Origin of the sequence: Methylobacterium sp. WL7 (assembly GCF_008040085.1) — a bacterium.
Classification (GTDB): Bacteria; Pseudomonadota; Alphaproteobacteria; order Rhizobiales; family Beijerinckiaceae; genus Methylobacterium; species Methylobacterium mesophilicum.
This window is the reverse complement of record NZ_VRVG01000005.1, coordinates 1-56,361: the sequence shown is the minus strand read 5'-3', so window position 1 is coordinate 56,361 and position 56,361 is coordinate 1. Positions and strand designations below refer to the sequence as shown.

55 protein-coding genes (1 of these 55 only partly in view) are annotated in these 56,361 nt (G+C 69.2%); 26 read left to right on the top strand and 29 right to left on the bottom strand.

What is annotated here, in order from left to right; translation table 11 throughout:
* Positions 1–422 carry the 5' portion of a DUF2490 domain-containing protein gene (locus tag FV233_RS02555; RefSeq protein WP_147853294.1) on the bottom strand. The gene continues 265 nt to the left of window position 1, outside the view, so only the first 422 of its 687 coding nucleotides appear in the window; the start codon lies at positions 420–422; the stop codon falls past the left edge of the window.
* Between the two features lie 296 nt (positions 423–718).
* Here FV233_RS02555 and FV233_RS02550 point away from each other — a divergent pair, with 296 nt between their 5' ends.
* The 4 genes from FV233_RS02550 (at position 719) to xoxJ (ending at position 5,215) form a co-directional block, all read left to right on the top strand.
* On the top strand, positions 719–1,006 hold the full coding sequence (locus tag FV233_RS02550) for a hypothetical protein (protein ID WP_147853295.1): 288 nt from the start codon (positions 719–721) through the stop codon (positions 1,004–1,006).
* A gap of 802 nt (positions 1,007–1,808) precedes the next feature.
* On the top strand, positions 1,809–3,614 hold the full coding sequence (gene xoxF1, locus FV233_RS02545; protein WP_147853296.1) for a lanthanide-dependent methanol dehydrogenase XoxF1: 1,806 nt from the start codon (positions 1,809–1,811) through the stop codon (positions 3,612–3,614).
* 132 nt (positions 3,615–3,746) lie between these two features.
* Complete coding sequence (locus tag FV233_RS02540; RefSeq protein ID WP_147853297.1) at positions 3,747–4,358, top strand: c-type cytochrome, methanol metabolism-related; 612 nt, start codon at positions 3,747–3,749, stop codon at positions 4,356–4,358.
* Entirely contained in the window at positions 4,358–5,215 is an 858-nt protein-coding gene (gene xoxJ, locus FV233_RS02535) for a rare earth element methanol dehydrogenase accessory protein XoxJ (RefSeq protein WP_187278039.1), read from the top strand. The genes FV233_RS02540 and xoxJ overlap by 1 nt, the downstream gene beginning before the upstream one ends.
* Before the next feature lie 47 nt (positions 5,216–5,262).
* On the opposite strand, the gene folK is transcribed toward xoxJ, so the two are convergent.
* The 16 genes from folK to FV233_RS02455 all read right to left on the bottom strand — a co-directional run bounded on the left by folK (position 5,263) and on the right by FV233_RS02455 (position 18,929).
* A complete protein-coding gene (gene folK / locus FV233_RS02530; RefSeq protein WP_147896518.1) occupies positions 5,263–5,733 on the bottom strand; it encodes a 2-amino-4-hydroxy-6-hydroxymethyldihydropteridine diphosphokinase in 471 nt (156 codons plus the stop codon).
* A complete protein-coding gene (folB, locus tag FV233_RS02525) occupies positions 5,730–6,107 on the bottom strand; it encodes a dihydroneopterin aldolase (RefSeq protein WP_147896517.1) in 378 nt (125 codons plus the stop codon). Before folB ends, folK begins: the two co-directional genes overlap by 4 nt.
* Entirely contained in the window at positions 6,104–6,940 is an 837-nt protein-coding gene (gene folP / locus FV233_RS02520) for a dihydropteroate synthase (protein ID WP_147853301.1), read from the bottom strand. Before folP ends, folB begins: the two co-directional genes overlap by 4 nt.
* A gap of 88 nt (positions 6,941–7,028) precedes the next feature.
* Positions 7,029–7,391, bottom strand: a complete 363-nt coding sequence (locus FV233_RS02515; protein WP_147853302.1) for a hypothetical protein — start codon at positions 7,389–7,391, stop codon at positions 7,029–7,031.
* Positions 7,372–8,082, bottom strand: coding sequence for a hypothetical protein (locus tag FV233_RS02510; RefSeq protein WP_147853303.1), 711 nt, complete (start codon positions 8,080–8,082; stop codon positions 7,372–7,374). Before FV233_RS02510 ends, FV233_RS02515 begins: the two co-directional genes overlap by 20 nt.
* Complete coding sequence (pqqE, locus tag FV233_RS02505; protein ID WP_147853304.1) at positions 8,079–9,224, bottom strand: pyrroloquinoline quinone biosynthesis protein PqqE; 1,146 nt, start codon at positions 9,222–9,224, stop codon at positions 8,079–8,081. The genes FV233_RS02510 and pqqE overlap by 4 nt, the downstream gene beginning before the upstream one ends.
* Positions 9,221–10,318 (bottom strand): pyrroloquinoline-quinone synthase PqqC, encoded by a 1,098-nt coding sequence (gene pqqC, locus FV233_RS02500; protein ID WP_147896516.1) that lies wholly within the window; start codon positions 10,316–10,318, stop codon positions 9,221–9,223. Before pqqC ends, pqqE begins: the two co-directional genes overlap by 4 nt.
* 180 nt (positions 10,319–10,498) lie before the next feature.
* Positions 10,499–11,398 carry a pyrroloquinoline quinone biosynthesis protein PqqB gene (gene pqqB / locus FV233_RS02495; protein ID WP_147896515.1) on the bottom strand — a complete coding sequence of 300 codons (900 nt, stop codon included), beginning with the start codon at positions 11,396–11,398 and terminating at the stop codon, positions 10,499–10,501.
* A 34-nt stretch (positions 11,399–11,432) separates the two neighbouring features.
* Positions 11,433–11,522 (bottom strand): pyrroloquinoline quinone precursor peptide PqqA, encoded by a 90-nt coding sequence (gene pqqA, locus FV233_RS02490; protein ID WP_007564431.1) that lies wholly within the window; start codon positions 11,520–11,522, stop codon positions 11,433–11,435.
* A 223-nt stretch (positions 11,523–11,745) separates the two neighbouring features.
* Positions 11,746–12,450: a response regulator transcription factor gene (locus FV233_RS02485; protein WP_147853307.1), complete on the bottom strand. Its 705-nt coding sequence runs from the start codon at positions 12,448–12,450 to the stop codon at positions 11,746–11,748.
* The gene (locus tag FV233_RS02480; RefSeq protein ID WP_147896514.1) at positions 12,447–14,081 is read right to left on the bottom strand and encodes an ATP-binding protein; all 1,635 of its coding nucleotides are present in this window, start codon (positions 14,079–14,081) and stop codon (positions 12,447–12,449) included. The genes FV233_RS02485 and FV233_RS02480 overlap by 4 nt, the downstream gene beginning before the upstream one ends.
* Before the next feature lie 79 nt (positions 14,082–14,160).
* Positions 14,161–14,367 carry a hypothetical protein gene (locus FV233_RS02475; protein ID WP_007564437.1) on the bottom strand — a complete coding sequence of 69 codons (207 nt, stop codon included), beginning with the start codon at positions 14,365–14,367 and terminating at the stop codon, positions 14,161–14,163.
* Between the two features lie 84 nt (positions 14,368–14,451).
* On the bottom strand, positions 14,452–15,246 hold the full coding sequence (locus tag FV233_RS02470; RefSeq protein ID WP_147896513.1) for a formylmethanofuran dehydrogenase subunit C: 795 nt from the start codon (positions 15,244–15,246) through the stop codon (positions 14,452–14,454).
* A gap of 3 nt (positions 15,247–15,249) precedes the next feature.
* Positions 15,250–16,197 (bottom strand): formylmethanofuran--tetrahydromethanopterin N-formyltransferase, encoded by a 948-nt coding sequence (gene fhcD, locus FV233_RS02465; protein WP_147853310.1) that lies wholly within the window; start codon positions 16,195–16,197, stop codon positions 15,250–15,252.
* A gap of 27 nt (positions 16,198–16,224) precedes the next feature.
* Positions 16,225–17,856, bottom strand: coding sequence for a formylmethanofuran dehydrogenase subunit A (locus FV233_RS02460; RefSeq protein ID WP_147896512.1), 1,632 nt, complete (start codon positions 17,854–17,856; stop codon positions 16,225–16,227).
* On the bottom strand, positions 17,850–18,929 hold the full coding sequence (locus FV233_RS02455) for a formyltransferase (RefSeq protein ID WP_147896511.1): 1,080 nt from the start codon (positions 18,927–18,929) through the stop codon (positions 17,850–17,852). Before FV233_RS02455 ends, FV233_RS02460 begins: the two co-directional genes overlap by 7 nt.
* A 294-nt stretch (positions 18,930–19,223) precedes the next feature.
* Here FV233_RS02455 and FV233_RS02450 point away from each other — a divergent pair, with 294 nt between their 5' ends.
* The 8 genes from FV233_RS02450 to FV233_RS02415 all read left to right on the top strand — a co-directional run bounded on the left by FV233_RS02450 (position 19,224) and on the right by FV233_RS02415 (position 27,260).
* The gene (locus tag FV233_RS02450) at positions 19,224–20,210 is read left to right on the top strand and encodes a beta-ribofuranosylaminobenzene 5'-phosphate synthase family protein (protein ID WP_187278042.1); all 987 of its coding nucleotides are present in this window, start codon (positions 19,224–19,226) and stop codon (positions 20,208–20,210) included.
* Positions 20,211–20,301: 91 nt separating this feature from the next.
* Positions 20,302–21,195, top strand: a complete 894-nt coding sequence (locus tag FV233_RS02445) for an NAD(P)-dependent methylenetetrahydromethanopterin dehydrogenase (protein WP_147896510.1) — start codon at positions 20,302–20,304, stop codon at positions 21,193–21,195.
* 22 nt (positions 21,196–21,217) lie between these two features.
* Complete coding sequence (locus tag FV233_RS02440) at positions 21,218–22,369, top strand: ATP-grasp domain-containing protein (RefSeq protein WP_147853314.1); 1,152 nt, start codon at positions 21,218–21,220, stop codon at positions 22,367–22,369.
* Positions 22,366–23,340, top strand: coding sequence for a methenyltetrahydromethanopterin cyclohydrolase (gene mch, locus FV233_RS02435; protein WP_147853315.1), 975 nt, complete (start codon positions 22,366–22,368; stop codon positions 23,338–23,340). Before FV233_RS02440 ends, mch begins: the two co-directional genes overlap by 4 nt.
* A gap of 189 nt (positions 23,341–23,529) precedes the next feature.
* A complete protein-coding gene (locus FV233_RS02430; protein ID WP_147853316.1) occupies positions 23,530–24,438 on the top strand; it encodes a RimK family alpha-L-glutamate ligase in 909 nt (302 codons plus the stop codon).
* Entirely contained in the window at positions 24,435–25,268 is an 834-nt protein-coding gene (locus FV233_RS02425) for a triphosphoribosyl-dephospho-CoA synthase (protein ID WP_147896509.1), read from the top strand. Before FV233_RS02430 ends, FV233_RS02425 begins: the two co-directional genes overlap by 4 nt.
* A 239-nt stretch (positions 25,269–25,507) precedes the next feature.
* Positions 25,508–26,017, top strand: coding sequence for a 5,6,7,8-tetrahydromethanopterin hydro-lyase (fae, locus tag FV233_RS02420; protein ID WP_007568574.1), 510 nt, complete (start codon positions 25,508–25,510; stop codon positions 26,015–26,017).
* Between the two features lie 466 nt (positions 26,018–26,483).
* Positions 26,484–27,260, top strand: coding sequence for a prephenate dehydrogenase (locus FV233_RS02415; protein ID WP_147896508.1), 777 nt, complete (start codon positions 26,484–26,486; stop codon positions 27,258–27,260).
* 77 nt (positions 27,261–27,337) lie between these two features.
* On the opposite strand, the gene FV233_RS02410 is transcribed toward FV233_RS02415, so the two are convergent.
* Together FV233_RS02410 and groES are read right to left on the bottom strand one after the other, a co-directional pair.
* On the bottom strand, positions 27,338–28,822 hold the full coding sequence (locus FV233_RS02410; RefSeq protein WP_147896507.1) for a chaperonin GroEL: 1,485 nt from the start codon (positions 28,820–28,822) through the stop codon (positions 27,338–27,340).
* Between the two features lie 72 nt (positions 28,823–28,894).
* Positions 28,895–29,185, bottom strand: a complete 291-nt coding sequence (groES, locus tag FV233_RS02405; protein ID WP_007567860.1) for a co-chaperone GroES — start codon at positions 29,183–29,185, stop codon at positions 28,895–28,897.
* 210 nt (positions 29,186–29,395) lie between these two features.
* Here groES and FV233_RS02400 point away from each other — a divergent pair, with 210 nt between their 5' ends.
* The 3 genes from FV233_RS02400 (at position 29,396) to FV233_RS02390 (ending at position 32,645) form a co-directional block, all read left to right on the top strand.
* Positions 29,396–30,382 (top strand): CorA family divalent cation transporter, encoded by a 987-nt coding sequence (locus FV233_RS02400; protein WP_147853824.1) that lies wholly within the window; start codon positions 29,396–29,398, stop codon positions 30,380–30,382.
* A gap of 196 nt (positions 30,383–30,578) precedes the next feature.
* The gene (locus tag FV233_RS02395; RefSeq protein ID WP_147853823.1) at positions 30,579–32,039 is read left to right on the top strand and encodes a PAS domain-containing methyl-accepting chemotaxis protein; all 1,461 of its coding nucleotides are present in this window, start codon (positions 30,579–30,581) and stop codon (positions 32,037–32,039) included.
* 177 nt (positions 32,040–32,216) lie between these two features.
* Positions 32,217–32,645, top strand: a complete 429-nt coding sequence (locus FV233_RS02390) for a DUF3455 domain-containing protein (RefSeq protein ID WP_147853822.1) — start codon at positions 32,217–32,219, stop codon at positions 32,643–32,645.
* Between the two features lie 73 nt (positions 32,646–32,718).
* Here the strand turns inward: FV233_RS02390 and pdeM are convergent, their stop codons facing one another.
* From pdeM to FV233_RS02375, 3 genes are read right to left on the bottom strand one after another with little or no spacing between them, the layout of a single operon-like run.
* Positions 32,719–33,432 (bottom strand): ligase-associated DNA damage response endonuclease PdeM, encoded by a 714-nt coding sequence (gene pdeM, locus FV233_RS02385; protein WP_147853821.1) that lies wholly within the window; start codon positions 33,430–33,432, stop codon positions 32,719–32,721.
* 41 nt (positions 33,433–33,473) lie between these two features.
* Positions 33,474–36,155: a ligase-associated DNA damage response DEXH box helicase gene (locus FV233_RS02380; RefSeq protein ID WP_238262508.1), complete on the bottom strand. Its 2,682-nt coding sequence runs from the start codon at positions 36,153–36,155 to the stop codon at positions 33,474–33,476.
* A complete protein-coding gene (locus tag FV233_RS02375; protein WP_147853820.1) occupies positions 36,152–37,108 on the bottom strand; it encodes an alpha/beta hydrolase in 957 nt (318 codons plus the stop codon). The genes FV233_RS02380 and FV233_RS02375 overlap by 4 nt, the downstream gene beginning before the upstream one ends.
* 201 nt (positions 37,109–37,309) lie before the next feature.
* On the opposite strand from FV233_RS02375, the gene FV233_RS02370 reads away from it, so the two are divergent.
* Both FV233_RS02370 and FV233_RS02365 read left to right on the top strand, forming a co-directional pair.
* Positions 37,310–37,654, top strand: a complete 345-nt coding sequence (locus FV233_RS02370; protein WP_147853819.1) for a DUF6460 domain-containing protein — start codon at positions 37,310–37,312, stop codon at positions 37,652–37,654.
* Between the two features lie 38 nt (positions 37,655–37,692).
* Positions 37,693–39,069, top strand: a complete 1,377-nt coding sequence (locus FV233_RS02365) for an MATE family efflux transporter (RefSeq protein WP_147896506.1) — start codon at positions 37,693–37,695, stop codon at positions 39,067–39,069.
* A gap of 76 nt (positions 39,070–39,145) precedes the next feature.
* Here FV233_RS02365 and FV233_RS02360 read toward each other — a convergent pair whose 3' ends face one another.
* Positions 39,146–39,484 carry a hypothetical protein gene (locus tag FV233_RS02360; protein WP_147896505.1) on the bottom strand — a complete coding sequence of 113 codons (339 nt, stop codon included), beginning with the start codon at positions 39,482–39,484 and terminating at the stop codon, positions 39,146–39,148.
* A gap of 216 nt (positions 39,485–39,700) precedes the next feature.
* Between FV233_RS02360 and FV233_RS02355 the strand changes: the two genes are divergently transcribed.
* From FV233_RS02355 to FV233_RS02330, 6 genes are all read left to right on the top strand, one after another.
* The gene (locus FV233_RS02355) at positions 39,701–40,594 is read left to right on the top strand and encodes a CoA ester lyase (RefSeq protein WP_147857343.1); all 894 of its coding nucleotides are present in this window, start codon (positions 39,701–39,703) and stop codon (positions 40,592–40,594) included.
* Positions 40,595–41,334: 740 nt separating this feature from the next.
* Entirely contained in the window at positions 41,335–42,192 is an 858-nt protein-coding gene (locus FV233_RS02350) for a MipA/OmpV family protein (RefSeq protein WP_147896504.1), read from the top strand.
* 202 nt (positions 42,193–42,394) lie between these two features.
* On the top strand, positions 42,395–43,564 hold the full coding sequence (locus FV233_RS02345) for an SDR family oxidoreductase (protein WP_246689887.1): 1,170 nt from the start codon (positions 42,395–42,397) through the stop codon (positions 43,562–43,564).
* Positions 43,565–44,315: 751 nt separating this feature from the next.
* Positions 44,316–44,729: a glyoxalase/bleomycin resistance/extradiol dioxygenase family protein gene (locus FV233_RS02340; protein WP_147896503.1), complete on the top strand. Its 414-nt coding sequence runs from the start codon at positions 44,316–44,318 to the stop codon at positions 44,727–44,729.
* Positions 44,730–44,761: 32 nt separating this feature from the next.
* Positions 44,762–45,226 (top strand): SRPBCC family protein, encoded by a 465-nt coding sequence (locus FV233_RS02335; RefSeq protein WP_147896502.1) that lies wholly within the window; start codon positions 44,762–44,764, stop codon positions 45,224–45,226.
* Between the two features lie 41 nt (positions 45,227–45,267).
* Positions 45,268–45,750 carry a VOC family protein gene (locus FV233_RS02330; RefSeq protein WP_147896501.1) on the top strand — a complete coding sequence of 161 codons (483 nt, stop codon included), beginning with the start codon at positions 45,268–45,270 and terminating at the stop codon, positions 45,748–45,750.
* 8 nt (positions 45,751–45,758) lie between these two features.
* Here the strand turns inward: FV233_RS02330 and FV233_RS02325 are convergent, their stop codons facing one another.
* The 4 genes from FV233_RS02325 to FV233_RS02310 form a co-directional block, all read right to left on the bottom strand.
* Positions 45,759–46,037, bottom strand: coding sequence for a hypothetical protein (locus FV233_RS02325; protein WP_147896500.1), 279 nt, complete (start codon positions 46,035–46,037; stop codon positions 45,759–45,761).
* A complete protein-coding gene (locus FV233_RS02320) occupies positions 46,034–48,331 on the bottom strand; it encodes an FdhF/YdeP family oxidoreductase (RefSeq protein WP_147856702.1) in 2,298 nt (765 codons plus the stop codon). Before FV233_RS02320 ends, FV233_RS02325 begins: the two co-directional genes overlap by 4 nt.
* A gap of 691 nt (positions 48,332–49,022) precedes the next feature.
* Entirely contained in the window at positions 49,023–50,099 is a 1,077-nt protein-coding gene (locus FV233_RS02315; protein WP_147896499.1) for a quinone-dependent dihydroorotate dehydrogenase, read from the bottom strand.
* Complete coding sequence (locus FV233_RS02310; protein WP_147856976.1) at positions 50,096–50,446, bottom strand: DUF952 domain-containing protein; 351 nt, start codon at positions 50,444–50,446, stop codon at positions 50,096–50,098. The genes FV233_RS02315 and FV233_RS02310 overlap by 4 nt, the downstream gene beginning before the upstream one ends.
* A gap of 543 nt (positions 50,447–50,989) precedes the next feature.
* Between FV233_RS02310 and FV233_RS02305 the strand changes: the two genes are divergently transcribed.
* From FV233_RS02305 to FV233_RS02295, 3 genes are all read left to right on the top strand, one after another.
* The gene (locus FV233_RS02305) at positions 50,990–51,622 is read left to right on the top strand and encodes a helix-turn-helix transcriptional regulator (protein WP_147856975.1); all 633 of its coding nucleotides are present in this window, start codon (positions 50,990–50,992) and stop codon (positions 51,620–51,622) included.
* Positions 51,623–51,728: 106 nt separating this feature from the next.
* Positions 51,729–52,823, top strand: coding sequence for an ATP-binding protein (locus FV233_RS02300; protein WP_147896498.1), 1,095 nt, complete (start codon positions 51,729–51,731; stop codon positions 52,821–52,823).
* A 124-nt stretch (positions 52,824–52,947) separates the two neighbouring features.
* Complete coding sequence (locus tag FV233_RS02295; protein ID WP_147896497.1) at positions 52,948–53,916, top strand: TIM44-like domain-containing protein; 969 nt, start codon at positions 52,948–52,950, stop codon at positions 53,914–53,916.
* A gap of 219 nt (positions 53,917–54,135) precedes the next feature.
* On the opposite strand, the gene rsmA is transcribed toward FV233_RS02295, so the two are convergent.
* Both rsmA and pdxA read right to left on the bottom strand, forming a co-directional pair.
* A complete protein-coding gene (gene rsmA / locus FV233_RS02290) occupies positions 54,136–54,990 on the bottom strand; it encodes a 16S rRNA (adenine(1518)-N(6)/adenine(1519)-N(6))-dimethyltransferase RsmA (protein ID WP_147855439.1) in 855 nt (284 codons plus the stop codon).
* A complete protein-coding gene (gene pdxA, locus FV233_RS02285) occupies positions 54,987–56,105 on the bottom strand; it encodes a 4-hydroxythreonine-4-phosphate dehydrogenase PdxA (protein ID WP_147855438.1) in 1,119 nt (372 codons plus the stop codon). The genes rsmA and pdxA overlap by 4 nt, the downstream gene beginning before the upstream one ends.
* Positions 56,106–56,361 lie beyond the last annotated feature (256 nt).

Genomic DNA, 56,361 nt, shown 5'->3' with positions numbered 1-56,361 from the left:
TCGCGCAGGCGGAAGCCGACATCCCGGCCGGCCGATTGCCACCGTTGCTCGAAGCGCGTGCGGGACGAAACCTTCACGCCGGAGACTGTGCCGATCTGCCAGTTGATCTCCTGAAAGCTCCGATCCTCGGTCCCCACCCCGCCGGGCATCCCGTGGTCTTCGACGTAAGCGTAACCCTGGTAGAGGGTGAGGCCGTTGTTGACCTTCCAGCCCAAGGCAGGGCGCAGCAGAAGCTGGTCGAGCTGGGAGATGCCCTTGCCGAAGCGGGGTTGAACTTCGGCGAAGTATGCGACGTCGCCGAATGAACCGAACAGGGTTGTATTCAGCCAGAGTTGCCCGTCGTGAACGGTCTCGGCAACGGCTCGCGCCCCCGATGCGACAAGGAACAGGGCCGCCAGGGCCAATTGTGTGCGCCCGATCACGATCGTCCTTCACGCACGATGCGGGTCGGTCGCCTTCGCGGACCTCCCTCCGAGGTCCGATTGTCCGGGACGGCGCATCGTCGTCAAGCTCGCGACGACGACCTTGGCCATTGGAGGGATTGCAGACCTTCTCGTCGGCCCACACTCGCCACCTCAAGGAGCGCCGTCGAAACGCCTGCCGATCGACACAGCAGCCGGATCGCGAAACTATCCGGTCACGAGGGCGTGACACGTCGCGGTGCTAGGATTAAGTGGCAAGCGACATTGCCACTTAATCCTAGCACCGCGTCACGCGTATGTTCGAACCGAACGAGATCCTGACGACGCTGACGGGGCGCGGCCTCGTCACGGCCGAGGGATGCCAAAGCGTTCGTGTCCGCTACCGTGTCGTCGTGGAGCGAAGGCAGGGCGGCGTGTTCGCCTACGGCGATCTCCACGGCAGCCATGCCGGCCTGAGACCGATCTGGCTCGAACCCGATGCCCAGCTCCGTCTCAAGACCGGCCGCCGCCTCGACATCTCCCTTACGGACCTCGTCGGGGACAGCGCCGAATTCGAGAGCATCGGCGACGTCGGCGCGCTGTGAGCCCCTACAACCAAAGTCGCAGCCTGCCGGCAACGCTGGCTGACCAAGGGTTCGTAGCGGAGCCCAGCCGTCGTGCACCGAGTGGTTCCCGACCTAGCCTGAAGACGCAGATGCCGGCTGAATAGCCTGCCTGGCCCGCGTGACTGTTCCTCAATCCAGCTGCTCGAACTGAGTCGGGACGATTCGGCAATCACAGCCTCGTGAGGATGGCGTGCGGCGGGTTCCAAAACGCCGCATCCCACCCGTGCGGCGAGAGGGCGCACAGTGTTCAACCTTTGAAAACGCCGTCGTTTCCCAAGCTCGGCCATTTCGCACCGCGATTGATCTAGCTCTCCGCACGCGCGCCGAGTGACGATCACGGTCAAGCTCATCAAGCAGTCCAAGCATAATGGAACTGGCAACACCGCCCGGGCGTGCAAGAACTGCATGGACAGCGTGCTCGGCAGCCCGAGATGGGCCTAAATAGCCGCAGCCTGTTTTGTGCAGCGCAGCATTTCGCGCCGCATAGCAATGACATTCACGCGTGTTTTGTTACGCGAAAAGAAGCTTTCACCGTGTCCCCACGGCTCGGCAACATCGAGTTGACGGCGCTCAAAAATCTCTTAAGGTCCGGGCAAGCTTCGGTTTCGAGGGGGCCGCCTCAGGGATGGCGGCTCCTGGCGAAGAGACCTTTGGGTCACTTCTAGTCCGCTACGCCCGCTACCGAAGCGTCCATCCCTGTCGCAAACAGTCAGGTCGGGGTCCGAGCGACGCCACTCTCGAAGTGCGTCTGTACGACTCTTAAGACTTGTCGGAGGAACCCATGAGAGCGGTACATCTCCTCGCGCTCGGCGCAGGTGTCGCGGCACTCGCCGCGCCCGCGCTAGCCAACGAAAGCGTCCTGAAGAGCATCGCCAACCCGGCGGAACAAGCGCTTCAGACGGTCGACTACGGCAACACCCGTTATTCGAAGCTCGACCAGATCACCTCGGCGAACGTGAAGAACCTCCAGGTTGCCTGGACCTTCTCGACCGGCGTGCTGCGCGGCCACGAGGGCTCGCCGCTCGTGATCGGCAACATGATGTACGTCCACACGCCGTTCCCGAACATCGTGTACGCCCTGGACCTCGACCACGAGGCCAAGATCGTCTGGAAGTACGAGCCGAAGCAGGATCCGTCCGTGATCCCGGTCATGTGCTGTGACACGGTCAACCGCGGCCTCGCCTATGCCGACGGCACCATCCTGCTGCACCAGGCCGACACCACCCTCGTGTCGCTCGACGCCAAGACCGGCAAGGTGAACTGGTCCGTCGTCAACGGCGACCCGAAGAAGGGCGAGACCAACACCGCCACGGTTCTGCCCGTGAAGGACAAGGTCATCGTCGGCATCTCGGGCGGCGAGTTCGGCGTGCAGTGCCACGTCACCGCCTACGACCTGAAGACCGGCAAGAAGGTGTGGCGCGGCTACTCCATCGGCCCGGACGACCAGATGCTGGTCGACCCGGAGAAGACCACCTCGCTCGGCAAGCCGGTTGGCAAGGATTCTTCGCTGAAGACCTGGGAAGGCGATCAGTGGAAGACCGGCGGCGGCTGCACCTGGGGCTGGTTCTCGTACGACCCCAAGCTCGACCTGATGTACTACGGCTCGGGCAACCCCTCGACCTGGAACCCCAAGCAGCGTCCGGGCGACAACAAGTGGTCGATGACCATCTGGGCGCGTAACCCGGATACCGGCGTCGCCAAGTGGGTCTACCAGATGACCCCGCACGACGAGTGGGACTACGACGGCATCAACGAGATGATCCTCACGGATCAGAAGGTTGACGGCAAGGAGCAGCCGCTCCTGACCCACTTCGACCGTAACGGCTTCGGCTACACGCTGAACCGCGAGACCGGCGCCCTCCTGGTCGCCGAGAAGTTCGATCCGGCCGTCAACTGGGCGACCAAGGTCGATATGGACAAGGGTTCGAAGAACTACGGCCGGCCGCTGGTCGTGTCGAAGTACTCGACCGAGCAGAACGGCGAAGATACCAACTCCAAGGGTATCTGCCCGGCGGCCCTCGGCACCAAGGATCAGCAGCCTGCTGCGTTCTCGCCGAAGACCAACCTGTTCTACGTGCCCACCAACCACGTCTGCATGGACTACGAGCCGTTCCGGGTGACCTACACCCCGGGCCAGCCCTACGTCGGTGCGACCCTGTCGATGTACCCGGCCCCGAACTCGCACGGCGGCATGGGTAACTTCATCGCCTGGGACGGCGTCAACGGTAAGATCAAGTGGTCCAACGCCGAGCAGTTCTCGGTTTGGTCCGGTGCTCTCGCCACCGCCGGTGACGTGGTGTTCTACGGGACCCTCGAAGGTTACCTGAAGGCCGTCGACGACAAGACCGGCAAGGAGCTGTTCAAGTTCAAGACGCCGTCGGGCATCATCGGCAACGTGATGACCTACCAGCTCAAGGGCAAGCAGTACGTGGGCGTCCTGTCGGGCGTCGGCGGCTGGGCCGGCATCGGCCTCGCGGCCGGCCTGACCGACCCGAACGCCGGTCTCGGCGCGGTGGGCGGCTACGCAGCCCTCTCGCAGTACACCAACCTCGGTGGTCAGCTGACCGTCTTCGCTCTGCCGAACTAATCGGCCGCAGGGTTTAGCTGTCGAAATGGTGCCGGCGCGGGTTTCCGCGCCGGCATCCTTGTGATTAGAATTTGTCGTAAGAGGCTACGGCTCTAAGCGAGACGAAGGGCCTCGCTCCAGGGAGACTACGCGTTGCACAACCTCAGCAACATCGTCACGCGGCCGTTTCTCGCCGCCCTCGCCCTAGCGACCGTTTCCGCGGTTGCCGTACATGCTGAGGATGCCAAGCCTGCCGATCCGGCTCTCGCCAATTCGCTCAACGCGAACGACAAGACCGCCGAGCAGGACCCCGCACTACTGAAGAAGAACGCTGCCGTTAAGGTCGAGGACGGCAAGTACGTCGATGCCGACGGCCATCCGACGTACCACGTCACCAACGATGGTAAGAAACTCGACTGGTACACCTACTCCGGGTACCGCCGCTATCACGCCGAGTGCCACGTCTGCCACGGTCCGGACGGCATGGGCTCGACCTACGCGCCGGCCCTGAAGGACTCGCTGAAGCACCTCTCGTACGAGGAGTTCATCGGCATCCTGGTGGGCGGCAAGCAGGACGTGAGCGCCTCCGAGCAGAAGGTCATGCCGGCCTTTGGCGATAACAAGAACGTCATGTGCTATTCGGACGACCTCTACACCTACCTCAAGGCCCGGGCCGACGGTGCGATCGGTCGCGTTCGTCCCTCGGACCACGAGGACAAGCCCGAGACCGCCCGGAAGGCCGAGAAGGAGTGCATGGGCGGCTGATGTCCTCCCCTGCATCGTCCTTCACCCGGACGCTCGCCCTCTGCGCCCTGTCGATGACGGTGGCGCAGGGGGCTGCCGCGCAGCACCTGCCGGACACGGTTACGACCGATGTGCTGCGCGTCTGCGGCGATCCCGGCAACATGCCGTTTTCCGAGCGTAAGGAAGACGGCTTCGAGAACAAGATCGCGGCGATCATCGCCGACGAACTGAAGATCAAGGTCCGTTACTACTGGCTGACCCAAGGTCCGGGCTTCGTGCGCAACACGCTGGGTACCGGCCTGTGCGACCTGATCATGGGCCAGGCCTTCGGCAGCGACCTCGTCCAAACCACCAATCCCTACTATCACTCGTCCTACGTGCTGGTCACCCGCACGGGTGAACTCGACGGCATCACCGCCCTCGACGATCCGCGGCTGAAGGGCAAGGCGATCGGGGTCATCGCCGGCACCCCGCCGGTGAATCGGATGGGCGATCTCGGCCTCGTCTCGACCATGAAGGCCTACGCGCCCTATCAGCTCGATCCGGCACGGAAGTTCCAGACCGTCGGCGCCGAGATCGTCGGGGCGCTCGCGGCCAAGGACATCGATGCGGCGGTGCTGTGGGGGCCGGCTGCCGGCTGGCTCGCGAAGCAATCCGGAACGCCCATGACGGTGGTGCCCCTGCTCAAGGAGCCCGCTCGTCCGCCCATGGCCTACCGGATCGCCATGGGCGTGCGCCTCGGCGAGAACGACTGGAAGCGCTCGCTCAACACGATCCTGCGCAAGCGCAAGGCCGATATCGACAAGGTGCTGCGCGAATACGACGTGCCGCTCCTCGACGACGAGGCCAGCGAGATGGCCGAACCCGGCACGAAGTAGGCCACGCCTTCGGGCTCGCGGGCGGGGAGCCGTCCGCGAGCCTCGGCTCAGACCCGTTTGATCCCGGTGCGGTCGAGCTTGGCCAGGGCATCGGCGACGCGTTCGCCGCCGATCACGAGGTCTGGGGCGATCTCGGCCAACGGCACCAGCACGAAGGCACGCTCCCGCACATGGCGGTGCGGCAGCACCAGCCGCGCGTCGTCCACCGTTGCCCCCTCGTAGGCCAGCACGTCGACATCGATAACCCGGGGCCCCCAGCGCTCCTCGCGGATGCGCCCCAGCGCATGCTCGACGCCGAGGCAGGCATCGAGCAGCCCATGCGGATCGAGCGCCGTGTCGACGGCCACCGCACCGTTGAGGAACCAGGGCTGATCGGTCTTGCCCCAAGGCGGCGTCCGATAGTCGGCCGAGCGGGCGACAACGTCGATGCCGGGCGTCGCGGCCAATCCCGCGACCGCACGGTCGAGCATCGCGGCCATGTCGCCGATATTGCTGCCGATCCCGAGATAGGCCCTCACGCGCGTACTCCGCGGTGACGCGTGATCTCGACGCTGACGCCATCCAGGATCGCCGGCACCGGCGCGCTCGGCTTGTCGATGCGGATCGTGATCGCTTCCACCATGTCATGGCGTTCGAGGATCGTAGCCGCGATCGTCTCGGCGAGAGCCTCGATGAGATTGAACCGGCGCTCGGTGGCAATCGAAACGGCGATCTCGGTGAGGTCCGCGTAGCTGACCGTATGGGCGACGTCGTCCGAGCGGCCGGCCGGCGCAAGGTCGAGCCGCGCGTCGATCGAGATGTAGAAGCGCTGGCCGAGCACCGCCTCCTCGGGCAGCACCCCGTGCCGCCCGAACACCGCGATGCGGGCGACGCCGATCCGGTCCGCGCTCATCGGGCGTCCGGCCGCATGACGGCGTCGACGACCCGAACGGCGTCGACATGGGCCGCGACGTCGTGAACCCGCACGATGTCGGCGCCGAGCGTGGCCGCAAGGGCATGGGCCGCGAGCGATCCGTAGAGCCGGTCTGCCGGCCGGGTCTCCCGATCGTGCAGGCGGCCGAGCAGAGATTTGCGGGAGACCCCGACCAGGACGGGAAAACCCAGGGCCCGGATCTCGGGGAGGCGCCGAAGCACTTCCAAGTGCTGAGTCCAGGTCTTTCCGAATCCTACCCCGGGATCGAGGACGATGTCGCGCTCCGGAATGCCGGCCCGCCGGGCGATGTCGAGCGAGCGCTCGAAGAAGGCCCGCAGATCCGCGACGATATCCAGATCCGCGTCGATGGTCTCGCGGTTGTGCATGATCACCACGGGGGCGCCGTGCGCGGCCGCCACGGAGGCGATGTCGGGCTCTCGTTGGAGGCCCCAGACGTCGTTGACGATGCGGGCGCCCGCTTCGAGCGCGAGACGCGCGGTGGACGCCTTGTAGGTATCGATCGAGATCGGGACGGACAGGCGGGGCGCCACCGCCCGGATCACCGGCAGGACGCGGCCCTGCTCCTCCTCGGCAGGAACGGGAACGTGACCCGGCCGGGTCGATTCACCACCGATATCGAGGATCGCGGCGCCTTCGGCTACCAGGCGCTCGGCCTGCGCAACCGCCTCGGCCTCGCCGGAGAACAGGCCGCCGTCGGAGAAGGAATCGGGCGTGACGTTGAGGATGCCCATGACCAGCGTGCGCGACCCGAGGCCGGGCAACAGGTCGGACAGGCCGGGGGAGGGGGGCACGGATCGGGTCCCGTTCTCAGGAGCGGTTCGGGACCCGGTGTGATCGAAACCACAGGCCAGCGCAACGCCGGCCGTCATGGTCCGGTCATCAGCCGCGGTAGCAGCGGATCTCCGCCTCGGCCTGGGCGCGTCGGAGATCGGCGACCTTGTCGTCGAAGACCTTGGTCGCCTTGAACTCGTTCGCCCGGTTGCCGATGCCCTGGCGCATCGACAGGACCGTGCTGGCCTGCACGTACTTGTCGTAGGGCAGGATCGCGGCGAGCTGGTCGAGCGAACAGGAGCAGCGCTGCATGCTCTCGCGGGTCTGGCCGTTGGCCGCCATGCAGCCGAAGACGTAATCGACCCGCGCGTCGGTGGGATAGTCGTTCTCTTCGGCCGCCCAACCGGCCAGGCCGGACAGGGACAGGGCGAGGACGGCGAGCGCGCCGCGTTCAGCCAGCTTTCGGATCATAGCTCAGCTTCTCCTCGAGCAATTCGCCACCCTCGGCGTTCTTCGACGACGCCTCGATGGAGACGATCTCGCCGGGAACCTCCGGGGCGGTGATGAAGGTGTAGATCATCTTGTCCATGCCGCGCATGCGCTGTTCCATGGCATCCTTGGCGAAGGGCTGGATTTCGACCCGCCAGCCATCGACCTCGCGGCCGCCGACCGAGACCTTGGTCGGCGTCACGGTCGCAGCCTCACGCAGTCCCTTACGGATGGCGAGCTTCAGGTAACGCGGGTTGGCCTCCAGCACCTTCGCCAGCGAGCGGAGGTGGTTCTCCAGGAACAGCGAGACCACCGGGTTGCCGCTCATGTCCTCGAAAGGCCCGGCCGGCACGCGGTTCAGGCCGGAGAACATCATGACGCGGATGTCGCGCGCCTCCGGGCTCTTACCGGGCTCCAGCGTGAGCGTGAGCGTATCCGACAGCGGGGGCCCGAACGGTCCCTTGGCGATGCCGGACCGGCGCAGATAATCGTACGTGATCGTCGAGCCGGGGGCCGCGTTCTTCATATGCGGCTGCTCGAACAGCAGATCGGCCGCACTGGGCGGGGCCGCCGCGTTGACCTGGGTGACCGCTGCGGGCTTGGGCGCATCTTCGGCAAGCGCCGGCATCGCGGCCAGCACCAGCGCGAGGGCTGTCGTGGCGAGAAGCTTCACGAGTTGACGTCCTCCTTGAACGGCGACCGGACGTTGCTGCCGATCGTCCGGTACACATAATCCGGCGGCGTCTCGGCCGCCTCTTCCACGGCCAGCGCCCGCACCTTGGCATGGAGCGGCGAGAGCGAGCAGGCCGGATCGGTCGCCGCGGCATCCCCGGCGAGCGCTAGGGCCTGACACCGGCAGCCGCCCCAATCTTTCTCCCGACGGTCGCAGGAGCGGCAGGGCTCCTTCATCCAGTCGGTTCCGCGATAGGCGGTGAAGGCCGGCGAATCCCGCCAGATCTCACCGAGCGAGTGGTCGGTGACGTGCCAGAACTCGAGGCCCGGGATCGTCTCGGCCGCGTGGCAGGGCAGGACCTTGCCCTGGGGCGTGACGTTCATCAGCTTGCGGCCCCAGCCGCCGGCGCAGGCCTTCGGGTATTTCGCGTAGTAATCCGGCACGACGAGGTCGATGACGAGCTGACCCTTGAGGCGCTCGCGGGCCGCCTCGACGATCCGGATCGAGGCATCGACCTGCGCCTTGTCGGGCATCAGGGCCGCACGGTTGACGTAGGCCCAACCGTAATACTGCGTGTGCGCCACCTCGAGACGCTTGGCGCCCATCTTCACCGCTAGGTCGATGAAGCCCTCGACCTCGTGGATGTTGCCGCGATGGATCACCGAGTTCAGCGTCAGCGGCAGCCCGAGCTCGACCACCTTGGCGGCGAACTCGAACTTTTGGGGCTGCGCGTTCTTCAAACCGCCGATCCGTTCGGCGTTCTGGGCATCGACGCCTTGCACCGAGAGCTGCACGTGGTCGAGCCCGACATCGTACAGCGCCTGGAGCTTGCCCAGCGCACCGCCCACCCCCGAGGTGATCAGGTTCGAGTAGAGGCCGAGATCCGCGCAGGTCTTGGTGATCTCGACGATGTCGTTGCGCGCCGTCGGCTCGCCCCCCGACAGGTGGACGTGGAGGACGCCGAGGCCCGACGCCTCCGTCAGAACGCGCTGCCACGTAGCAGTGTCGAGTTCGCCGGAGCGGCGATCGAGCTCCAGCGGGTTCGAGCAATAGGGGCAGCGCAGCGGGCAGCGGTGAGTCAGCTCGGCGAGCAGACCCACCGGCGCTGGAACGTCCGGCCGGTTCGGCGTCAGTGCGTTCATCGCTCCAGGACCCGTTTTTCCGCCAGCCCGTCCAGCATTGCGAGGATATCGGCCTCGATGGCCCGCGGATCGGCCGCATAGGTCCGACCCAGCTCATCCGCGATCGCCGCGACGCTGCGATTGCCGTCCACCAGCTTGAGCACCGCCACGGCGTTATCGTCGAGGTCGAAGGTCCGCTCCGGGGCGAGCAGGACGTATTTGCCGCGGGTCTCGTCATGGCGCAGACGCACGCCCCGCGGGAGGCGCGGCCGGTCGTCAGCCGCCATCTTGCGAACGCCGGCCCCTGTCGTGGCGACAGGTGCCTCCGCGACGAGACCGGTTCCGGGCGTCCAGGCATCCGGCGGGATCATGCCGGGGGCGACATAGGCGAAATAGAGAGCGTCGAGCTGGGTCCAGAGCACGTTGCACTTGAAGGTCAACGCGGCCATCGCCTGCCGCTGCAGCTCAGCCGTCGTCGCGTGCGTCTTCACGTAATCGAGGGCGAAGTCGGCATCGCGCGGCGCCTGGGTCAGACGCTTGTCGAAATAGGCCAGCGTGTCCTTGGTGATGAAGTCGTAGTTCTTCAGCATCCCGGCGACACGCTCGGAGATGATCGTCGGCGAGAACATCTCGGTGAGCGACGAGGCGATCGCCTCCAGCAGGCTCTTCTCCGAGACGAAGTGGACGTAGGCCTCGACGGAAAACTTCGTGGCCGACAGGATGCCCCGGGTAGAGAGCACGTAGTCCCGGTCGAACCCGACGCCCTCGGCGAGCTTCAGCCAGCGCTCGATGCCACCGTCGCCCGGATGGTCGCCGTCATGATCGACGATGCGCTGGCGCCAGATCCGACGCAGAGACGCGTCGGTCATCCGCGCGAGCACGGCGGCGTCCTTCACCGGGATCATCGCCTGGTAATAGTAGCGGTTCAACGCCCAGGCCCGGACCTGATCCTTCGAAAGCTTGCCGTCATGCAGGAGTCGGTGGAACGGATGCAGGATGTGGTACCGGCGCGCGCCGATGTCGCGCAGAGCGGCCTCAAGCTCGTCCGGGGAAAGCAGACGCTGGCTCTCGGCAGAGTCGGCGGTCGACGAAGGGGTCGGGAAGACTGCGTTCATGGCGTTACCGGAATCCGTTCTCGGGTCGCGTTTCCTGTACTCCGATCCCGCCCTCTGTGCGGGGACCATCCCGAGTGACGGCAACGACCGTTCGGAATGATGCCCGCCGGGGCGAATGTCCGGGCTCGGTCCTGATATAGTGCCGGCTCGGCCCGTACCCAACCGGTGGGCGCGATTGCCTCAGAGCGCGAGGCTCAGACCGTCATGGGCCACGGTCCAGCCGGCCGCCTCGACGTCGGCGCGCTCCGGCGAACCTTCCACCAGGACCGGGTTGGTATTGTTGATGTGGACGAAGACGCGGCGGCCGAGCGAAACGCCGGCCAGCGCATAGATCGAGCCATTGTCGCCGCGCATCGGCACGTGCCCCATCCGCCAGCCGGTCTTGGTGCCGACGCCGGCGCGGATCATGTCGTCATCGTGCAGGACGGTGCCGTCGAACAGCAACGCGTCCACGCCGGCGATGCGGTCCCTGAGCGCGTCCGTGACGCGGGCGCAACCGGGAATGTAGGCGAGGCGGCGGCCGCCTGCCTCGATCAGCGCGCCCACGGTGGTCTCGGTCTCGGCGCCGATCTCCATGGTCTCGTCCTCGAGCCAGAGCGGCACCTTGCCGGGGACTGGGAACAGCGTGACGGAAAGGCCGGGCAACGGTTCGAAACGCTGGTCCATGGCGATGGGCTGGCGCGCGACGACGCCCTCGGCCATCACGTCGAACACGCGGTTGGCGTTGACGGAATCCAGGATGCCGCGGGTGGCGTAGAGTGTGTAGGGCTGGCCCTCGCGCAAGGTGAGCAGCCCCGCCACGTGGTCGACATCTCCGTTCGTCAGGAGCACGGACCGGATCGGCGAGTGGCGCAGTCCCTCGCGGGGATGCATCTGGGAATTGTCGAAGAGCTGCTGCCGGATATCCGGCGAGGCGTTGATCAGGAGCCAATCGGACCCGTCCGCGGAGACTGCGATGCTCGATTGCGTCCGTGGGCGCACCCGGTCCGGCTCGGACCGCGCCAGGGTGCAGTTGGGGCAGCGGCAGTTCCACTGCGGGAGGCCGCCACCGGCAGCGGAGCCGAGAATCACGACGCGCATGGTGCGGTTCCCGCGATCCCCGGCCCCTGAAAACTTAGTTGAAGGTGTCGATCTCGGCCGACTCGTAGCTCGTCACTTCCATGCCGACACAGATCTCGGACACAACAGGGGCAGCCCACTTCATGGTGTTTCTCCTTGGCGGTATCCTCACCAGGCGTCTCGGGTTCCTAAGAGTACCCTAAGACACTGATGGCGCTCTGGTTTTCCGGCGCGCCCCCGATATCGGCGATTCAGCTGCGGTCTTCAAGCACTAAGTTGCCGGATACTCCCAAATTTTTTGTGAGACTCTACCTAAATGCCCGGCTCACGATCAGAAACGTTACCGGATTCGACTTAAGTATAGTGGCTCATTGACGGAAATCAGGACCGCGCAGTTCGAGCATGAAGCCCTTTCCCCGGACGGTGACCAATCCTGGTCCACCGTACCGGACGAAGTCCGCCATCTTGGAGCGGAGATAGCCGATATAGACGTCGACCACGTTGAGCGAGAGGCCGCCCTGGCTGGCCCAGAGCCGGTCGAAGATGTCGGCCCGGGACACCGGTTTGCCGATGCTCTCCATCAACATGGCGAGGAGGTCGGCCTCGCGCGGCGTCAGGCGCGCGCTGGCCTCGCCGCAACTCGCCTGGCGGGTGTCGAGGTCGAGCATCAACCGGCCCGCGGTGATGCGCGAGCGCGGCGCCTCGGCCTGCTCGCGCCGCATCAGGTGCGTGCGCAGGCGCGCCACGAGTTCGTCGAACACGAACGGCTTGATGATGTAGTCGTCGGCGCCGAGCGCCAGGCCCTCGGCGCGGTCGCGGATCTCGTCGCGCGCCGACAGGAACAGGATCGCGCCCGGGAAACCACCCTCGCGCAGGGACCGGCAGACATCGTGGCCGGACCCGTCGGGCAGGTTGATGTCGAGCAGGACGGCGCCGGGCGCCGGATCATGTGCAGCCTTCAACGCCTCGTCGACGCAGGCGGCGGTACCGACCTCGAACCCTTCGGCTTCCAGGCCGCGGGCCAACAGCCCCCGGATGTCGATATCGTCCTCGACGATCAGGATCCGCGTCATGCGGCCGGCTCCCTCACCTGCGCGGCAGCGGCCGTATTCCCGGCCGTGCCGCTCTCCCATGCCGGATCGAGCGCCGGGATGTCCAGGCTGACCCGGGCACCGCGTCCGTCGGGGCCGGCCCCGAGGCGGATCGAGCCGCCATGCTGCTCGACGATCCAGCGCGCGAGCGCCAGGCCGATGCCGAAGCCGGTCTCGTCGGGGCTCGCTCCGGCGCCGCGCCGGAAACGCTCGAACAGCTCGGCTTCCGACGCGCCGAAGCCGGGCCCGTCATCGGTCACGGTGATCCGGGCGCGGGCACCTGGCCCGGCCGACAAGGCAACCTCGACGCGGGCCAGCCCCTTGGCGTGACGCAGGGCGTTATCCACGAGGCTCTCGACGGTCTGGCGGAGCCACTCACGGTCGGCCAAGCACTCGACGTCCTGGGTGCCGGGATCGAGGCTCAGACCGACGCGGCGCCGGGCTGCCTCCGACGCCATGTTGTCGACGGCCTCGGCCAGCACCGAGGCGAGGCCGAGCGGACGTTTGTCGAACTCGATCTCCCCGGATTCCGAGCGCGCGACACGCAGCAGGTCCTCGACCCGAAGCTTCAACCGCTGCGCCCGCTTCCGGATCGTCGCGAAGACCGGCGCCGGGTCGGCACCTCGGGACGCACCCCGCAGCGCCAGATCGCATTCGCCGAGGATGACGGTGAGCGGCGTGCGCAACTCGTGACTGACGTCGGCGAAGAAGCGCCGGCGGGAGCGGTCCACGGATTCCAGGCGGGCGTTGGCGGCGCGCAGATCCGCGGTGCGGGTCGCCACGGTGTCTTCCAGGGCGGCGCGATCGGCGACCACCCGGGATTCACGCCGGGCGAGGCGTGCGGCCATGCGGTTGACGTTGGTCATCAGCAGGCCGAGTTCGTCGCGGGTCGCCACCGACAGGCGCGTATCGAGGGCACCGTGGCCGATGGCGCTCGCCGCCCGCCGGACCTCCTCGATCCGGGCCAAGGTCGGGCGGGTCACCCCGCGATAGAGAACTGCCAGCAGCACGAGGGCTGCCGCAACCGCCGACGCTGCGGCCACGCGCAGACGCGCCGACAGGGCGCGGGCCTGCTCGGACCCGAGCGCCATGCTGCGCCGCTCGGCCTCGATCAGGAACGACAGCGGCTGGCCGGTTATCGCCCCGAAGCCGTTGAGCGCGCCCTTGATCGCGTCCTGGCGCTTCTCCGGTTCGGTCTGCCGGTTGATCCGCGCGACCTGACGGTCGAGCACGACCCGGGCGGCGCGCAGCTGCGCCATCGGGCGCGTCCGGGCGGCATATTGCATACGGTCGGCCGGGTCGTCGCTCGGCGGGAAGCTCTGAGCCAGCGCCTCGTCGACCGTGGTCAGCGCCCGGTCGGCATTGTCGCGGGCGATCGCCATGGCCTCGGGCTGCCCGTCGGGATTGCCCACGGTCTCGACGGCAGCGAGGCCGAACTGGGTGAGGCGGCCCGACAACTCGGCCAGCAATTCCAGACGGCGCTGCGCCTCGAGGGTGCGGTCGACGGTCCGTTCGGCCGCCGCGATCGAGGCCAACGCGGCGATGGCCGCCAGCATCACCACGATGGCGGTGCCTCCGAGCAGCAGCGCGAACCGGAGTTTCAGCGAGCGCATCGGTTCCGTCCCGCCGGGGCCCGCCGCCCGCAATCGGCAGCCCGACGGCTCAGCGCCGAGGCGCGGTCTCGGGGCGCCCTCACAGGTTCTTCGGCAGGCTGCCGCGCGCGGCGCAGCGCCAGCGCTCGACGTGCCAGTCCGGATGGGCGGCCTGCCAGGTCGCCAGCGCGCTCTGCGAATGGCGCAGGCAGATGAAGGGGTTCGAGCCCTCGTAGGACATCTCGATCCTGTCCTCGCGACAGGTCGAGGGCTGGGCGACGAGGCAGATCGACAGAAGCAGGAGCATGGGCGTCTCCCCAATGTGCCGGCCTCGTGCGGGCCCGCTTGGACAGAGCATATGCCGCGCGCGGCCGCTCTGCCCAGGGTGACGTCAGGACGCGACCCAGATCTCGCCCTTCGCGATGGTCGCGAGGTCTCCGGAATAGCGCCGCAGCGGCCGATCGAGCAGCGCGGCATGCTCTGCGCTGAGGCCCCTGAGCGATTTTCCGAGGAGCTTCAGGAAGACGAGATCGTGCGTCCCAGTCTCCACGAAGGTCGGCGACATCCGGCCGTGTGAACCGATCAGCAGGGTTCCGCGGCGCATGCCGTAGCCCGGGTGGTCCCCGACTGCCAGCGCGGCCAATGTTCCCGCGATCATCCGAGAGCCGGCATAGGCACCCGCCCGGCCAGCCAGGAGAATCCCGCGCCGCATCCGGTCGCCGAGATGCGCACCGGCCGTTCCGCGGATGATCAGCGTCGCCCCGTCGAGGCCGGCCTTGGCCGCGTACACGGCACCACCCGCATAATCGCCGGCATCGCCCGCGATCGTGATGGTGCCGCCGGCGGCGCCGGCGCCCGCATAGGGCCCGGCATTTCCGCTGACGGTCAGACCGCCGCCGGCCATGCCCTCACCGAGGCGCTGGCCGACATCGCCGGTCACGCGGATCGCCCCCTCGGACAAGGCGGCGCCGACCCGGTCGAGGCGCTCGTGGCCGCCCTCGATGGTCAGCGTCTCGGAGCCGTCCAGCGAGACGGAGAAGCAGTCGCCGAGACGCACGCCGGTGCGGGATGTGCCGACCTCCAGGCGTTCGGCCTCGGCCTGGGAGAGCCGGCTCAGGGCCAACGGATTGATGTTCAGGAAGTCGAGCCGCTCGGGCGGGGCTGCGCGTAGGGTGAGGGTGCTCAAGGCTCAGCCCTCCGTCTTGGCGTCGTCGCGCGCGAGAAGGTCGCGCAGGTGGTAATGGTGGCGGCCGAGATTGCCGCCGTAATTGCCGGCCGTCACGGCGATCAGCCCGTGCCGTCCGCCGATCTCGGTGGCGGCGTGGAGGCCGGCGCGCATCGAATCCGACACGCCCTGTGAGGTCAGGGCATCGATCACGATCTCCAGCACGACGCCGCAATCGGCCGGCAACGCCGAGCCGGCCCGGCCCTTGAGGGTCGGGCAGTAAGCATCGTTGGTCGAGGCCATCATGCCCTTGGTGCGCCCACCGACCTTCGAGCCCGAGCGGACGATGCCACCCGGAAACGGCAGGATCGCGCCGGGCACCGCCTTCGCGGCCTCGACGGCCGCCTCGGCGACGATCAGGGTCTCGGAATGGGTTCGGCCCAGGAACAGCAGGTTGCCGCCACCCACAGCGCCGTCGACGGACCGGACCGAATCCTCACAGAGGAACTCCCCGTCCATCACCGGGATGCGCCAGTAGCGCCGGAGCTTACCGCTGGCATCCGGCAGCCGCTTGGCGATGGCGAAGCCGTCGCCGAAATACCGGATCGCGCCGCCGAGCTTGATCTTCGTCGGCCCGTCCACGCCGGCATAGCAGGCCGTGCCCGGGCAGGTGAGGATGCACTGGCCCACGCGCTTGATCAGTTGATCCTTGAGGCCGTTCGGCTCGAAGCCGAACAGCAGGATGCGCACGCCGTGCCGCCCGTCCGGGGTCTCGTCCGGCGACAGCACGGCATCGATGCCGGCCTCGGCGCCGCAGCCGATCACCGACGTGGCGAAGCCGGTCATGGTGGTCGCCGCGATCATCGCCCATTTGGCGGTGTCGTTGGTGACGATGATGGCGGTCCCGGCCACATCGAACGCCTCCGCGAAGGTGTCGATGATCGGGATGCCGTTGAGGCTGAGGTCAGACATGGTTGTTTCCGCCACTGGCCCCGCTGATCACGCCCGGCATGGCACCGCCTCGAAGGTGTCCGCGTCCGCGTCGAACGCCGCATCCGGGACCGCGAAGCTGTCGAGCCCCTCGCCGAACCGGTCCGTCAGGTAGGCGTCGGCGCGCTTGGCCATCGCCGGATCCGACTCGACCGAAAGCGAGAGCGTCCGGCCGGCGCGCCATTCCACGACCTCGCCATCCTCGACGATCGGCACGCCGTCCTTGAGGACCAGCTTCGCAGCCGTGAACATCGCCGTGCGGTCGGTCGTATCGCGGTAGACCGCGACGTCGGCGCAGGCGCCGGGCCGCAGATGGCCACGGTCGGCAAGCCCCAGCAGCTTGGCCGGGCCGGATCGCGTCAGCTGGGCGATCTCCGAGAGGGTGTATTCCCGCTCGAGGCTCGGCAGGCTGGAACGCTCCGCGACGATACCCGGCAGCGTCGCGATCTCGCGGTCGCGCTCGGTCTTATCCATCAACCAGTGGATGATGCGCGGGTACTGCGTGAACGGACCGCCGTTCGGGTGGTCGGTGGTGAGGATCGTCCGCTCCGGGTCGGTGGAGAGCAGCATGATCTCCAGGCCGATCGCCCATTGCAGCGAGCTGGTCGGACCGCGCGGCCGGTACAGGAACGGCACCACGCCGCCGCCTTCGGCATCGCCGGCGTTCAGCACCCACTTCTTCGGCTTGGCGCCCTTCCGACCGGCGAACTGGCGCAGGATGTCGAGGGAGACCGTCACGGTCTGGCCGAACACCACCTGCCCGATATCGAGGGTCGCGTTCGGGTTGTCGGCGATCGCCTGGGCGATCCGTTCGGCCGCGGAACGGAAGCCGCCGCCCTCGGTCGCGCCGTAGGCATAGAACTGCGCATGGGCGAAGTGGATGCGGCGCCCTTCCGCGGCATCCAAGGTCTCGATGAAAGAATCGTCGGCGCCAGGTAGACCGAGATTGTTGCAGTGGACGTGCAGCGGGTGCGGGACGCCGATCTCTTCGACCGCGTCGAGCAGCGATCCCATGATCTGCCGGGTCGAGAGACCGTAGACCGGGATCTCCTCATCCAGCGACAGGCGCAGCGCGCCGTCCTTGAAGGCGGAGGCGCCACCGGCGTTGATGCACTTGACGCCGAGCCCGCGCGAGGTGGCGACCGACAGCGCCACGAGATCGCGCACGGCGTTCCCGCCCTGCCGCTCGCGCAACAGTTGCAGGAGCTGGTCGTCGTTGCCCATCACGGTGAGCGCGCCGCGATCCAGGAGCGGGATGTCGGCCAGTTCGAGCTGGGTAGCCAGCGCGTGGGTCGGCGGCATCGCCGGCTCGACCGCGGTGGTGTAGCCCATCCGCGCATAGGTCGAGCCGATCCAGGCCGCAGCCCCGCCGGCATGGGCGAAGGGATGCCCCTCGGGCGAGGCCTCGCTGACGTAGAGGTCGGGCAGGAGCAGGCGCGACGTGATCACGTTCCCGCCGGCGATGTGCGAATGCACCTCGACGCCGCCCGCCATCACCACACAGCCGGACGCATCGATCACCCGATCGGGCTCCCGACCTGCGGGCTCGACGATGCGGCCGTCCTCGATCCAGACGTCGCCCACGGCATCGCGGGACGCGGTCGGATCGACGACGCGCCCGCCCCGGATCACGCTCAGCATGCGGGCTCACTCCTCGACACGGCGCCACCTTCGACCAGGCGCTCCGTCAGGGCACCCAGCACCGATGCGGCGGAGGGCAGGTCCGTCGGGGCCGAAGCCGGCCAGTAGGTCAGCGCGGCGCGCTGCTCGTTCCACAACACGCCGCCCAGGTCGCGTCCCGGACGGCCGACCGCAATCACCACGTCGGCGAGGGAGGCCTCCGCCTCGGCGACCAGCGCCACGGACGGCACCGCAGCCAGCCAGTCCGGCCGGTCCACCGGTAGCGCGGCGAGCCAGATGACGGCATCGACCTCGCCGGCAGCGACCTGCCGGGCGACGTCGAAGCGCCACGGATCATGTTCGGGGACGCGGCGGCCGAACCCGCTGCGCGGGGCCTGCCCGGTCAACCAGGCGGCCACCGGCACGACGGCACGGTCCTGATCCGGTCCAGCGACCGAAAGCGTGAAACAACGCGTGGTCTCGTTCAGCTCCATGGCGAAGCCCTGGAGCATCTCCACGCCCAGCTCACCGAGTTCGGCGGGATCGTACAGCAGGACGCCGTACTGCGCGGCAGCGATCCGCGCGACGAGCTTGGCCTGCGGCGTGTCGCCCGCGAGATGGCCTTTGCCGTAAGCGCGCAGTTCGGCGACGGCCTCCGCGAGCCCACCCGCAGCCGGGCAGGACAGCGCCGCCTTTGAACCCTCGGCGCCGGCTCCGAGCGCCAGGAGCGCCCGGTCCGAACCGGCAGCCCGCCCACGCGTCGGCTTCGACTCAATCAGGCGCTTGAGAAGTGGCGTATGCCAAGCGGCGGCGCCGACGACGAGCACGGCATCGGCCCGGCCGACGGCCTCGGCCGGCGTCGTGCTCATCGCGCCGACCCGGCTCAGCGAACCGAGTTCGGCATAGGTGCCGACCGCGCCGGCGGTATCGATGGAGGCGCCGATGCGCCCCGCGAGATCATAGGCCGCGCGGATCGCGGCGACGTCGGCACTCAGGCCGGCGATCACCGGCGCGCGTGCCTTGGCGAGCAAGGATACGGCCGCCTCGATGGCGGTGCCCGCGTCCGTCGCGCCACCCTTCACCCAGGCTGCCATGCTCCCTCACGCGACGTTCTTGTTTGGCTTCGGAGCGGGCGACGGCCGTAAGACCGGACGAAGCAGGTTCACTCCCGAAGGAGCATCCCGCCGGATCGGAATGGCTCGCCCGCCCGACAGGTCGGGGCGGGCGGCAACTCGGCGCGCCGTCGCTGCCCTAGGTTTGCATTCATCCGCGCGCCTCGGCAAGGGGGGTTCGCATCCTGGTTCGGCCGATCGGCCTCAAGATCCCGTTGCTTCGGCCGCCCGCCGCATGGGAAAAGCGCGCCGGTTCGGCGTGTGGATTTCGAAGACATGGGCGTGGGCGAGGTCCCCGAGCGGAACGAGGCGGCCGCTTCGAACAGCACCATCCGAGTCGAGGCGCCTGCGCGGCTGCATTTCGGATTCCTGGACCTGCACGGCGGCCTGGGCCGGCGCTTCGGCAGCATCGGGCTGGCCATCGACACGCCCTCCCTGGCGCTCACCGCCCGCCGGTCCGCGCAGCTGTCCGTCACGGGCGAGGAGGCCGACCGCGTCCGGGGCTACGCCCGCGCGGCGGCGACCCATCTCGGCGGGTCCGATGCGGCGACGATCGCGGTCGAGCGGACGATCCCGGCCCATGCCGGATTCGGGTCGGGCACGCAGCTCGCGCTGGCCGTGGCGGCCGCGATGGCGCGACTGAGCGGCGCTCCCTTCTCGGCGGCGGCGTTCTCCTCCAGCCTGGATCGCGGCAACCGGTCGGGTGTCGGACTCAGCGCGTTTACCGAGGGCGGCCTGATCGTCGATGGCGGCCGCGGTGCGGATGGCTCGGCACCGCCGGTCACCGCGCGCCTCGCCTACCCCGAAGCCTGGCGGATCGTGCTCATCCTCGATCGGAGCATGGCCGGCGTGCACGGAACGCGGGAGATAGAGGCGTTTCGCGACCTCCCGCGCTTCCCCGAGGCCCAAGCGGCCGAGATCTGCCGGATCGTGCTGATGCAGGTCCTGCCGGCGGTCGCCCTCGCCGAGCCGCAGGGCTTCGGCGCGGGAATCACCCGGATCCAGGATCTCATCGGCGACCACTTCGCCCCGCACCAGGGCGGCCGCTACGCCAGCGCCGCCGTCGCACAAGCCCTCGAACAGGCCGCCGCGCAGGGTGTGCCCGGCTACGGGCAGTCGTCCTGGGGACCGACCGGATTCGCGCTGATGCCGTCTGAGGCCGACGCCCGGTCGCTGGTGGCAAGTCTCGACCGCGGCGGGCCGCTCCGCTTCCTGATTGCCCGCGGCCGCAACAGCGGCGCATCGATAACCGCGGGGGACTGAACCGGCAGGTCCGGACTTGACCGCGGCACCCGCAGCGGGTTTGGACGGTCTGCAGGCGCAGGTTGATGCGCGCCAAACGGGATAGAACGTCATGGCCCGCTCGATCCTCCACATGCTGACGCCGCTCCGGCACATGAGCCCGTTCGACGTGAACATGGCCGTCGACGCCGGCTTCGAGACGGTGGTGACCTACACAGAGGTCAGCCTCGCCGACGTCGTGTCGCTGACCCAGGATTCGATCTTCTCGCGCTCCCCGGCCGACGGCACCCGCACCGGCATCTTCATCGGCGGCAAGAACGCCGAGGACGCCCTCGACATGGTCGACCGCGCCAAGAAGGCGTTCGTGCCGCCCTTCGTGAACCACGTCTTCGCCGATCCCGCCGGCTCGTTCACCACCGGCGCCGCCATGGTGGCGCAGGTCTCCCGGGCGCTGCGAGATAAATTCGGCACCGACCTGACCGGCAAGCGCATCGTGATCTTCGGCGGCGCCGGCGTGGTCGCCTACGTGGCCGCGGTGATCGGCGCCCTCCAGGGCGCGCAGACCGTCCTGGTCGGCCACGACGGCGAGGAGCGCGTCTCCAAGATCGCCTTCACGATGAAGTGGCGCTTCGGCATCGAGGTCGGCGCCGTCGATGGGACGACGCCGGAAGACCGCCGCGTCGCCATCCGGGACGCCGACGTGATCCTGTCCGCCGGGCCGGCCGGCATCCCGATCCTCTCGGCCGAGGATCTGAAATCCGCCCCGAAGCTCCTCGTCGCCTCCGATGTGAACGCCGTGCCGCCCGCCGGCATTGCGGGGATCGACGTCAATGCCGTCGACGTGCCGTTGCCGACCGGCAAGGGCGTGGGCATCGGCGCCCTCGCGGTGGGCAATGTGAAGTACCAGACCCAGCGTCGCCTGTTCGACCGGATGCTCGCCTCCGATACGCCGCTCTGCCTCGACTTCCGGGACGCCTACACGCTGGCGGTCGAGATCGCCGGCTGAGCCGGCTCCGGCGCATTCCGGCATGGCAGAGGCGGTCCTGATCGCCGCTCAGTCCGGGCGCGCCCTCGCGGAGGCGGCCCGGCGGGCGGGAATGCGCCCCTTCGTGGCCGACCTGTTCGGCGATTCCGACACGCTGGCGCTCAGCAAAGCCTACCGGCCGCTCCCGGGCCGATTCGGCAGCCCGATGGCTTTCGACGCGACCCTGGCGGCGATCGACGCCTTGGCCGATACCGCAGGCTCGGTCGTCGGCCTCGTCCTCGGCAGCGGCTTCGAGGACGCGCGCGATCTTATGGCCCGCATCGCGGAACGGCATCGGCTGATCGGCGCAGCTGCGCCTGCGGTCGCCGCACTCAAGGATCCGTTCGCGCTCGCCGCACTCTGCGCCCGGCTCGACATCCCGCATCCCAAGATCGCGACCGATGCGCGTCCCGACCCGTCCGGATGGCTGCTCAAGCGGGCCGGCGGCAGCGGCGGCAGTCACATTCGACCGGCGGTGCGCGGCCCCGCGCCGGATGCGCACTATTTCCAGGCCCGGGTCGAAGGCCGGCCCCACGCGCTGAACTTCCTCGCCGACGGCCGCGCGATCCAGATGCTGGCGGTGACGGAGCAATGGTGCGCGCCGTCACCGATTCGGCCCTACCGGTATGGCGGTGCCGTAACTGGCGCCGCGACGGAGGCTCCGCTTCTCCCCAACGCGCTGATCACAACGGTCGCGGAGGCCGTCGAGAGCATCGTCGCGGCGACAGGCCTGCGCGGGCTCGGCAGCGCCGATTTCCTGGCCGATGCGTCCGGCTGGTGGCTCACTGAGATCAATCCGCGGCCCGGCGCGACCCTCGACATCCTCGATCGCCGGAGCACGCCGCTCCTGATGGCCCACATCGCGGCTAGCCTCGGCGCCATGCCGGCGCTCGGTGCGCAACCGGCGGATGCGGCCGCCGCCCAGATCTGTTACGCGGGTCGGGAGCATGCGCCCGTGCCGGATTTCGCCTGGCCGGATCATGTGCGCGACCGCCCGCGCCCCGGCACGGTGGTCCGCCGCGACGCGCCTCTCTGCACGGTGTTTGCCCATGGGGCCGACCGGCAGACGGCGCTCGACAGTTTGAACACGCGGACGATGCGGCTCCAAGCCGACCTCACCGCTGAGAAAATGCATCCCGAGGAAACCCTGAGATGAGTGCCAGCCAATCCTATCCCAGCGTCAACGCGCTGACGGCGCCGCTGATCGAGCGGTTCGTGGCCGACGCCGCGACCCTGCGCCTGTCCGTGTCGCAGACGGCCGGCGGGGCCCGGATGGTCGATGCCGGCGCCCAGGCGCGCGGCTCCATCGAGGCCGGACGGCGCATTGCCGAGATCTGCCTCGGCGGCCTCGGCACCGTGAGCATCGCCCCGACCGGCCCGATCGCCTCGTGGCCGTATTCCGTGATCGTCCATGCGGCCGATCCGGTGCTCGCCTGCCTGGGCAGCCAGTATGCGGGCTGGAGCCTTGCCGACGAGGCCGGTGATTCCGGCTTCTTCGCCCTCGGCTCGGGCCCCGGCCGCGCCGTGGCCGCCGTCGAGGATCTGTTTCAGGAACTCGGCTACCGGGATTCGGCCTCGAACACCGCTCTGGTGCTGGAAGCCGCCGGCGGACCGCCCGAGAGCGTCGTCGCAAAGGTCGCCGAGGCCGCCGGCCTGCGGCCCGAGGACCTGACCTTCATCTTCGCGCCGACCCAGAGCCTGGCCGGCTCGACCCAGGTGGTCGCCCGGGTGCTCGAAGTGGCCCTGCACAAGGCCCACACGGTCGGGTTCGACCTGCACGCCATCGTCGACGGCATCGGCTCGGCCCCGCTGTCGCCCCCGCACCCGGACTTCATCAAGGCGATGGGCCGGACCAACGACGCGATCATCTACGGCGGCCGGGTGCAGCTCTTCGTCGATGCCGACGATGCCGACGCCAAGCAGCTTGCCGAGCAGATCCCGTCCACCACCTCGAGCGACCACGGCGCTCCGTTCGCCGAGATCTTTTCGCGGGTGAACGGCGACTTCTACAAGATCGATGGCGCGCTGTTCTCGCCGGCCGAGGCGATCGTCACATCGGTGCGCACCGGCGCTACCTATCGCGGCGGTCGCCTGGAGCCGACGCTGGTGGAAGCGTCCTTCGCATAGGCGCGGGGCATTCCAGCTTCGGCTCAACGGGCATCGCGGCGTAGACTGCGTCGCGATGCCAATCGCAAGAAGCGAGGTCCCCTCTCCTCAGCGGGGGCAGGTCCCGGCCAGCCCTCGCGATAGCGCCTCGCATCCACACAGATCCGGTGCTTTCCCGTGCAGGAAGGGGCCGTCGAGAGTCTCCCATCCATGCGCATCGCCCTGGCGGCCGATAACGGCAATTGGCACAAGGCCCGGCTCCTGGCGGCCCTGCGGGCGCAGGGGGTCGAGCCGGTGCTGTTCTCCTTGGCGGACGTGATCGTGGCTACCGGCGGCGGCGAACCGCTGCGGGTCCCGGGCTTCTCCGGTGAATTGCCGGACGGCGTGTTGTTGCGGACCATCGCGGGGGGCACCTTCGAGGCGACCACCATGCGGCTCGGCGTGCTTCACGCCCTGGTCTCGGCAGGCGTGACGGTCTGGAACCCGCCCACCGCCATCGAGCGCTCGGTCGACAAGGCGGCGACCTCGCTGCTGATCGCCCGAGCCGGCCTGCCGACCCCGGAGACCTGGGTCGTCTCGAAACGCGAGGCCGCCGCGGAGATCGTGGAGCGGGAGGCACGCCCTGGCGCGCCCCTGGTCCTCAAGCCGCTGTTCGGCTCGCAAGGGGAGGGGCTCGCGCTGATCGAGACGCCCGGGGACCTGCCGGACGAGGAGGCTGTGGCGCGCGTCTACTATCTCCAGCGCTACGTGCCGCGGCGGGACGGCCTGTGGCGCGACTACCGCGTGTTCGTCTGCGACGGTCGCGCGATCGCCGGCATGATCCGGGAGGGCGACGGCTGGATCACGAACGTCCACCGCGGAGGCCGGCCACTGCCCTGGGCCATGCCCCGGGACGCCGCCGAGATGGCCGAGGCCGCCGCCGCCGCGGTCGGGGTCGATTATTCCGGGGTTGACCTCGTCGAGGACGGGGAGGGCGGCTTCTCGATCCTCGAAGTGAATTCCATGCCGGCCTGGTCCGGCCTGCAGACCGTGTGCGACACCGATATCGCCGGCGCCGTCGTGCGCGGCTTCCTGTCCGCGGTCAGGGGTGCCAGCATCCCGCGGCTCGTGGTGGCATGAGCGGTCTCGCCCCGGGGCTGATCGGCACGCTCTACCGCGCCGCCTGCCTGGCGGAACTCGATGCGCTGAAACCCGGCAACGTCCATGCCTACGCAGCCGGCCATCGCATGGTGGTGGCGGATTTCGTCACCAGTGCCGACGTCTCGGCGCCGGGGCTGGCGCGGGCGGGATCGGGCGTCGGCGCGCGGGTCCGCGCCGGGGTCACGGCGACCCTGGCGGCCGTCGCCCAGAACACCAATCTCGGCATCCTGCTCCTGTGCGCGCCGCTCGCTGTCGCAGCGGAGGGGGGCCGATCGGTCAAGGCGGTGCTGGACACCCTCGATGCCGCCGATTCCGAAGCGGTCTTCGCGGCGATCCGGCTCGCGAACCCGGGAGGCCTCGGCCGGGCCGAGCGGCACGACGTATCGGCCGTCGCCCCGGCCTCCCTGCGCGCCGCCATGGCGGAGGCGGCGCATCGCGACCGCATCGCTGGGGCCTACGGCACAGGCTTCGCGGACATCGTAGAGATCGGGCTCCCGGCCCTCGCCGGCGCGCGCGCCGCAGGTCTCGATCCGACTTGGTGCACCACCGCGATCCACCTGGCCTATCTCAGGACCGTTCCGGACAGCCACATCGCCCGCAAGGCCGGCGCACCGGTGGCGGAGTCTGTTCGCAGGGAGGTCGCAACCTTACTCGACAGCCTCGATCTCACCACCCGTCCGGTCGAGCCGCTGCTGGTCCTCGACGCGTCGCTGAAGGCGCGCGGGCTCAACCCCGGCACCAGCGCGGATTTCACGGTCGCGACCGTGTTCTGGGACGCCTTGACCACGGCAGGCGCCGCCTTCGCGTGACGCACGGATAAGTTCCAGCTTTTCACGCCCCGTGGCCAAAGAAATTCCTCAGATCCAGGGCCTTGCGCGGGTTGTGAGCCGCTGGGTCGCACTGTAGGGTCCGGCGCGCTGTCCGGCCCAACCGGCTCGGCCCAACCGGCTCGTCCGGAGGTTCGGGCGCCGATAACAAGGATGGCTTCCCGGCCGCTGGCATTGTCCGGCGCCGCGGCCCTATTTCGGAATCCAGGGAGAGACACCGAATGGCGAAGATCACCAAGGTTCAGGTTGGCGAAGCCCTCGTCGGCGACGGCAACGAAGTCGCTCACATCGACCTGATCATCGGACCGCGCGGCTCGCCCGCCGAGACGGCTTTCTGCAACGGCCTCGTGAACAACAAGCACGGCTTCACCAGCCTGCTCGCGGTCATCGCGCCGAACCTGCCGTGCAAGCCGAACACCCTGATGTTCAACAAGGTCACCATCAACGACGCCCGTCAGGCCGTCCAGATGTTCGGCCCGGCCCAGCACGGCGTTGCCAAGGCCGTCCAGGACGCCGTCGCCGAAGGCATCATCCCGGCCGATGAGGCCGACGACCTGTTCATCCTGGTCGGCGTGTTCATCCACTGGGAAGCGGCCGATGACGCCAAGATCCAGAAGTACAACTACGAGGCCACCAAGCTCTCGATCCAGCGCGCCGTGAACGGCGAGCCGAAGGCTTCGACCGTCACCGAGCAGCGCAACTCGGCCCAGCATCCCTTCGCCGCCAATTAGATTGGGGACGGTCCTGGACAGAGTGAGCCTCCGCCCGCACCGCGGGGCCTGCTCCAGCGACTGGCTTCTATCTTCTTAGGCCGATAGGCACGACGACAGACGGGACGGCGCAAGCCGTCCCGTTTTTTTTGGTTCCGAGATAACGCGAAGGGAAACGCGCGCCCGGCGCAGTGAAGCCTGGGACTTTTGATCGAGCAACGTCTGAGAAAAGTGCACGACCAGCCCTGTCCCGGCATCGATGCGGCCTTGTTGACGAGCAAGGTGGCACGGCATAGACGGCCGTCATCATGCTAAGCTTGCCGTTCACCGCATCCTATCGCCCGCCGCTTTCATAGCGGCGGCTTGCTTATCATGCCCAACCGCTGCGTCGTCGGCGGTTGCACCTCATCATGATCCGCCGACCTCGCGCCTGCCCGAGGTCACCGTGTCATTCTCTTAAACAACTCAAGGCCGCCCCGCCGTCGGGATCATCGGTTTCGGCGCTTTCGGTCGCCTGATCGCTCAGCATCTCGCGCCGCACATGGCGCTGCGCGTGTACGATCCCCGCCCGGCCGAGGCCGATTCCCCGACCTACGGCGCCGTGCGAACGGACTTGATCGCGGCGGCACGCTGCCCCGTCGTCATCCTGGCCGTTCCGGTTTCCCGCCTGTCCGATGTCGTGGCCGCGATAGCCCCCCACCTCAGACCGGGGACCCTGGTGGTCGATGTCGGCTCAGTGAAGATGATGCCGGTCGCGATCATGCGGGCGGGATTACCGGCCGGCGTCGATATCCTGGGAACCCATCCCCTGTTCGGCCCCCAGAGTGCCGTCGGCGGGATCGTCGGCCTGAAGATCGCGGTGTGTGCTGTCTCGGGACGGCGGGGGCGTCGTGCTGCGGCTTTTCTCCGGACGGTGCTGAGACTGAAGGTGATCGTCACGACGCCGGAGGCTCACGACCGCGAGGCCGCGGCGGTGCAAGGCCTGACGCATCTGATCGCGCGGGTGCTCGTCGCCATGGAGCCGCTTCCCACTCATATGACCACGCGGAGCTTTTCACTGCACATGCAGGCGGTCGACATGGTCCGGCACGACGCCCCGGAAGTCTTCGAGGCGATCGAGCGATCGAATCCGTTTGCCGCCGAGGTCCGCCAGCGCTTCTTCACGCTGGCTGCCCAAATCGAGGCTGATCTCGCACGCGAAGACCATTCTGCAGCCATCGCACGGCCGTCCCTCATGAAAGCCGGGACTAACGCGGGAGCGTGAGGGGACCGTGTCGCACCAACGAAAAAAGGGGCCGCCTTTCGGCGACCCCCTTCGTCAGCTCGATGGTTGGCGTGGATTTAGAAGTCCATGCCGCCCATGCCGCCGCCGCCCGGCATCGCGGGGGCGCCGCCGTCCTTCTTCGGGGCGTCGGCCACCATCGCCTCCGTGGTGACCAGCAGGCCGGCGACGGAAGCCGCGTCCTGCAGGGCGGTGCGGACGACCTTGGCCGGGTCGACGATGCCGGCCTGGATCATGTCGACATACTCTTCGGTCTGGGCGTTGAAGCCGTAGGTCTCCGAGGAGGTGTTGTCGGTGATCTTGCCGACCACGATCGAGCCTTCCACGCCGGCGTTCTGGGCGATCTGACGGATCGGGGCCTCGAGCGCCTTCAGCACGATCTTGATGCCGGCCTGGACGTCCGGAACATCGCTCTTCAGCTCGGCGACGGCCTTCTTGGCGCGCAGCAGCGCGGTGCCGCCGCCCGGGACGATGCCTTCCTCGACGGCCGCGCGGGTGGCGTTGAGGGCGTCGTCGACGCGGTCCTTCTTTTCCTTGACCTCGACCTCGGTCGCGCCGCCGACGCGGATCACCGCGACGCCGCCCGCGAGCTTGGCCAGGCGCTCCTGCAGCTTCTCCCGGTCGTAGTCCGAGGTGGTCTCCTCGATCTGGCCCTTGGTCAGGATCGCGATGTCCTCGAGCATCGCCTTGCGGCGATCGCCGAAGCCCGGCGCCTTCACGGCCGCGACCTTCAGGCCGCCGCGCAGCTTGTTCACCACGAGGGTGGCCAGCGCCTCGCCCTCGATGTCCTCGGCGATGATCAACAGGGGCTTGCCGGTCTGGACCACGGCCTCGAGCACCGGAAGCATCGCCTGCAGCGACGACAGCTTCTTCTCGTGGATCAGGATGTAGGGATCCTCGAGTTCGGCGACCATCTTCTCCGCGTTCGTGATGAAGTACGGGGACAGGTAACCGCGGTCGAACTGCATGCCCTCGACGACGTCGAGCTCGGTCTCGGCCGTCTTGGCCTCCTCGACCGTGATCACGCCCTCGTTGCCAACCTTCTGCATGGCGTGGGCGATCATCTCGCCGATCTCCTTGTCGCCGTTGGCGGAGATCGTGCCGACCTGGGCGACCTCGTCGGAGGTCGAGACCTTCTTGGCGCGCGCGATGATGTCCTTCACCGCGGCGGCGGTGGCGAGGTCGATGCCGCGCTTCAGGTCCATCGGGTTGATGCCGGCGGCGACGTACTTGGCGCCTTCGCGGACGATGGCCTGGGCCAGCACGGTGGCGGTGGTGGTGCCGTCACCCGCGATGTCGTTGGTCTTCGAGGCCACTTCGCGCACCATCTGGGCGCCCATGTTCTCGAACTTGTCGGCGAGCTCGATCTCCTTGGCGACGGTGACGCCGTCCTTGGTGATGCGCGGGGCGCCGAAGCTCTTCTCGATCACGACGTTGCGGCCCTTGGGGCCCAGCGTCACCTTCACCGCGTCGGCGAGGATATCGACGCCGCGCAGCATCTTATCGCGGGCGTCGGCGGAGAAACGAACGTCTTTCGCTGCCATGGTTTGCCTCTTGTGATTGGGTTGGACCCCAAGGCCTCGAACGGCCTCAAAGGGCGGGAAACAGGGATCCGATCAGAGGGCGACGACGCCCATGATGTCGGATTCCTTCATGATCAGGAGGTCCTGACCGTCGATCTTGACCTCGGTGCCGGACCACTTGCCGAACAGGACGCGGTCCCCCGCCTTCACGTCGAGCGCGTTGACGCGGCCCTGCTCGTCACGAGCGCCGGGACCGACGGCGACGATCTCGCCTTCCTGCGGCTTCTCCTTGGCGGTGTCCGGAATGATGATGCCGCCCTTGGTCTTCTCCTCGCTCTCGATGCGACGGACGACCACGCGGTCGTGCAGCGGACGGAACTTCATGAGCTGCCCTCTTGCTTCAGGTCTGCAGTTGGCGTTGATGCGGCCTGCGCGACCGCTCCCAAACCCGACTGTTAGCACTCTGTCTTGGCGAGTGCCAATGACGGCGGCGAGATAGCCCTCGCGTGGTTTCGAGTCAAGGCTGTCGCACCCCTGCGCGACGGCGCGATGACGGGGCATCGGCCCCGATTTCCCCTAGGACAACGCGCCCTCATGCTGAGCCTGCACGGACCCGAAGGCGCGGTGACGCCTGAATGCGGCAGCCCGATCCCCGGCAATGCCGTCTGGCTCGATCTGAAGGACCCGACCTCCGAGGAGGCCGCCGCCGTGGAAGCGGCCACCGGCCTGCGCGTTCCGTCCCGGGCCGCCCTGTCGGAGGTGGAATCCTCCAGCCGGCTGCGGCGGGTGAAGGACGGGCTGTCGCTCTCGACGCCGATGATCACCTTCGAGCGCAGTGATTCCCAGTTGAAGCCGCTGGGGTTCCTCCTGTCGAAGGATCACCTCGTCACGATCCGGTTCCACGACATGCGCGCGATCGACTCGTCGGAGAAGCGCATCGCGGACGGCGACGGCAGCGTCGCGCCGAGCGAGATTTTCATCGTGATCCTTGAGGAACTGGTCGACAGCCTCGCGGACGCCCTTGAGGACATGGCCTCCGAACTCGACACGCTGTCCACGCGGATCTTCGATTTCGATGTCCGCGGCGCCGACCGCCGCCGGCTGGAACGCCCGCCGCCCCGCCGCCGTGACCTGGCGCTGCGGCGGATCCTGCGCGGGATCAGCAACCGCGGGAAGGTCCTGGGGAAGATCCGAGCCAGTCTGCTCGGCCTGGAGCGGATCGTGCCGTTCGTGTCGGCCGCCTGCGACGGACTGGGCCTGCCCGAGGACGGCCGCTTCGAGACGATCCGGCGCGACATCGACTCCTTGGACGAGTTCGAGACGCGGCTCGCCGAGAACGTTCAGTTCCTTCTCGACGCCACGTTGGGACTGATCAACATCGAGCAGAACAACGTCTTCCGGGTGCTGACAGTGGTTTCGGTGGTGGGCGTGCCGCCGACCCTGATCGCCTCGATGTACGGCATGAACTTCAAGCACATGCCGGAGCTGGACTGGGCATACGGCTATCCCTACGCCCTCGCGCTTATCCTGATCAGCGCTCTGGCTCCCATCGTTTATTTTCGAAGCCGAGGCTGGTTCTGATATTCGCCAGATTATCAGCAAAAAACCATCATCAATACAAATCGACACCCATAATCAGAAAATATTATAATTGATGTGGCACGAATATTTTCTTCCGTTTTCGATCAATATAGGATTCCGTCTCAAAAACTGTCGAATTAGATAAAATTTAACCCAATCTTGGCCATATGCCCGCGGGAGCAGCGTGAGCACCGATATGTTCAAGAGAACCGTCTACAACGAGGCGCAGGCCAAGCTTGACGCCTTGGACCGGTCGTTGGCGATCATCGAATTCTCGATGGACGGCCAAGTCCTCAACGCCAACCAGAATTTTTTAAGCTTGATGAAGTACACCCTGGCTGATGTACGGGATAAGCATCATCGCATCTTCGTCGAACCGATGTTTGCCAAGTCGCCAGAGTACACGGAGTTCTGGTCGAAGCTGAAGGACGGCCAGTACGTCACCGGCGAGTTCCTGCGCATCGACAAGAACGGTGCGGAGGTCTGGCTGGAGGCGACCTACAACCCCGTCCTCGACGCGCACGGCAAGCCGGTGAAGGTGGTCAAGTTCGCGGCCGACATCTCGGCCAAGAAGAACGATATCGATCGGCTGATGTCGATGATCGACAACATGCCGGTCGCGGTGATGACGGCCGATCCCCGCAACGAGTTCAAGATCAACTACCTGAACGCCACCTCGCGGCGGACCCTCGGGCCGCTCGAGCAATATCTGCCGATCAAGGTCGACGAGATGCTCGACCACTCCTTCGACGTGTTCCACAAGAACCCGCATCACCAGCGCAACATGCTGGCGGATGCGAGCCGGCTGCCGCACCGGACCAAGATCAAGGTGGGGCCGGAGACGCTCGACCTGCAGGTCACCGCCGTCAACGACCGGAAGGGCAATTACATCGGGCCGATGCTGACCTGGGCCGTCGTATCCGCGCAGGTGAACATGTCCACCGACGTCAGCCGTGTCGTCGATGCCGTGGGCTCGGCGATCCGCGAGATGCAGCATTCGGCCGAGGGGCTGACGCAGTCGGCCGATGCCGCCAGGCAGAAGGCCTCGTCCGTGGCGGCGAATTCCGAGCAGATGAACGGCGCGATCCAGGAGATCTCGGGTCAGGTCGGACGGGTCTCAGAGCGTGCCCGGCAGATCGCGGTCCAGGCCGAGACCACGGACGCGACGATGCGGCAGCTCGCCGAGAACGCCCGCGAGGTCGACGCGGTGGTCGGCATGATCAAGTCGATCGCCGGGCAGACCAATCTCCTGGCGCTGAATGCCACGATCGAGGCCGCCCGTGCCGGCGCCGCCGGCCGGGGCTTCGCGGTGGTGGCGAGCGAGGTCAAGGCTCTGGCCGAGCAGACCGCGAAGGCCACCGGCGAGATCACCCAGCAGGTTGCGGCGATCCAGAGCGCCACCGGCGAAGCGGTCGGGGCGATCGAGATGATCACCGCCGCCGTCGCCGAGCTCTCGACGCTGACCCTGGCGATGGCGAGCGCCGTCGAGGAGCAGGCAGTCTCGACGCATGAGATGTCCGGCAATATCGGCGGCGTCTCGCAGGCCGCCAATGCCACCGGTCAACTTGCGGAAGCTGTCCTGGGCGTCGCCGAGAGCCTTGCCGGACACTCAGCGGATCTCTCGGAGAGTGTCACCCGGTTCATGAAATCAGCCTGACCCGGAACACGCGCGAGCCGCGGCGTGAAACGCGCACGCGGTTTGCGACGTATCGGCGGTTCGGACCGTCAGGATGGAGCTGAACCGATTTCCTACGCCATCATCACGTCCCGCACCCTCATCAGGTCTTGCCGGACAGCCCTCATCGCCGCTGCATCTTGCGCTCCGGCCTTCGCAATGGCCGAACCGGCGGGCTTGGCGCCGCCGCCCGGCAGCGTGGCAGTCGCGCGGCTCTCCGCCCGGGGCGTGCAGATCTATGCCTGCATCGCTGCCGAAAAGGGGCCGGCCTGGGGCCCCGCCAAGCCCGAGGCGGAACTCGTCCAGCCGGACGGACGCGCGGTCGGGCGTCACTTCGAGGGACCGGTCTGGGAGGCGCAGGACGGCTCCCGGGTGCTGGGCACCGTCATCGCTCAGGCGCCCGCACCGCGACCCCAAGCCGTTGCGTGGCTGCTGCTGTCCGGCCGAGCAACTGGATCCGGATCGCTCGCCGGAACGCAGTATATCTTGCGGAGCGACACGGTCGGCGGTGAGAAACCGCAGGGCGTCTGCACGCCGGGCCAGACGGCGCGTGTGCCCTACAGCGCGACGTACACCTTCTATCGCTGACGTCTCGCGGCGCTCGTTCACATGGCCCCCACCCGCGGCGAAGCGATATCCCGAACGGTGACGCGCGCTCCCGTCAATCCCGCGCGAGCTGCGACCGGCCGATGGTGAAGACCCGTCCATCCCCGAGCAGATGGGCCGTGAACCCCTTGGGGAACAGGCTTTCGATGGCCCGGTCGCGGACGTTCAGCCCGCCGGCGTAAGCGCCGAAGGCCGGCATCACGAGGCGGGTGCCGTCGGTGACGAAGCAGCGACGGCGGACCGCCCGGCCGCGCATGGCGACCTTTCCGCAGGGATGGAGATGGCCGGCGATCTCGCCGGAGACCGGTTCGGCGCTCGGCTCGTGACGCAGGATCAGGCCGCCCAGGGTCAGCGCGTCGGCGTAGCGACCGCCGACACCCTCGCTGACCGCCGCGTCGTGATTGCCCGCGATCCAGACCCAGTCCCGGCCCTCCTGCAAAGCCGACACCATGGCTCGGTCGCCGGGCTCCATCCGCTCCGGGCCGCGGACATCGTGGAAGGAATCCCCGAGCGCGACCACGCGCGTCGGATCGTGGCGCACCACCGCCTCGTGGAGGCAGGCGAGGGTCTCGCGGGTGTCGTAAGGCGGCAGGAACTGGCCGGTGCGGGCGGCGTAGGACGACCCCTTCTCCAGATGGAGATCGGAGACGATCAGCGTGCGGTGCTCGGGCAGCCACACGCCGCCGCAGAGATCCAGCACCAGGGTCTCGCCCGCCAGCAGCAGGGTCGGGTGCTTGTGAGTCTTCTCGAGTCTCAGGCCGGCCGCCAAGATCGCATCCTCGGGCTCGATGGGGGAGGGCGGATCGACGGTCAGGACAGGGCTTCCTGAAGAAGCTCCGCCTCGGCCTCGGCCAGGATCTCGTCGGCCCCCTCACCGTAGACCCGTTCGCGCCCGATCTCGAGCATGACGGATACGGAGAGCGGCGAGACCCGATCGAGAGCCTTGTGAATGATTCGCCCCTGGATGCGCTCTAGCATCATGCCGAGGCGCCTCACGTCGAGGAGTCCGGTTGCCGCATCCTGTCGCGCCGCGCGCAGCAGGAGGTGGTCGGGCTGGTGCTTGCGCAGCACGTCGTAGATCAGATCCGTCGAGATCGTGACCTGACGGCCGGACTTCTTCAGGCCGGGGTGATGGCGTTCGATCAGGCCGGCGATCACCGCGCATTGCCGGAACGTACGCTTCATCATCGCCGATTCATCGAGCCACGCCTCCAGGTCGTCGCCCAGCATGTCGACCGCGAACAGGTCGCCGATGAAGTCGGAGTCCAGCGCAGCGCGCTCCGAAACATCGCGGGTCGTCCAGATCGCGATGCCGTAATCGTTGGCCGCGAACCCGAGCGGGCGCAGGCCGTCACGCTCCATCCGCCGGGTCAGCAGCATGCCGAGGGTCTGATGTGCCAGCCGTCCCTCGAACGGGAAGGCCGTCAGGTAGTGGCGCTTCCCCCGTGGGAAGGTCTCCACCAGCAGGTCGCGCTCGCCCGGCAGGACCGAGCGGCGGCGCTGCTGCTGGAGGTAGTCACCGATCTGCTTCGGCAGGCGATCCCAGGCGAACGGGTCGGCGATGATCGCCCGGACCCGCTCGGCCAGGAAGGTCGAGAGCGGGAATTTCGCGCCGGCATAAGAGGGGATCGCAGGATCGGTCCCGAGCGGCGCGCGGGTCACCAGGGCCTCGTCCTCGGCGAGTCCCTCGAAGCGCAGGGTCTCGCCGGCGAACAGGAAGGTGTCGCCGATCGTGAGCGTGTCGGCGAACTCGTCCTCGATCTCGCCGAGCACCCGGCCGCCCTTCGGCAGGACCGTGCCGGGCTTGCCGCGCAGGGTCCGGCCGAGCCGCACCCGGACCCGCGCCGCCTCGACGATCGTGCCCACATTCATCCGGTACGCCTGCGCCGTCCGGGCATCGCGCACGCGCCAGAGGCCGTCGGGCCCGCGCAGGATCTTGGCGAAGCGCTCGTAGGCACGCAGGGCATAGCCGCCGGTCGCGACGTAATCGACGACCTGCTCGAAAGATTCCCAGGTCAGGCCGGCATAGGGTGCTGCGGAGACGATCTCGTCGTAGAGGCCGACCGGGTCGAAGGCGTCCGCGCAGGCCATGCCGAGCACGTGCTGGGCGAGCACGTCGAGGGCGCCGAGCCGCGCGTCGGGGGTATCCTGCGCGGCCGCCTCGACGGCGTCGAGGGCCGCCTGGCACTCCAGCATCTCGAAGCGGTTGCCGGGGACGAGATAGGCCTTCGAGGGCTCGTCCATCCGGTGGTTGGCCCGGCCGATCCGCTGCATGATCCGGCTCGCGCCCTTGGGCGCCCCGACATTGACCACGAGATCGACGTCGCCCCAGTCGATGCCGAGGTCGAGGGTTGCGGTGCAGACGATCGCCCGCAATCGTCCCTCCGCCATCGCGGCCTCGACCCGTCGCCGCTGCTGCGCGTCGAGGGATCCGTGATGGATCGCGATCGGCAGCGCGTCCTCGTTGAGGCGCCAGAGCTCTTGGAACGTGTACTCGGCCTGGAGCCGGGTGTTGACGAAGACCAGGGTCGTCCGGTGCTCTTTGATCAATTCGTAGATCGCCGGCATCGAGTGCCAGGCGGTGTGCCCCGAGATCGGCAGCGACCGCCCGAGATCGAGCAGGCGCAAGTCGGCCTTGGCGCCGCCTCGGACGGTCACGAGGTCGGCCATGGGCGGCTGTTTTTCCCCTCCCCCCTCTGCAGGGAAGGAAGGGAGAGGCGCCTGGGTCGGGCGTGTGACCTCATCGAGCGCCGACACCGCGACGCGCTTCCTCTCCCGTGCGGGAAAGGGGACCCGAGCCTCGTCCGGGGCTGTATGACTCCGACCGCCCGCAGAGGGGGGAGGGGAAAGCTCCAGCTGCGGCACCAGGTACTTCCGCAATTCGTCGGGCTCTCGGACCGTTGCGGACAGCCCGATCGCTGCCAGATCCGGGCTGAGGCGGTGCAGCCGGGCGAGGGCCAGGGAGAGCAGGTCCCCGCGTTTCGAGGTCACGAGGGCATGCAGCTCGTCGAGGATGACGCAGCGCAGGCCGGAGAAGAATTCGGCGGCGTCGCGATGGGCGATCAGAAGCGCCAGCTGCTCGGGCGTCGTCAGCAGGATGTCGGGCGGGCGGCTGATCTGGCGGGTGCGCTTGTGCGCCGGGGTATCGCCGGTGCGGGTCTCGACGCGTACCGGGAGACCCATCTGGGCGATGGGCGCGTCGAGGTTGCGGGCGATGTCGACCGCCAGCGCCTTGAGCGGCGAGACGTAGAGGGTATGCAGGCCCTTGGCGGTCTTGGGCTCCGCTTTGGGGGCTGCCCGTTCCGCCAGAGCCACGAGGCTCGGCAGGAATCCTGCGAGCGTCTTACCGGCGCCGGTCGGCGCCACCAGGAGCGCCGACCGGCCCGACCGGGCGATCCGCAGCAGGTCGAGCTGGTGCGGCCGCGGCGTCCAGCCACGCGCGGCGAACCACGCCCGGAAGGCCTCCGGCAGGATCTCGGATCGATCGCTCAGGCCAGGGCCATCAGGAAGCGGTCGATCAGTTCCAGGGCTCGCTCGCTCATCGGACTCGGGTACCGGGCGAAGACGTGGCAACCGCCGGGATAGATCGCGGTGTGGCCGCCATTGCCCGCGGCGGCCCAGCGCGCCGACATGTAGAGCGTGTCGTCGAGAAGCGGGTCAGCGGTCCCGATGGTGAACAGGGCCGGCGGCAATCCTTTCAGGTCGGCATAGATCGGCGACACGTCCGGACGCCGTCGGTCGATCCCCTCGCGGACGTAGCCGTCCGCGAACTTGGTGAGATCGAGGGTGTTCACGACGAGGCGCTCGTCGCCCCAGTTGCGCACCGACGGGGTCAGGCCGAGGTCGTAGAAGCCCGCGTTGAGGTTGGCGCCCCGGAACGCGCGCGGCTGGTTGTGCCGGTCCCGCAGGCGCAGCAGCACCATCACGGCGAGGTGCGCGCCGACCGACTCGCCACCGATCGTCAGCGCGTGGACGCCGAACTCGGCCCGGCCGGGTCCCGCGAGCCAGAGGGCGGCGGCCTCGCAATCGAGTAGCGCGGCCGGATAAGGATGCTCTGGGGCGAGGCGGTACTCCACCGACAGCACGACGAAGCCGCAGGCGTCGGCGATGCGCTCGAGCCAGGGATCCTGCTCGTCGGCCGCGCCCCAGACCCAGCCGCCCCGGTGGATGTGAAGATAGGCGCCGCGCACCTTCGTGTCGGCCTTCGGGCGGACCACGCGCAGCTTGAGCGGACCGCTGGGCCCCTCGATCGTCATCCATTCCGCCCGGGCGCTGTGCGGCATCGCCGGAGCCGCCTTGGTCCCGGCGCGGCGGCGGGCACGAACCTCCTCGATCGGGAACGACCAGGGATCAGGCAGGGCGGCGTGCGCCGCGACGATCTCGGCATTGAGCCGAAGCGTCTCGGGATCGATCGTCGCCGGGTCGAACAAGGCGTGGTCGATCATGTTGGGTCTCGTCCCGTCGGCGCTGTCCCGCGGCCATTCCCGGCATCTTGGCGGGACGGCTCTCGCTTGCCATCTCGGGTCCGTGGGTGAAACCCGCTAACGTCCGATCCGGGATCCGGTTTCGACGCGGTGTTGTGTGCCGGCCACGGTTCCGCCCGTTTCGTCGCCGATCCGGACCCTTCCTGGCTTCATGAGGACGCGATGCTCGTCGATCACGACCGGCGCCGGCAAGGCGCTCCGCCGCCGAACGCCGCCTACGGGTCTGAGACATACCAGCGGCGGCCCTCCGCGCTGCACCGATTCCTTGGCGGCTCGCCCGCCGGCGTCTTCCTGCGCCTGCTGTTCCTTTCGGTCCTGGTCGGCGCCTTCATGGCGATGCTCGGCCTGACGCCGGGCCGGCTATTCTGGCACGCCTACGACTCGGCCCGGGCGCTCCTCGAGATCGGCCTCGCCTCGCTGCACGATTTCGGCGGCTGGATCGTCGCGGGCGCCGTGGTCGTCATCCCGCTCTGGCTGTTGTCGCGGCTGTTCGCGACCTCGCGCTGATCGGGACGCGCATCGTCCGGCTCGGCTAAGGTCGCGGCATGACGCATCCGCCCGCCGCCCCGGTCCTGCCGACGCACCGCAGCGTATTGGCGTTGGCGCTGCCGATGACGCTCGCCAACGTCACGACGCCGATGCTCGGCTTCGTCGGCGCGGCGGTGATCGGCCGGCTCGGCGATGCGGCCCTGCTCGGCGCGGTTGCGCTGGGAGCCGTCATCTTCGATGCCATCTTCTGGTCGTTCGGGTCCCTGCGCATGGCAACCGCGGGACTGACCGCGCAGGCGGTCGGGGCCCGGGAGGGCATCGAGGTCGACCGCATCCTGGCCCGAGCGCTGATGGCCGGCGCCGCGATCGGCCTGGCCCTGCTCGCGCTGCAATGGCCGATCGCCAAAGCCGCCTTCGCGGTCAGTGGCGCCAGCGAGGCGGTGACGTCGGGGCTCGCGACCTACTTCCATATCCGCATCCTGTCCGCGCCCTTCGTGCTGGCAAGTTATGGCGTGCTCGGCTCGGTGGTGGGGCGTGGGCGGACCGATCTCGGTCTGCTGCTGCAGGTGGCGATCAACCTGATCAATGTCGGGCTGACGCTCGCCTTCGTGCTGGGCCTCGGCCTGGGGCTCGCCGGCGCGGCGCTGGCGACTTTGTGCGCGGAGGCGGCCGGGCTGGGGCTCGGCCTGATCGTGCTCGCGCGGCTCGGATCGCGCCCGTTCCGGGTGCCGCTGCGCGACCTGCGGGACGCCGCCGCCCTGCGCCGGACGCTCAGCGTCAACCTCGACGTGATCCTGCGCACCCTGGCGCTGATCACCGGCATCGTGCTGTTCTCGGCGCTCGGTGCCCGCCAGGGCGACGTGGTCCTGGCGGCGAATTCCGTCCTCTGGAACCTGTTCCTGATCGGCGGCTTCTTCCTCGACGGCTTCGCCACGGCGGCGGAAACCCTGTGCGGACAAGCGGTTGGCGCCCGGGACGCCGCCGGGTTCCGGCGGGCCTCCGCGTTGAGCCTGCGCTGGTGCCTGGGCTTCGGGATCGGGGTCAGCCTGCTGGCGCTCGGTTTGGGGCCGGGCTTCATCGACTTCGTCACCACCAGCGCGCCGGTGCGCGAGACCGCCCGGGCATACCTGCCGTATGCCGCGCTGGCGCCGTTCGCCGCGGCGGCGGCGTTCGCCTATGACGGGATCTATATCGGCGCCACCTGGACGCGGGCGATGCGCAACCTGATGGCGGGGGCGCTCGCGATCTACTGCGCGGCTCTGGGGCTGGTGCAGGTGTTCGGCCTGGGAAATGCCGGGCTGTGGCTGGCCTTCGTGGCGTTCCTGGGTGCCCGAGGCCTGTTCCAGGCGGTCGCGTTTCCCGGCCTGGCCCGCGACACGTTTCGCGGATCGACGCAGTTCGCGGACGGGAATCCGACGCCAGCCTCCGCGTAGTCCACGAAGCGTAAGCCGCGGCGCCCGAATCCGGGGTCGTTCTTCGAAGAATTGCTGTCCGGACGCGCGGCCCGGCTCAGCGCGGATCCTTCCAGGCCGTCGCGGCCGGCGGCGCAGCCCGGGCGACCGTCCCGGTGGTGCGCGGGATCTCGGCCTCGGCGCGGCGTTGCGGCGCCCGGCGGACGCTGCCGTAACGGCGGCCCCGGCGGAAGTGGCGGCGTCCGCGCCCGCTGGAATGGCCGACGAACCCGCCGACCACGGCGCCGGCGACAGCCCCGATCGGACCGCCCACCAGGGCGCCGGCGACCGCACCGGAGCCGACCCCCAGGGTGGTCCGGCTCTGGGCCCGGGCCGGATCGGGCGCCCCGGCCAGGACCAGGCCGGCGAGGACGAAGACAGTCGAGAGAGCGCGCATAGGACCGGATCCCGGGATCCAAGGATTGAACCCAGGCCGCCTTTAGCCGTGAGAACATGACCAAAGCACGGCTGGATCGAACACCGCCCTTGAACGTATCAAACCGCGCGCGGACTCACCGATGGCAAGACTTCGGGCGTGGCGTATCGGACGTTCTGCTCTAGGGTGCAGTGCAACGAAGGCCGGCCGGGGAGCGGCCGCAGGAGGGAGATGCCCATGGCCACGACGACGGACCTGCGCCTGCGCCGGAGCGTGCTCTACATGCCGGGCTCGAATCAGCGGGCGCTCGACAAGGCCAAGACCCTGCCGGTGGACAGCATCATCCTCGACCTCGAGGACGCGGTCGGCCCCGAGGAGAAGGAACTCGCCCGGGAGCAGGTCTGCGCCGCGGTCAAGAGCGGCGCATACGGGAGCCGCGAATTGGTGATCCGGGTCAACGCCCCGCAGACCCCCTGGGGCGAGGCCGACCTCCACGCCGCGATCGAGGCCAAGCCCGACGCGATCCTGATGCCGAAGGTCTCGTCCTCGGCGGTGCTGGAGAGCATCGCCGACCGGCTCGAATCCCTCGACGCCCCCGAGGGCATCGCCGTCTGGGCGATGATCGAGACCCCGGCCTCGATCCTCAACATCCAAGAGATCGCCCGGGCCAGGCGCGATCCGCGCATGCGCCTGACCTGCCTGGTGCTCGGCACCAACGATCTCGCCAAGGACACCTGGGCCAAGATCGTGCCGGGCCGGGTGCCGATGCTGCCCTGGATGATGATGGCGCTCGCCGCCGCCCGGGCCGAGGGCCTGGCGATCCTCGACGGCGTCTACAACGACATCGCCGACACGGAGGGATGCCGCGACGAGTGCCGCCAGGCCCGCGACCTCGGCTTCGACGGCAAGACCCTGATCCACCCGACGCAGCTGGAGCCGGCCAACGCCTCGTTCGCCCCCACCGACGAGGAGGTGCGAAGGGCCAAGCTGGTGATCGAGGCGTTCGAGCGCCCGGAATACGCCAAGCGCGGCGCGATCAAGCTCGAAGGCCGCCTCTACGAGCGCCAGCACCTCGGCGTGAACCGCCGGGCCGTGACCTGGGCCGAGGCGATCCGGGCGAAGGGGTTCTGAGAGCGGGCGGCCGATTCCGATCTCGCGCCACGCCGAGATGCCGGCGGGCGTTTCCCGGGGTGGACGACGCAACCCGCGTCGGAACCGGCCCGAGCGGGCATGAGGCGCTTCCCCGCGCGCTCCGGCTCGGATGCTCAAACAGCGGCGGATGACGGGCGTAACGCGCCCTCTTTCCCGTTGCAGCCACGGGCGACACCAGTTGGGATTTTGATCACTCCCCATCGTTGAAAGTTCAGTCTGATTCTTCCAGCGATGGCCGGATCGATACGGCCACGCCCCGTCATCCCGGGGCCGCGCAGCGGAGCCCGGCATCCGGAACCGCCGACGTGCCAACGTCCTGATCGGGCAACATTTCTCGAGCCCGGGTTCGCCTGGGGGCCCCGGAATGGCGGCGTGGGTTATCAGCGATGGGGTATCGATCCTCGGGACGCGGATCTTCCAACCGGTGTAGCCCGTAGCCACGAGGGGGCGGGGAAAACGCGTCGTGCGTCCCGTGCCTATGCCCGAACGCGTTGTGTGAAACTCCAAGCCCTGCGGCGAGAGAGGACCGGCGCCCGTGTCCCAGTTGCAGGCCGGTCCGTCGTCGCACCGGCGCTCGGCCGATCGCGGCCGGAAGACAGCAAGGCCTGCGAAACCCCGGCGGATCTTTGGTGCGCGCGTGGACGATTGACCCACCGCCGTTAACGTGGGCGTGTCATGGGAGAGGTCTTTAAGCCTAGCGTGACAGAAGGACCGCGACGGTGCCCCGCCTGCCCGTGCCCGCCCGTGCACTTCCGAATCGATGGCCCCGGCGCTCCGCGCGGCCCGGCCTGTCCCTGGCGGCGGCCCTGGCCCTGTGCCCGGTCATGGCGCGCGCCGACGACCTGAGCGCGCTGTTCGATCACAACACCGTCGTCTCGGTCGGCGGATTCGCCGGCGCCGGCCCGCGCTTCCAGGGGAGCCGGGCGGCCGGGCTCTGGGGATTGCCCTACCTGTCGTTCCGCAAGGCCGACGAGCCCCGCGACTGGTGGTCCCCGGACGACGGCCTCGATGCCACGCTCGTAGGCGAGGGCCCGGTCCAGCTGGGTGCCGTCCTGGACTTCCGGGAAGGCCGGTCGCGCCGCGACGACCAGCGCCTCGCCGGCCTGCCGCGCCTGCCGGCCACGGTCGGGCTCGGCCTGTTCGGAGAGGTCTGGCCGGTCCCCGATACGTTCAGGCTGCGGGCCGAGGTCACGCAGGGCGTCCGCGCCCATGACGGGATCATCGCCAAGCTGGCGGCCGACCTGGTGGGCCGCTTCGGGCGGTTCACCCTCAGCCTGGGCCCCCGGTTCGTGGTCGGCGATGCCGCCGCCATGCATCTGGACTTCGACGTCCCGGTCGCCGCGACGCTCGTGAATCCCGTCCTGGCCCCGTACCGGGCTTCTTCTGGACCGCGTTCCGCCGGGGCGACGGCCACCATAAGCTACGATTGGTCCGACGCGTGGCAGAGCCTCGGCTATGTCCGCTACGACAGGTTGATCGCCGCGGCGGCGGCGAGCCCGATCGTGCGCCGCGTCGGCACCGCGAACGAACTCACGGTTGCGGTCGGGGCGATCTACTCATTCCGCACGTCTCCTTGAACTTGACAAAGACCAAAGAGCGGTCTTCTGCTTGATGACATAGATCACGCGTTCGTGAGTATCTTCCGTCGGACGATCACGGACCCGTGATGACTGTGGCTGTTCGGGCACGGTCGGAAAAAGTTCATGTTTTAAGCTGCCGCCGCGGGATTGTTTCCGAAGTTTTGCGCTACTCACTCTCCCCATCGAGCGGAGAGCACCGTTGGCACGCATACTTCTGACGGGCGGGACCGGGTTGATCGGCGGCGCCGTGCTTCATCAGGCCCTCAGCCGCGACGACGACGCGAGCTGGGTCTGCCTGGTCCGGTGCACGAGCGTGGAGCAGGGGCGCCAGCGCATCGCCGCACGCCTCGAGCGGTTCACCGACGCCTTCACGGCCCAGCGCCTGGTGCGCAAGGTCGAGATCGTCCCCGGCGACTTCACCCGGGCCGACCTCGATATGGATCCGCGGCTCGATGCCTGCACCCACGTGCTCCATCTCGCCGCCGACACCTCATGGTGGGGCGGCGAGCGCGTGTTCCGGACCAACCATGACGGCACCCTGGCGCTCGCCCGCCGGGCCCGGGCCATGCCGGGGTTGCAGCGGTTCCTGCATGTCGGAACCGCCATGATCTGCGGTGCCGACGCGCCGAGCCTGGTGGAGGAGGCGGCCTATCCCGATGCCGACGCCCGGCACATCGTCGGCTACACCGAATCGAAGGCGGCGACCGAGACGTCGCTCGCCGCGCTGTTCCCCGACCTGCCGATCGTCGTGGCGCGGCCGTCGATCGTCGTCGGCCACGCGACGCTCGGCGCCGCGCCGAGTTCGAGCATCCTCTGGGTCCTGCGCGCCGCCGACGCCCTGCGCATGCTGCCCTGCAGCCCGGAGAGCTGCGTCGACATCGTTCCGGCCGACTGGGTCGCCGAGACGCTGATCGGCCTCCTCGCGAAGCGCGATCTCAGCCACACCCTCTATCACCTCTCCGCGGGCACCGCCGGGCGGACCCGCTGGGCCGACGTGATCGCCGCCTTCGAGGCGGCGGATCCGAGCGACGGGGTGCGTGCCTTCCAGCGCTTCCATCTCGAGCGCGACCACGCCCGGTTGCGCAAGCGCTTCGCAGAGGTGTTCGGCCTGAACGACGCGTCCAAGCGGGCGATGCTGCGTGCCACCCGCGCCTACTACGCCTTCTGCGCCCTCGACCTCACCTTCGCCAACGACAGGCTGCTCGAAGACGGGTTCGCGCAGGCTCCGTCGCTCGCCTCGTATCTGCCGGTATGCCTGGCCAATTCGGCGACGATCGTCGAGCAGTTCGCCGACGACATGGAGATGTTCGCGCCGGGCTTCGGCGCGGAGGCCGCGCATTCGGACCGGCCCCTGGCGGCGATCGCGTGAATTTCGCCGGCGATCTGGACTGACGAGACGCGTCGACGCGGAGGTGCGCTCCGGCCCTCAAGACGGTCTCGTCCCAGCCCTGCCACGGTGTTGGGATCGATCTGTACGTGACGCGTTTTGCCAATGGCATAAAGCGCTTCGAACCGCACAGGCTGGATACGATGGCATTCGCCTATCACGCCCCCGCGTGACAGCCGAGAAGGCGGCGCGGAAGCGAGAGACGGGTCGCAGAGGACCATACGTCATCCACGGATCCGAAGTTTCCACAGACGCTTCAGCCTCCACCCTGTCATCCCGGGGCGCCGCAGGCGAGCCCGGGATCCAGAGCCGCCGACGGCGCAAGTCATTGATCCGACGATGGTTCTGGATCCCGGGCTCCGCTTCGCGGCCCCGGGATGACGAAGCTGCCTTCAAAGCGGCTTCTACAAAGACCAGGGGGCGCAGGACAGGCGGGACGGTTGGATGCCGACAGCTGCTGCAAACACCTTGCAAGGGCTGGGTCTCGTCCCTTTGGGAAGCCGGGTTCCCCTTTCCCGACCCGCTTTGCGGGCCATCCTCTCCCGCACCGGGGTGAGGGTGCGCGCTTGGGTCCGTCCGTTGGTCTCATGCGGCCCGCGTTTCAAATATTCGATCCCCATTCGCGCGCCGCTCGACGGATCTCACACGGGATGAGACACTATTCGACCGGCCGAATCGGACCGTGTCGAACGCATGGATCCTGGGCGCGCGGCCGCGATCGGAGGCTCACGCCATGAGCAGCGCGAATCCAGACATCCCGGCCCCGGTGAAAGGCGGGCTCGTAGCCTACCTGACCGTGGACGGCGCCTTGAGAGCGGCCGAGTTCTACGGGCGCGCCTTCGGGGCCGAAATCGTCACCGCGATGCCGGCGGACGACCAGGGCCGGACCATGCACGTGCACCTCCACGTCAACGGGTCGTCGCTGATGCTGAGCGACGCCTTCCCGGAGCATGGCCACCCGCTGCAGGCGCCGCAGGCGTTTTCCCTCATGCTGATGGTCGAGGATATCGACGCGCGCTACGCCGAGGCCGTCGCGGCGGGCGCGACCGCCTTGATGCCGCCGGCCGAGATGTTCTGGGGCGACCGCTACGGCCAGTTGCGCGATCCGTTCGGGATCATCTGGGCCATGAACCAGCGCAAGGGCTGACCGCCCCACGACCGCCGCCAGCGAGCACGACCATGACCGAACCGAACGGGCGCGACCTCGTCCTCACGCGCAGCATCGCCGCATCCCCGGCTTCGCTCTACCGGGCCTGGACCGAACCGGATCTCCTGAAGCGCTGGTTCGCACCCGCGCCCTTCACGGTCTCGGAGGCCGAGACCGACCTTCGCCCCGGGGGCGCCACCCGGATCGTCATGCGCGCGCCCGACGGCACGGAATTCCCGAGCGTAGGCGTCTATCTCGAACTGGTCGAGAATGCCCGCATCGTGTTCACGGACGCCTATGTGCGGGCCTGGGAGCCCGCGCCGAAGCCGTTCTTCACCGGCCTCATCACCTTCGAGCCCGAGGGCGGGGGAACCCGCTACACCGCGCGGGCCCGGCACTGGTCGGCCGAGGATTGCGCGGCCCACGAGGCCATGGGCTTCCACGAGGGCTGGGGCCGCTGCGCCGATCAACTCGCCGAACTCGCGGCCGGTTTGTAGGCCGCGCGACGGGTCCAATCCCCCCGGACGGAGGTCTCGTCATGGCGAAGACGGTCAGCACCTGCCTGTGGTTCGCGGACGACGCGGAGGCGGCCGCGCGGTTCTACGTGTCGCTGGTGCCCGGCTCCAGCCTCGGGCCGATCCTGCGGGCGCCCGGGCCCTGGCCCGGCGGCGCGCCGGGCGCCGCGATCCTGGTGGCGTTCACCCTGGGCGGCCAGAGCTTCCAGGCGCTCAACGGCGGCGTCCCGGCGCAGTACGGCACCGCCGCGTCGATTGCGGTGTCCTGCGCGGATCAGGCGGACGTCGACCTGCTGTGGGACGCCCTCACCGCGGAGGGCGGGGCGGAGATCCAGTGCGGCTGGCTGCGCGACCGCTGGGGCGTGCCCTGGCAGATCGTCCCGGAGGCCCTGCCGCGGCTGCTCGCCGACCCTGATCCCGCGGTGGCGGCCCGGGTGTTCGCTGCCATGCAGACCATGGTGAAGCTCGACGTCGCGGCCCTGGAGGCGGCCGCCGCCACGCCTTGAAAGAGGGCCTAGGCGGCCGCCCCGTAGCGCGTGCGCTGGGTGCGCGCATCCCGGGCGGTCACCGCGACGTGGCCCGCCTCCTCCAGCCCCGAGAGGGCGCGCAGCACCAGGGCGTGCTCCACCGCGAAGGTGCGGGCGAAGGCGCGGCTGTCGCCGGGCAGGCCGAGGGAAAGGGCCGCGAGCAGCCCGGCCTCCAGCGGCATCATCCCGGGATGGGCCGCCGTCACGCGGTCGAGGGCGGCGACGAACGCCGCCTCGTCCGGGGGAGGGTCCGCGGGCCCGCTCACGCCGCCGCGCGGGCCTGCAGGGTCACCAGCACCGACTTCGAGGTCGGCGTGTCGCTCTTCTCACCGAAGGTCGAGAGCGGCACCAGCACGTTCAGCTCCGGGTAGTAGCCGGCCACCGCGCCCCGGGGCATGTCGAACGGGACGAGGCGGAAATCCTCGGCCCGCCGGGTCACGCCGTCGGCATGGAGGCCGACGATGTCGACGCGCTCGCCGATCCGATCGCGGATCTCGGCGAGGTCGTCCGGGTGGGCGAACAGCACCTTCCGTTCGCCGTAGACGCCGCGATAGCGGTCATCGAGGCCGTAGATCGTGGTGTTGTACTGGTCGTGGCTGCGGAAGGTCTGGAGCACGAAGGTGTTCTGGCCCTTGCGCGCGACCTGATGCTCGGTCTCGGCCGGCAGGGCGTCGGCGGAGAAGTTGGCCCGGCCCGTGGCGGTCTCGAACACCCGCTCGGCGGCGAGGTTGCGCAGCATGAAGCCGCGCGGCTTGCGCACCCGTGTGTTGTACTCCGTAAAACCCGGGATCGTCGCGGCGATCGCCTCACGGATCCGGTCGTAATCGGCCGCGAGCCCGGCCCAGTCGATCGCGGCCGAGCCGACGGTGGCCTGGGCCATGCCGGCGATGATCGCGATCTCGGAGCGCAGCTCCTTGGAGGCCGGCTTGTTGATGCCGCCCGAGCCGTGGACCATGCTCATCGAATCCTCGACGGTCACGATCTGGGTCTTGCCGGCCGCGTTCCGGTCGATCTCGGTGCGGCCCATGCAGGGCAGCAGGTAGCCGATGGCGCCCGGCACCAGGTGGGCGTGGTTGAGCTTGGTCGCGATGTGGACGGTGAGGCGGCAGGAGGCGAGCGCCTGCGCCACCACCGGGGTATCGGGCGTCGCGCGCAAAAAATTGCCGCCGAGCCCGATGAAGGCCTTCGCCGTGCCGTCGCGCATCGCCCGGATCGCCGCCAGGACGTTGTGGCCGTGCCGGCGGGGCATGGCGAGGCCGAAATGCCGCTCCAGCGATTCGAGGAAGGCCACCGAAGGGCGCTCGTTGATCCCGACCGTGCGGTCGCCCTGCACGTTGGAATGGCCGCGCACCGGGCACAGGCCGGCGCCGGGCCGGCCGATATGGCCGCGCAGGAACAGCAGGTTGGCGATCTCCCGCACGGTCGCCACCGAGTGGCGGTGCTGGGTCACGCCCATGGCCCAGGTGGCGATCACCCGCTGCGCGCCGAGATAGACATCCGCCATGGCGGAGATGTCCTCGTAGGTCAGGCCCGACTGGTCGAGGATCGCGTCCCAGGCGGTGGCCTCCACGGCGGCCCGGTAGGCGTCGAGCCCTGCGGTGTGGTGCTCCAGGAAGGCCCGGTCGAGCAGCGACGGCCGCCCGGCCGCGAGGGCCTCGGCGTCGCGGGCGAACACGATCTTGGCGATGCCCCGGAAGGCCGCCATGTCGCCGCCGGAACGAGGCTGGAGGTAGTGGCTGGCGATCGGCTGGCTGGAGCCGCGCAGCATTTCCACGGTGTTCTGCGGGTCAGCGAAGCGCTCCAGCCCGCGCTCGCGCACGGGGTTCAGCACCACGACCTGGGCGCCGCGCTCGGCCGCCCGGCGCAGGTCGCCGAGCATGCGCGGATGGTTGGTCCCGGGATTCTGGCCGACGCAGAAGATCGCGTCCGCCTTCTCGAAATCCTCCAGCAGCACCGTGCCCTTGCCGATGCCGATGGCGTCGATCAGGGCGACGCCGCTGGCCTCGTGGCACATGTTCGAGCAGTCGGGAAAGTTGTTGGTCCCGTAGGACCGGGCGAACAGCTGGTAGAGGTAGGCGGCCTCGTTGGAGGCGCGGCCCGAGGTGTAGAATTCGGCCTGGTCGGGGTTGTCGAGGCCGCGCAAAGTCGCGCCGATCTCGGCGAAGGCCTCGTCCCAGCTCACCGGCAAGTAGCGGTCGCTCGCCGCGTCGTAGCGCATCGGGTGGGTGAGGCGGCCTTCGCCCTCCAGGGCGTAGTCGCTCCAGCCGCGCAGTTCGGTGAGCGTGTGGCGGGCGAAGAAGGAGGGCGGGGTGCGCTTGTCGGTGGCCTCCCAGGAGACTGCCTTCACGCCGTTCTCGCAGAACTCGAACGACGAGCCGTGCTCCGGGTCGCCCCAGGCGCAGCCCGGGCAATCGAACCCGTCGGGCTGGTTCGCCTTCAGCAGCGCACGCGCCCCCGTCAGCGGAGCGCGCGAGCCGAACAGGTGCTTGCCGCAACTCTTCAGAGCGCCCCAGCCGCCGGCGGCGGATGAGCGCTTGGGAGCCCCGTCAGGCTGGGCCATGGATTGTCCTGGATGTTCTTGTGAAAACGAGCTGAGCTCGCCAATTCGCAACCGCGAGATAAGCGGCTTGGGATACCGGTCACAATGGCGTGCCGGCGCAGGCCCCTCATGCACGGGACACAGGCTAAGTCACCGCTTGGCAAAGCCTTTCTAAACTGGCGGGTGCGACGCTCGGCAGCGGTCGGACCGGGCCGCCGACGGTTCGGTTCCGAACCCATCTTGCGCGCGCAGCCTGAGGAACCAAGCGCCGCGCGCGAGCCCCTTCAAGGTGTCTGCGCTTGTCGGTCCGCGAGGAGATCTGCCAAGAGGATCAAGCGTTCCGGGCCGCACAGGCCAGGTCCGGCGGGGCGCGCAATCACACAGTGGGCCATAGCCGAGACGGCGGCAAGCCGGAGACGGGTCGCAGAGGGATATCCGCCCTCCACGCATCCCAGGTTTCTGCGGACGCTTTTATGCCTCCGCCCCGTCATCCCGGGGCGCCGCAGGCGAGCCCGGGATGATGGGGCTGTTTCTGGAACCGCCTCGGCAAGGAACGAGGCGCATCGGCCCAACGGGACGGTCAGATGCCGACGGCTTCCGGCAGACACCTCGAAAGCGCGGCCTGTGCGAACCCTGAAGGCCTCCTGCGGGGCGCTTCGCTACGCCACCTCGACATGAGGTCGAGACTGGGAAGCGCCTTGACGAACGTCCCTCACGCCGCGCGGGCCAGCGCCTCCGCGCCCCGGCCGACGACCTGGCTGAGCGCGGCGACGCCCTCCGCCGCCATCCGCTTCACGAGGCCGGCCTTGATGCGATCCACCAGCCCCGGCCCGTCATAGATTAACGCCGAATAGAGCTGGACCAGGGTCGCCCCGGCCTCGATCTTGATCCAGGCGGCCTCGGCGGAATCGACGCCGCCGACGCCGATCAGGGGGAGCGTGTCGCCGACGCGGAGGCGGGTCTGGGCCAGCATCCGGGTCGCCGGGCCGAACAGCGGCCGGCCGGAGAGGCCGCCGGTCTCGCGGGCAAGGCTTTTCTCCCGCAGGCTCTCGGGCCGCGCCACCGTGGTGTTCGAGACGACCAAAGCCTGGACCCCGCGCTTCAGCGCCGTGGCGCAGATCGCGTCGAGGGCATCCAGCGCGAGGTCGGGGGCGATCTTCAGGAGTACCGCCGCCTTGGCGCCGGCCGCGTCCCGCGCTTCAACGGTGCGGGCGAGCAGTTCGTCCAAAAAAGCCTCGCCCTGCAGGTCGCGCAGGCCCGGCGTGTTGGGCGAGGAGACGTTGACCGTGACGAAATCGACGAGCGGAGCGAGGCTCTCGGTACAGGCGACGTAGTCGGCCAGCCGGTCGGTGGAGTCCTTGTTGGCCCCGATATTCACCCCGACGAGGCCCGGCCGGCCGGCCCGGGCCCGGAGCCGCCCCGCCACCGTCGCCAGACCTTCGCTGTTCAGGCCGTAGCGGTTGATCACCGCCCGGTCCGCCGCGAGGCGGAACGCCCGTGGCCTCGGGTTGCCGGGCTGCGGCCGCGGCACCACGCCGCCGACCTCCACGAAACCGAAGCCGAGGCCGAGCATCGCGTCCGGCACCCGGGCGCCCTTGTCGAAGCCAGCCGCGAGGCCGACCGGATTGGGGAAGCGGCGCCCGAGCAGGTCGACGGCTAGCCGCGGGTCGTCGGCGGCGGGCTTGACCGGGGGCAGCAGCGCCAGGGCACGCAGGGTCAGGTCGTGGGCGCTCTCGGCATCGAGGCGATGCAGCAGCGGGCGGACCAGCGGGAAGGCGGCGGCGATCATGCGCGCGGGATGCCTGCCGGCAGGACATGCCGCCCATCCGGGCCGAGGGGCAGGTCCTCCATCGACACCACCGCGGCGAGCGGCAGGTCGCCGTAGAGGTGCGGAAACAGCGCGCCGCCGCGCGACGGCTCGTAGACCAGGGCCGCGCCCAGAGTCTCGGCGTCCACGGCGATCAGCAGCAGGTCGGCCTGGCCGGCGAAGTGGCGGTCCGCCGTCTCGGCGGTCTGCTCGGCGGTGGAGAAGTGGATGAAGCCGTCCGCCCGGTCGACCGGCGCCCCGGTGAACCGGCCCGCCGCCTCGGCCTCGCGCCAGAGCGCACGCGGACAGATCTTGTAGATGAGCGCCATCGGCATTCCCTGGAAAGCGCAGCGTCCATAGCCCATCGCTCCGGGGACCGGAACCAGCGCGGTTGGATTGTGCCGGCCGACGCATGCGTCACAGGCTATCCCGCGAGCGCCTCCGAGGCATTGCAGAGGCAGCGCTCACGACAACTCCGTCATCCCGGGGCCGCGGAGCGGAGCCCGGGATGACGGGGTGGATCCTGGATACGGCCTTGGACATCCGGAAGCCGCGGCAGGCCTGTCTCCGGACGACCCGCCCACCAGCGACCGCGCCGCCGGCCGGCAACAACCGGAAACCAGATCGATTCCAAGGGCGATTGCATTCTGCAGGTTGTAGTTCTACTTTCCTACGTCTAGGCTGAGCGTCACAGGACCGTGTCCGAAACGGGTCACTCGGGCCGGGGCGTTGCGCTCTTCAGTATCTCGCTCTCCTCGGGCGGTTTCCGTCCGAATCCTCCGGGGAGACTGCCTCTGTGCCTCCGCGGCAGCCGGCAGCCGGCTGGCGAGACGGGGGTGCCGGCCCGCTCACGTTGAGCCTTCGAGCCCGACATGCTGTCTCACGAGCAGATCTGGAACGCCATCGACCGCCTGGCGGAGCGCCACGGCTACTCCGCCTCGGGGCTCGCCCGCCGTGCGGGCCTCGATGCCACGAGCTTCAACCGCTCCAAGCGGATCGGTGCCGACGGGCGCAAGCGCTGGCCCTCCACGGAATCGGTCTCGAAGGTGCTGGCCGCCACCGGCGCCAGCCTGGACGAGTTCCTGCGCCTGATCGAGGCCCGGGAGATCCCGGCCCGCACCATGGTGCCGTTGATTGGCCTGACCCAGGCCGGGGCCGGGCGCCTGTTCACCGACGAGGGCATGCCCACCGGCGGGGCCGGCTGGGAGGAGATCGAGTTCCCCGACCTCGGCGAGGAGCGTGCTTTCGCGTTGGAGATCCAGGGCGATTCCATGCAGCCGCTGTTCCGCGACGGGGACGTGCTGATCGTCTCGCCCACGGCCAGCGTGCGCAAGGGCGACCGCGTCGTGGTGCGCCTCCACGGCGGCGAGGTCCTCGCCAAGGAGTTGCGGCGGCGCACCGCCCGGACCGTGGAGCTGGTCTCGCTCAACCCGGAGCACGAGGACCGGGTCCTCAATATCGGCGAAGTCGCCTGGATGGCCCGGGTGATGTGGGTCCGGCAATAGGCCACCATAGTCCCGGGACACAGCCGCCACACTTGGCCGCGAAGCGGTTCGCCGCTATCGCGGGCCTCGCCGCGGGTTTCCCGCACCCGCTCAGCTCGGACGCAGGATGACGCAGCCCGGGACGGATCACGGCGAGGCGGGCGGCCTTCTGACGGCGCAGGCCCGCGCGTTCCTCGACGCGCTGCCCACGCCCAGTCTCCTCATCGATGCGCAGGGTCGGGTCCGGTACGCCAACCCGGCCTTCGAGCGCCTGACCGGGCATCCGGCACAGGCGCTCGCCGAACGCGGCCTCGAGCCGATCCTGGCGAGCCGCGGGTCGGCGCCCGATCTCTCGGTCGACGCACCGCAGGAATTCCTGGCTCAGCGGTCGGACGGGACCAGCTTCTGGGCGAGCCTGACCCTGGAGCGCCTCCCTGGGACCGACGCGCGGATCGGGCAGATGCTCGACGTCACGGCGCGGCGGGAGGCCGAGGGCGCGCTGGCGCTGTCGCGGCAGCGCGAGGCTCTGGGGCTGCTCACCAACAGCGTCGCCCACGAGTTCAACAACTTCCTGCAGATCCTGATCGGCTACATCGACGGGCTGAAGCGCCGCCTGGGCGACCGCCCCGAGCCGTTCATCCAGCGGGCGCTGGTCCGCTCAGCCGACGCCACCGAGCGGGCCGCGATCCTGACGCGCCAGCTCCTGGCGTATTCGCGCCGGATCGCCCCGGACGTGCGCGCGGTCGATCTCGACGCCATCGTGGCGGAGCTGGCGGAGCGCCTCGCGCCGGATTTCCCGGCCGGGATCCGCCTCGTGGTGAACCCGACGCCCGGGCTGCCCCGGGCGATCAGCAACCCGACGCAGATCGAGTTCGCCCTGCGGCATCTGGTCGCCAACGCGTGCGAGGCCATGCCGGCGGGCGGGACGGTGACGCTCTCGACCTTCCGGGTCGATCCGGGCGACCGGGCCCTGCACCAGCCCGGGCCGGGCACCGTGGGGATCCAGGTCGGCGATACCGGGCCGGGCATGTCGCCCGAGATGCTCGCCCGGGCGCTCGCGCCGTTCCAGACCAGCCGCGAGGCCGGACGGGGCGCGGGCCTCGCCATCGTGCACGGCCTGATGAAGCGCCAGAACGGCACGATCACCATCGACAGCCAGCCCGGCGAGGGCACCCGGGTCCGCCTCGGCTTCCCGGCGGCGCCGGACCGGACGCTGCACTGACGCGACGGTCGGCGACAAACGTCATCACGACATCGAGAGGCGCGGACTAAAACCCGCGCTGAGCCGTCACCATATAATCGTCGGCGGCTCTCGCCACTCGGTTCTCGTCCTCAGAGGCGCGTACATGCTCACCCAATTCTCGCGTCGTCGGCGCACGGCCGCCTTCCTGGCGCTCGCTGCTGCCCTGACCGTCGCGGCGCCCGTCGCAGAAGCCCGTCCGGGCGGCGGCGGGTCCTTCGGTTCGCGCGGGTCGCGGACCTACACCGCCCCCTCCGCGACGCCCACGGCGCCGGGCGGCGGCTCGACCATGCAGCGGTCGCAGACCGCGCCGTCCCCCGGCATGTCCAATCCCGGCATGCAGGCGCCGGCCGCGCCCGGTCGCCGCTTCGGCGGCGGCTTCTTCGCGGGCCTGCTCGGCGCCGGCCTGCTCGGCGCCCTGCTGGGGGGCGGCTTCTTCGGCGGCCTCGGCGGACTCGCCTCCATGATCGGCCTGCTGTTCCAGGTCGGCCTGGTCGTGCTGGTGGTGATGCTGGCGGTGCGGTTCTTCCGCCGTCGCAGCGAGCCGGCCGGCGCCGGCGCGCCCTACGCCCGCTCGACGCTGGACGGCGGACCGAACCAGGGCGGCCCGATGGGCGGCCAGGCCCCGGCGGCCGGCGGTTCGTTCGGCGGCGCGCGTCCGGTCCAGACCCGCAAGGTCGAGGTCGGCCCGGCCGACTACCAGGCGTTCGAGCGCCTGCTCGGCGACATCCAGGACGCCTACACCCGCGAAGATCGGGTGACGCTCGGCAACTTGGCGACGCCCGAGATGGCCGGCTACTTCGACGAAGAGCTGCGCAACAACGCCGCCCAGGGCGTGGTCAACAAGATTACGGACGTGAAGCTGCTGCAGGGCGACCTCGCGGAAGCCTGGGGCGAGGACCGCACCGACTACGCCACCGTGGCGATGCGCTACGCCCTCAAGGACGTCATGGTCGACCGCGCCAGCGGCCGGGTCGTGAAGACCGAGCCCGCCCCGGAGGCCGTCGAGCTCTGGACCTTCCAGCGCCAGCCCGGCCGCGGCTGGGTGCTCTCGGCGATCCAGCAGACCCGTTGATCTTGGGATGCAGCGTCCCGGCCGTTCAGGCCGGGGCGCGGTTATCGAGCCGGCGCCGTTTCCGCGGCGCCGGTTTTTTGTTTTTTGGGCAGATACAGGATCAAACGGCCCGGCGGCTGTAAATCCAACCCCGTCATTCCGGGGTCGCGAAGCGGAGCCCGAAATGACGGGGTGGTCGCTCGAGCGGGAGCGCAATTACTGAACGCGCGCCCGGCTACTTTACCGTCCGCGCCCCGCGTCCCACAGGTTGGCCAGGGTCACGAACCCCGCCACCGGCACCTCCTCGGCCCGGGCCGTCTCCAGGATCCCGGCCGCCGCCAGCAGGGCGCCGGGCTCGGGGCTCAGGGCCTTCAGGCTCTGGCGCAGCATCTTGCGGCGCTGGCCGAACGCCGCCCGGGTCACGGCCTCCAGGGCGCCGGCCCGGCAGGGCAGGGGCTGCGCCCGGGGCAACAGCCGCACCACGCTGGACGTCACCTTCGGGGGCGGCACGAAGGCCGAGGGGCTCACGTCGAACAGGATGTCGGCCTGGGTGCGCCAGCCGCACAGCACGCCGAGACGGCCGTAATCCGCCCGGGTCTCGGGGCCGGCGACGATGCGCTCGGCGACCTCGCGCTGGAACATCAGCACCGCCTGGTCCCACCAGGGCGGCCAGGCCGCGCCGTCGAGCCAGCCGGTGAGCAGCGCGGTGCCGACGTTGTAGGGCAGGTTCGCGACGATCCGGACCGGGCCGGTCCCGATCAGCGGGCGGGGATCGAAGGCCAGCGCGTCGGCGTCCACCACCTCCAGCCGGCCGGGATAATGCGCGGCGATCTCGGCCAAGGCCGGCAGGGCGCGGGGATCGCGCTCGATCGCCACGACCCGGGCCGCGCCCTCGGCCAGCAGCGCACGGGTCAGGCCGCCGGGGCCGGGGCCGACCTCCACGACGGTCACGCCTTCGAGCGGCCCCGCAGCGCGGGCGATCCGGCCCGTCAGGTTGAGATCGTACAGAAAGTTCTGGCCCAGCGCCTTCCTGGGCTCCAGCCCATGCCGGGCGACGACTTCGCGCAGGGGCGGCAGCCCGTCTCCATCGCTCACAGCTCGTCCTCGGCGTCGAAATGCTGGGCGCCCGTGGCGCGCGGTCGCCCGGCATAGATGCTGAACGGGATGATGTCGGCGCCGCCCGGGCCCGGACCGTTGCGGGCCGCCTCGGTGTCGGCGAGCCGCCGCGCCAGCCGCAGGGCGGCGATCAGGCTGTCGGGCCGCGCCACCCCGGTCCCGGCGATGTCGAAGGCGGTGCCGTGGTCGGGCGAGGTCCGCACGAAGGGCAGCCCGAGGGTGACGTTGACGCCGTCGTCGAACGCGATGGTCTTGATCGGGATCAGCGCCTGATCGTGGGTCGGCGCCAGGGCGACGTCATAGGTCGCCCTGGCGCGGGCGTGGAACAGGGTGTCGGCGGGCAGGGGGCCGCGGATGTCGATCCCGGCCGCGCGCAGGCGCGCCACCGCGGGGGCCAGCACGTCGCGGTCCTCGTGCCCGATGGTCCCGGCCTCGCCGGCATGGGGGTTGAGGCCGGCGAGCACCAGGCGCGGCTCGGCCAAGCCGAACCGGTCGCGCAGGTCCCGGGCGACGATCCGGGCGGTCTCCTCCACCAGCTCCTGGGTGAGCAGGCCCGGCACCTCCTTGAGCGGGACGTGGATCGTCACAGGCACGACCGCGAGATCCGGGCTCCAGATCATCATCACCGGCCGCGGCGGCGTGCGGCCGGGGGCGACCGACAGGGCGGCCAGGAACTCGGTATGGCCCGGATGGGCGAAGCCGGCCCGGGTCAGCACGAACTTGGCGATCGGGTTGGTCACCACGGCGCCGGCGCGCCCGGCCGCTACGAACGCCACCGCGGCGGTGATCGACTCGATGACCGCGCCGGCATTGCCGGAATCCGGGACGCCGGGCTCGGCCGCCACCGTCGCGCCGCTCGGCAGCGGCACAACGGGCAGCGCCCGGGGAAACACCTCGGCGGCGGTCTCGGGATCGACCTCGGCCACCGGGACGGGCCGGTTCAGCCGGTTGGCCAGGCGCTCGATGAAGTCCGGGTCGGCCACGAGGAAGAACGGCGGCAACGGATCCGGGCCGCCGCGTCCGAGCCAGGCGCTGAGGGCGAGTTCCGGGCCGATCCCGGCCGGGTCTCCGAGGGTGAGGGCGAGCGGCGGCATCGGGGGTCTATAGCGCCGGTGGCGCGGGGGCGCATCCTTTTGAGGAGAGGCCCGACGGCTCACCGATCGGACAAAGATCACGACCTCTGTGAGATGCGCGTTTCCCTCCCCCCTTTGCGGGAGAGGGTGGGCCGGCCGTCAGGCCGGGTCGGGAGCAGGGGAATCGCATTTGGCAGCGGGGTCTTTCGGCGAAGCGCGAACTGGATTCTTTAAGGTCTCCTGGAGCACGGGAGATCCTGCATGGGCGGTCTGGGTG

Bases quoted from the DNA above. Each gene is read 5' to 3' on its own strand.
- FV233_RS02480 (WP_147896514.1), bottom strand. From the start codon at position 14,081: ATGCGCTCGCTGAAACTCCGGTTCGCGCTGCTGCTCGGAGGCACCGCC.
- FV233_RS02360 (WP_147896505.1), bottom strand. From the start codon at position 39,484: ATGCGCGCTCTCTCGACTGTCTTCGTCCTCGCCGGCCTGGTCCTGGCC.
- FV233_RS02375 (WP_147853820.1), bottom strand. From the start codon at position 37,108: ATGATCGACCACGCCTTGTTCGACCCGGCGACGATCGATCCCGAGACG.
- FV233_RS02475 (WP_007564437.1), bottom strand. From the start codon at position 14,367: ATGCTCCTGCTTCTGTCGATCTGCCTCGTCGCCCAGCCCTCGACCTGT.
- pqqC (WP_147896516.1), bottom strand. From the start codon at position 10,318: ATGAACGCAGTCTTCCCGACCCCTTCGTCGACCGCCGACTCTGCCGAG.
- FV233_RS02330 (WP_147896501.1), top strand. From the start codon at position 45,268: ATGGCGAAGACGGTCAGCACCTGCCTGTGGTTCGCGGACGACGCGGAG.
- FV233_RS02400 (WP_147853824.1), top strand. From the start codon at position 29,396: ATGCTGAGCCTGCACGGACCCGAAGGCGCGGTGACGCCTGAATGCGGC.
- FV233_RS02450 (WP_187278042.1), top strand. From the start codon at position 19,224: ATGGGCGTGGGCGAGGTCCCCGAGCGGAACGAGGCGGCCGCTTCGAAC.
- FV233_RS02445 (WP_147896510.1), top strand. From the start codon at position 20,302: ATGGCCCGCTCGATCCTCCACATGCTGACGCCGCTCCGGCACATGAGC.
- FV233_RS02300 (WP_147896498.1), top strand. From the start codon at position 51,729: ATGACGCAGCCCGGGACGGATCACGGCGAGGCGGGCGGCCTTCTGACG.
- FV233_RS02395 (WP_147853823.1), top strand. From the start codon at position 30,579: ATGTTCAAGAGAACCGTCTACAACGAGGCGCAGGCCAAGCTTGACGCC.
- FV233_RS02515 (WP_147853302.1), bottom strand. From the start codon at position 7,391: ATGATCCGAAAGCTGGCTGAACGCGGCGCGCTCGCCGTCCTCGCCCTG.
- FV233_RS02355 (WP_147857343.1), top strand. From the start codon at position 39,701: ATGGCCACGACGACGGACCTGCGCCTGCGCCGGAGCGTGCTCTACATG.
- FV233_RS02460 (WP_147896512.1), bottom strand. From the start codon at position 17,856: ATGCTGAGCGTGATCCGGGGCGGGCGCGTCGTCGATCCGACCGCGTCC.
- FV233_RS02370 (WP_147853819.1), top strand. From the start codon at position 37,310: ATGCTCGTCGATCACGACCGGCGCCGGCAAGGCGCTCCGCCGCCGAAC.
- pqqA (WP_007564431.1), bottom strand. From the start codon at position 11,522: ATGAAGTGGGCTGCCCCTGTTGTGTCCGAGATCTGTGTCGGCATGGAA.
- FV233_RS02320 (WP_147856702.1), bottom strand. From the start codon at position 48,331: ATGGCCCAGCCTGACGGGGCTCCCAAGCGCTCATCCGCCGCCGGCGGC.
- fhcD (WP_147853310.1), bottom strand. From the start codon at position 16,197: ATGTCTGACCTCAGCCTCAACGGCATCCCGATCATCGACACCTTCGCG.
- FV233_RS02315 (WP_147896499.1), bottom strand. From the start codon at position 50,099: ATGATCGCCGCCGCCTTCCCGCTGGTCCGCCCGCTGCTGCATCGCCTC.
- groES (WP_007567860.1), bottom strand. From the start codon at position 29,185: ATGAAGTTCCGTCCGCTGCACGACCGCGTGGTCGTCCGTCGCATCGAG.
- FV233_RS02340 (WP_147896503.1), top strand. From the start codon at position 44,316: ATGAGCAGCGCGAATCCAGACATCCCGGCCCCGGTGAAAGGCGGGCTC.
- FV233_RS02310 (WP_147856976.1), bottom strand. From the start codon at position 50,446: ATGGCGCTCATCTACAAGATCTGTCCGCGTGCGCTCTGGCGCGAGGCC.
- fae (WP_007568574.1), top strand. From the start codon at position 25,508: ATGGCGAAGATCACCAAGGTTCAGGTTGGCGAAGCCCTCGTCGGCGAC.
- FV233_RS02305 (WP_147856975.1), top strand. From the start codon at position 50,990: ATGCTGTCTCACGAGCAGATCTGGAACGCCATCGACCGCCTGGCGGAG.
- FV233_RS02440 (WP_147853314.1), top strand. From the start codon at position 21,218: ATGGCAGAGGCGGTCCTGATCGCCGCTCAGTCCGGGCGCGCCCTCGCG.
- xoxJ (WP_187278039.1), top strand. From the start codon at position 4,358: ATGTCCTCCCCTGCATCGTCCTTCACCCGGACGCTCGCCCTCTGCGCC.
- folB (WP_147896517.1), bottom strand. From the start codon at position 6,107: ATGAGCGCGGACCGGATCGGCGTCGCCCGCATCGCGGTGTTCGGGCGG.
- pdxA (WP_147855438.1), bottom strand. From the start codon at position 56,105: ATGCCGCCGCTCGCCCTCACCCTCGGAGACCCGGCCGGGATCGGCCCG.
- FV233_RS02485 (WP_147853307.1), bottom strand. From the start codon at position 12,450: ATGACGCGGATCCTGATCGTCGAGGACGATATCGACATCCGGGGGCTG.
- FV233_RS02455 (WP_147896511.1), bottom strand. From the start codon at position 18,929: ATGGCAGCCTGGGTGAAGGGTGGCGCGACGGACGCGGGCACCGCCATC.
- FV233_RS02390 (WP_147853822.1), top strand. From the start codon at position 32,217: ATGGCCGAACCGGCGGGCTTGGCGCCGCCGCCCGGCAGCGTGGCAGTC.
- pqqB (WP_147896515.1), bottom strand. From the start codon at position 11,398: ATGCGCGTCGTGATTCTCGGCTCCGCTGCCGGTGGCGGCCTCCCGCAG.
- FV233_RS02550 (WP_147853295.1), top strand. From the start codon at position 719: ATGTTCGAACCGAACGAGATCCTGACGACGCTGACGGGGCGCGGCCTC.
- FV233_RS02335 (WP_147896502.1), top strand. From the start codon at position 44,762: ATGACCGAACCGAACGGGCGCGACCTCGTCCTCACGCGCAGCATCGCC.
- FV233_RS02430 (WP_147853316.1), top strand. From the start codon at position 23,530: ATGCGCATCGCCCTGGCGGCCGATAACGGCAATTGGCACAAGGCCCGG.
- FV233_RS02365 (WP_147896506.1), top strand. From the start codon at position 37,693: ATGACGCATCCGCCCGCCGCCCCGGTCCTGCCGACGCACCGCAGCGTA.
- xoxF1 (WP_147853296.1), top strand. From the start codon at position 1,809: ATGAGAGCGGTACATCTCCTCGCGCTCGGCGCAGGTGTCGCGGCACTC.
- FV233_RS02295 (WP_147896497.1), top strand. From the start codon at position 52,948: ATGCTCACCCAATTCTCGCGTCGTCGGCGCACGGCCGCCTTCCTGGCG.
- mch (WP_147853315.1), top strand. From the start codon at position 22,366: ATGAGTGCCAGCCAATCCTATCCCAGCGTCAACGCGCTGACGGCGCCG.
- FV233_RS02410 (WP_147896507.1), bottom strand. From the start codon at position 28,822: ATGGCAGCGAAAGACGTTCGTTTCTCCGCCGACGCCCGCGATAAGATG.
- FV233_RS02425 (WP_147896509.1), top strand. From the start codon at position 24,435: ATGAGCGGTCTCGCCCCGGGGCTGATCGGCACGCTCTACCGCGCCGCC.
- pqqE (WP_147853304.1), bottom strand. From the start codon at position 9,224: ATGAACGCACTGACGCCGAACCGGCCGGACGTTCCAGCGCCGGTGGGT.